Annotated in this window: 53 protein-coding genes and 1 pseudogene (2 of these 54 only partly in view); 20 read left to right on the forward strand and 34 right to left on the reverse strand. The window is 41.8% G+C overall.

Annotated features, from left to right (window positions below; translation table 11 throughout):
* The 3 genes from ABZR88_RS17430 to ABZR88_RS17440 form a co-directional block, all read right to left on the reverse strand.
* Window positions 1-940, reverse strand: the 5' portion of a protein-coding gene (locus ABZR88_RS17430; protein ID WP_107827245.1) for a UDP-glucose/GDP-mannose dehydrogenase family protein. It extends 371 nt beyond the left edge of the window; 940 of the gene's 1311 nt are visible here — the first part of the coding sequence; its start codon is at window positions 938-940; its stop codon lies beyond the left edge, outside the window.
* Window positions 941-1103: 163 nt separating this feature from the next.
* Window positions 1104-1505, reverse strand: a complete 402-nt coding sequence (locus ABZR88_RS17435; RefSeq protein WP_107827246.1) for an RNA-binding S4 domain-containing protein — start codon at window positions 1503-1505, stop codon at window positions 1104-1106.
* A 36-nt stretch (window positions 1506-1541) separates the two neighbouring features.
* Window positions 1542-1679, reverse strand: a complete 138-nt coding sequence (locus ABZR88_RS17440; protein WP_170113545.1) for a hypothetical protein — start codon at window positions 1677-1679, stop codon at window positions 1542-1544.
* A gap of 167 nt (window positions 1680-1846) precedes the next feature.
* Between ABZR88_RS17440 and ABZR88_RS17445 the strand changes: the two genes are divergently transcribed.
* The 6 genes from ABZR88_RS17445 to miaA all read left to right on the forward strand — a co-directional run bounded on the left by ABZR88_RS17445 (window position 1847) and on the right by miaA (window position 7854).
* Window positions 1847-2665, forward strand: a complete 819-nt coding sequence (locus ABZR88_RS17445) for a 2,3,4,5-tetrahydropyridine-2,6-dicarboxylate N-succinyltransferase (RefSeq protein WP_107828014.1) — start codon at window positions 1847-1849, stop codon at window positions 2663-2665.
* A 124-nt stretch (window positions 2666-2789) separates the two neighbouring features.
* A complete protein-coding gene (locus ABZR88_RS17450) occupies window positions 2790-3893 on the forward strand; it encodes a glycosyltransferase family 1 protein (RefSeq protein ID WP_107827247.1) in 1104 nt (367 codons plus the stop codon).
* Window positions 3894-4009: 116 nt separating this feature from the next.
* Window positions 4010-4576, forward strand: a complete 567-nt coding sequence (locus ABZR88_RS17455; RefSeq protein ID WP_107827248.1) for an L-threonylcarbamoyladenylate synthase — start codon at window positions 4010-4012, stop codon at window positions 4574-4576.
* Between the two features lie 66 nt (window positions 4577-4642).
* A complete protein-coding gene (locus ABZR88_RS17460) occupies window positions 4643-6055 on the forward strand; it encodes a CCA tRNA nucleotidyltransferase (RefSeq protein WP_107827249.1) in 1413 nt (470 codons plus the stop codon).
* 41 nt (window positions 6056-6096) lie between these two features.
* Window positions 6097-6756, forward strand: coding sequence for a hypothetical protein (locus ABZR88_RS17465; protein ID WP_107827250.1), 660 nt, complete (start codon window positions 6097-6099; stop codon window positions 6754-6756).
* A gap of 189 nt (window positions 6757-6945) precedes the next feature.
* A complete protein-coding gene (miaA, locus tag ABZR88_RS17470) occupies window positions 6946-7854 on the forward strand; it encodes a tRNA (adenosine(37)-N6)-dimethylallyltransferase MiaA (RefSeq protein ID WP_107827251.1) in 909 nt (302 codons plus the stop codon).
* Here miaA and ABZR88_RS17475 read toward each other — a convergent pair.
* The 9 genes from ABZR88_RS17475 to ABZR88_RS17515 all read right to left on the reverse strand — a co-directional run bounded on the left by ABZR88_RS17475 (window position 7829) and on the right by ABZR88_RS17515 (window position 17189).
* Window positions 7829-9235 (reverse strand): undecaprenyl-phosphate glucose phosphotransferase, encoded by a 1407-nt coding sequence (locus ABZR88_RS17475; protein WP_107827252.1) that lies wholly within the window; start codon window positions 9233-9235, stop codon window positions 7829-7831. The two genes, miaA and ABZR88_RS17475, sit on opposite strands and share 26 nt — an antisense overlap.
* 222 nt (window positions 9236-9457) lie before the next feature.
* A complete protein-coding gene (locus ABZR88_RS17480; protein WP_107827253.1) occupies window positions 9458-10384 on the reverse strand; it encodes a GDP-L-fucose synthase in 927 nt (308 codons plus the stop codon).
* A 17-nt stretch (window positions 10385-10401) separates the two neighbouring features.
* The gene (rfbA, locus tag ABZR88_RS17485; RefSeq protein WP_107827254.1) at window positions 10402-11262 is read right to left on the reverse strand and encodes a glucose-1-phosphate thymidylyltransferase RfbA; all 861 of its coding nucleotides are present in this window, start codon (window positions 11260-11262) and stop codon (window positions 10402-10404) included.
* Window positions 11259-12119 carry a dTDP-4-dehydrorhamnose reductase gene (gene rfbD, locus ABZR88_RS17490; RefSeq protein WP_107827255.1) on the reverse strand — a complete coding sequence of 287 codons (861 nt, stop codon included), beginning with the start codon at window positions 12117-12119 and terminating at the stop codon, window positions 11259-11261. The genes rfbA and rfbD overlap by 4 nt, the downstream gene beginning before the upstream one ends.
* A gap of 127 nt (window positions 12120-12246) precedes the next feature.
* Window positions 12247-12558 carry a DUF3467 domain-containing protein gene (locus tag ABZR88_RS17495; protein ID WP_107827256.1) on the reverse strand — a complete coding sequence of 104 codons (312 nt, stop codon included), beginning with the start codon at window positions 12556-12558 and terminating at the stop codon, window positions 12247-12249.
* Window positions 12559-12590: 32 nt separating this feature from the next.
* Entirely contained in the window at window positions 12591-13910 is a 1320-nt protein-coding gene (locus ABZR88_RS17500; protein WP_107827257.1) for a nucleotide sugar dehydrogenase, read from the reverse strand.
* A gap of 110 nt (window positions 13911-14020) precedes the next feature.
* Window positions 14021-15382 carry a lipopolysaccharide biosynthesis protein gene (locus ABZR88_RS17505; RefSeq protein WP_107827258.1) on the reverse strand — a complete coding sequence of 454 codons (1362 nt, stop codon included), beginning with the start codon at window positions 15380-15382 and terminating at the stop codon, window positions 14021-14023.
* A 114-nt stretch (window positions 15383-15496) separates the two neighbouring features.
* Entirely contained in the window at window positions 15497-16240 is a 744-nt protein-coding gene (locus ABZR88_RS17510) for a WecB/TagA/CpsF family glycosyltransferase (RefSeq protein ID WP_107827259.1), read from the reverse strand.
* Between the two features lie 202 nt (window positions 16241-16442).
* Window positions 16443-17189 carry a ChbG/HpnK family deacetylase gene (locus ABZR88_RS17515; protein WP_107827260.1) on the reverse strand — a complete coding sequence of 249 codons (747 nt, stop codon included), beginning with the start codon at window positions 17187-17189 and terminating at the stop codon, window positions 16443-16445.
* 457 nt (window positions 17190-17646) lie between these two features.
* Between ABZR88_RS17515 and ABZR88_RS17520 the strand changes: the two genes are divergently transcribed.
* The 14 genes from ABZR88_RS17520 (at window position 17647) to ABZR88_RS17585 (ending at window position 34615) form a co-directional block, all read left to right on the forward strand.
* Window positions 17647-18435, forward strand: a complete 789-nt coding sequence (locus tag ABZR88_RS17520; protein ID WP_107827261.1) for a polysaccharide biosynthesis/export family protein — start codon at window positions 17647-17649, stop codon at window positions 18433-18435.
* Window positions 18436-18456: 21 nt separating this feature from the next.
* Window positions 18457-20883 (forward strand): tyrosine-protein kinase, encoded by a 2427-nt coding sequence (locus ABZR88_RS17525; protein WP_107827262.1) that lies wholly within the window; start codon window positions 18457-18459, stop codon window positions 20881-20883.
* A gap of 215 nt (window positions 20884-21098) precedes the next feature.
* Window positions 21099-22151 (forward strand): NAD-dependent epimerase, encoded by a 1053-nt coding sequence (locus ABZR88_RS17530; RefSeq protein WP_107827263.1) that lies wholly within the window; start codon window positions 21099-21101, stop codon window positions 22149-22151.
* A 188-nt stretch (window positions 22152-22339) separates the two neighbouring features.
* Window positions 22340-23773, forward strand: coding sequence for an oligosaccharide flippase family protein (locus ABZR88_RS17535; protein ID WP_107827264.1), 1434 nt, complete (start codon window positions 22340-22342; stop codon window positions 23771-23773).
* Between the two features lie 102 nt (window positions 23774-23875).
* The gene (locus ABZR88_RS17540) at window positions 23876-25246 is read left to right on the forward strand and encodes an O-antigen ligase family protein (protein WP_107827265.1); all 1371 of its coding nucleotides are present in this window, start codon (window positions 23876-23878) and stop codon (window positions 25244-25246) included.
* A 52-nt stretch (window positions 25247-25298) separates the two neighbouring features.
* Window positions 25299-26240 (forward strand): glycosyltransferase family A protein, encoded by a 942-nt coding sequence (locus tag ABZR88_RS17545; RefSeq protein ID WP_107827266.1) that lies wholly within the window; start codon window positions 25299-25301, stop codon window positions 26238-26240.
* 19 nt (window positions 26241-26259) lie between these two features.
* Complete coding sequence (locus tag ABZR88_RS17550) at window positions 26260-27405, forward strand: glycosyltransferase family 4 protein (protein WP_107827267.1); 1146 nt, start codon at window positions 26260-26262, stop codon at window positions 27403-27405.
* A 94-nt stretch (window positions 27406-27499) separates the two neighbouring features.
* Window positions 27500-28027 carry an acyltransferase gene (locus ABZR88_RS17555; RefSeq protein ID WP_107827268.1) on the forward strand — a complete coding sequence of 176 codons (528 nt, stop codon included), beginning with the start codon at window positions 27500-27502 and terminating at the stop codon, window positions 28025-28027.
* 34 nt (window positions 28028-28061) lie between these two features.
* Window positions 28062-28619 carry a serine O-acetyltransferase gene (locus ABZR88_RS17560; RefSeq protein WP_107827269.1) on the forward strand — a complete coding sequence of 186 codons (558 nt, stop codon included), beginning with the start codon at window positions 28062-28064 and terminating at the stop codon, window positions 28617-28619.
* 33 nt (window positions 28620-28652) lie between these two features.
* Complete coding sequence (locus ABZR88_RS17565; protein WP_107827270.1) at window positions 28653-29735, forward strand: glycosyltransferase family 4 protein; 1083 nt, start codon at window positions 28653-28655, stop codon at window positions 29733-29735.
* Between the two features lie 40 nt (window positions 29736-29775).
* The gene (locus ABZR88_RS17570) at window positions 29776-30801 is read left to right on the forward strand and encodes a glycosyltransferase family 4 protein (RefSeq protein ID WP_107827271.1); all 1026 of its coding nucleotides are present in this window, start codon (window positions 29776-29778) and stop codon (window positions 30799-30801) included.
* A 316-nt stretch (window positions 30802-31117) separates the two neighbouring features.
* Entirely contained in the window at window positions 31118-32128 is a 1011-nt protein-coding gene (locus tag ABZR88_RS17575) for a Gfo/Idh/MocA family protein (protein WP_107827272.1), read from the forward strand.
* 5 nt (window positions 32129-32133) lie between these two features.
* A complete protein-coding gene (locus ABZR88_RS17580) occupies window positions 32134-33003 on the forward strand; it encodes a hypothetical protein (RefSeq protein WP_107827273.1) in 870 nt (289 codons plus the stop codon).
* Between the two features lie 88 nt (window positions 33004-33091).
* Window positions 33092-34615, forward strand: a complete 1524-nt coding sequence (locus ABZR88_RS17585) for a hypothetical protein (protein ID WP_107827274.1) — start codon at window positions 33092-33094, stop codon at window positions 34613-34615.
* Window positions 34616-34649: 34 nt separating this feature from the next.
* On the opposite strand, the gene ABZR88_RS17590 is transcribed toward ABZR88_RS17585, so the two are convergent.
* The 22 genes and pseudogenes from ABZR88_RS17590 to ABZR88_RS17695 form a co-directional block, all read right to left on the reverse strand.
* On the reverse strand, window positions 34650-35690 hold the full coding sequence (locus tag ABZR88_RS17590; RefSeq protein WP_146166476.1) for a glycosyltransferase family 4 protein: 1041 nt from the start codon (window positions 35688-35690) through the stop codon (window positions 34650-34652).
* A gap of 153 nt (window positions 35691-35843) precedes the next feature.
* Window positions 35844-36722 carry a glycosyltransferase family 2 protein gene (locus ABZR88_RS17595; protein ID WP_107827276.1) on the reverse strand — a complete coding sequence of 293 codons (879 nt, stop codon included), beginning with the start codon at window positions 36720-36722 and terminating at the stop codon, window positions 35844-35846.
* Window positions 36719-37909, reverse strand: a complete 1191-nt coding sequence (locus ABZR88_RS17600; protein ID WP_146166477.1) for a hypothetical protein — start codon at window positions 37907-37909, stop codon at window positions 36719-36721. Before ABZR88_RS17600 ends, ABZR88_RS17595 begins: the two co-directional genes overlap by 4 nt.
* Before the next feature lie 184 nt (window positions 37910-38093).
* Window positions 38094-38687 carry a CatB-related O-acetyltransferase gene (locus ABZR88_RS17605; RefSeq protein ID WP_281260185.1) on the reverse strand — a complete coding sequence of 198 codons (594 nt, stop codon included), beginning with the start codon at window positions 38685-38687 and terminating at the stop codon, window positions 38094-38096.
* 564 nt (window positions 38688-39251) lie between these two features.
* Window positions 39252-40499, reverse strand: a complete 1248-nt coding sequence (locus tag ABZR88_RS17610; RefSeq protein ID WP_107827279.1) for a WcaI family glycosyltransferase — start codon at window positions 40497-40499, stop codon at window positions 39252-39254.
* A 160-nt stretch (window positions 40500-40659) separates the two neighbouring features.
* A complete protein-coding gene (locus ABZR88_RS17615; RefSeq protein WP_107827280.1) occupies window positions 40660-41475 on the reverse strand; it encodes a glycosyltransferase family 2 protein in 816 nt (271 codons plus the stop codon).
* Window positions 41476-42155: 680 nt separating this feature from the next.
* Complete coding sequence (locus ABZR88_RS17620) at window positions 42156-43352, reverse strand: glycosyltransferase (RefSeq protein WP_107827282.1); 1197 nt, start codon at window positions 43350-43352, stop codon at window positions 42156-42158.
* A 15-nt stretch (window positions 43353-43367) separates the two neighbouring features.
* Complete coding sequence (locus ABZR88_RS17625; RefSeq protein ID WP_107827283.1) at window positions 43368-44030, reverse strand: hypothetical protein; 663 nt, start codon at window positions 44028-44030, stop codon at window positions 43368-43370.
* Window positions 44030-45148, reverse strand: a complete 1119-nt coding sequence (locus ABZR88_RS17630; RefSeq protein ID WP_170113546.1) for a glycosyltransferase family 9 protein — start codon at window positions 45146-45148, stop codon at window positions 44030-44032. Before ABZR88_RS17630 ends, ABZR88_RS17625 begins: the two co-directional genes overlap by 1 nt.
* Before the next feature lie 44 nt (window positions 45149-45192).
* The gene (locus ABZR88_RS17635; protein ID WP_211309751.1) at window positions 45193-46551 is read right to left on the reverse strand and encodes a hypothetical protein; all 1359 of its coding nucleotides are present in this window, start codon (window positions 46549-46551) and stop codon (window positions 45193-45195) included.
* 17 nt (window positions 46552-46568) lie between these two features.
* Window positions 46569-47798: a glycosyltransferase family 4 protein gene (locus tag ABZR88_RS17640; protein WP_107827285.1), complete on the reverse strand. Its 1230-nt coding sequence runs from the start codon at window positions 47796-47798 to the stop codon at window positions 46569-46571.
* Window positions 47795-48949: a hypothetical protein gene (locus ABZR88_RS17645; RefSeq protein ID WP_107827286.1), complete on the reverse strand. Its 1155-nt coding sequence runs from the start codon at window positions 48947-48949 to the stop codon at window positions 47795-47797. The genes ABZR88_RS17640 and ABZR88_RS17645 overlap by 4 nt, the downstream gene beginning before the upstream one ends.
* An 8-nt stretch (window positions 48950-48957) precedes the next feature.
* Complete coding sequence (locus tag ABZR88_RS17650; protein WP_107827287.1) at window positions 48958-50064, reverse strand: glycosyltransferase; 1107 nt, start codon at window positions 50062-50064, stop codon at window positions 48958-48960.
* Window positions 50061-50276, reverse strand: a pseudogene (locus ABZR88_RS17655) (DapH/DapD/GlmU-related protein); the annotation flags it as partial. The gene ABZR88_RS17650 and the pseudogene ABZR88_RS17655, both read right to left, overlap by 4 nt.
* A 314-nt stretch (window positions 50277-50590) precedes the next feature.
* A complete protein-coding gene (locus ABZR88_RS17660) occupies window positions 50591-51718 on the reverse strand; it encodes a glycosyltransferase (RefSeq protein WP_107827289.1) in 1128 nt (375 codons plus the stop codon).
* Window positions 51719-51731: 13 nt separating this feature from the next.
* Window positions 51732-52808 carry an NAD-dependent epimerase/dehydratase family protein gene (locus ABZR88_RS17665; RefSeq protein WP_107827290.1) on the reverse strand — a complete coding sequence of 359 codons (1077 nt, stop codon included), beginning with the start codon at window positions 52806-52808 and terminating at the stop codon, window positions 51732-51734.
* 21 nt (window positions 52809-52829) lie between these two features.
* The gene (locus ABZR88_RS17670) at window positions 52830-54023 is read right to left on the reverse strand and encodes a glycosyltransferase family 4 protein (RefSeq protein ID WP_146166478.1); all 1194 of its coding nucleotides are present in this window, start codon (window positions 54021-54023) and stop codon (window positions 52830-52832) included.
* Between the two features lie 15 nt (window positions 54024-54038).
* Window positions 54039-54860, reverse strand: coding sequence for a DUF5672 family protein (locus tag ABZR88_RS17675; RefSeq protein WP_107827292.1), 822 nt, complete (start codon window positions 54858-54860; stop codon window positions 54039-54041).
* Entirely contained in the window at window positions 54860-55858 is a 999-nt protein-coding gene (locus ABZR88_RS17680; RefSeq protein ID WP_146166479.1) for a glycosyl transferase, read from the reverse strand. Before ABZR88_RS17680 ends, ABZR88_RS17675 begins: the two co-directional genes overlap by 1 nt.
* Window positions 55855-56436 carry an acyltransferase gene (locus ABZR88_RS17685; RefSeq protein WP_107827294.1) on the reverse strand — a complete coding sequence of 194 codons (582 nt, stop codon included), beginning with the start codon at window positions 56434-56436 and terminating at the stop codon, window positions 55855-55857. Before ABZR88_RS17685 ends, ABZR88_RS17680 begins: the two co-directional genes overlap by 4 nt.
* A 46-nt stretch (window positions 56437-56482) precedes the next feature.
* Complete coding sequence (locus tag ABZR88_RS17690) at window positions 56483-57505, reverse strand: glycosyltransferase family A protein (RefSeq protein WP_107827295.1); 1023 nt, start codon at window positions 57503-57505, stop codon at window positions 56483-56485.
* An 18-nt stretch (window positions 57506-57523) separates the two neighbouring features.
* Window positions 57524-57671, reverse strand: partial view of a polysaccharide ABC transporter ATP-binding protein gene (locus tag ABZR88_RS17695; protein ID WP_107827296.1) — the 3' end only. The gene runs 1175 nt beyond the window's last position; the window shows 148 of its 1323 coding nt (coding positions 1176-1323); the start codon falls outside the window, past its right edge; the stop codon is at window positions 57524-57526.

The raw sequence follows: 57671 nt of genomic DNA on the forward strand, positions 1-57671 counted from the left end.
AATGTTTGCCTTTCAGGTCACCGTTATAGTATGCTTTCAGTTTTTGAACCAACAACTTTTTCTGAATGGTATTAACATCCATTACTGCATTCAAAATCTTAAAATCGTATTTGTTGTCTTCGGCAGATTTAGCCAGCGCCTGCACGTCTTTAGGGAAACAGCTACCGCCGTAACCAATACCAGAGAACAGGAAGCGTTTGCCAATACGATCATCAGAACCGATACCTTTACGTACCATATCCACATCAGCGCCAACCAGCTCACACAGGTTAGCAATCTCGTTCATGAAAGATATTTTGGTAGCCAGGAAAGAGTTGGCTGCATATTTGGTCAGCTCTGAAGAGCGCTCATCCATAAAGATGATTGGGTTACCCTGACGCACGTATGGGCCGTAAAGCTCGCCCATCAGTTTGCGGGCACGCTCATCTGTAGTGCCAATAACAACACGATCAGGTTTCATAAAATCGTCAACCGCAACACCTTCGCGTAAAAACTCAGGGTTTGATACCACGGCAAACTCTACATTAGTATTAGCTTTTAATACAGCAGTAATTTTATCAGCAGTGCCTACCGGTACAGTAGATTTTGTTACCAGGATCTTGTATTCTTTTAACAACAGGGCAATGTCCTTCGCTGCGCCTAACACGTAGCTCAAATCGGCAGCACCATCACCACCCGGAGGGGTTGGTAAGGCCAGGAAAATAATTTGCGCATCAGCAATCGCTTCAGCCAGGTCTGTAGTAAAAGACAACCTGTTTTGTGCAATATTTCTGTGAAATAACAATTCGAGACCAGGCTCATAAATAGGAAGTTCACCACGTTTCATGGCTTCTACTTTTTTCACATTGATATCTACGCAGGTTACATGATTACCTGTTTCTGCCAAACAGGTACCAGTTACCAAGCCGACATAACCAGTGCCAACTACAGCAATTTTCATAGCTTAACGATTTAAGTTTTTTTTTAGCGAATATAAATTTTTATTAACACAATTAGAGCCATAGCAAGTATTTAATAACTTTTTTTTATCCAAAGCAGTTAATTACTGCAAATATATTAACTCTATATAGATTTATTATTTATCAGACCGAGGTGTTTTTCAGCTACTCTTTATCCTCAAAAAGGCCACCTTGCAGTTCATCAATCTCGCGTCTGTCGCGCTTGGTGGGCCGGCCGGCGCCACGATCACGTTTCAGCACCGGGGCGTTGAACATCGATTTATAACCATAGGTATCCTCAACAGGGGTTTGATCTTCGTAAAAGTTAACGGCCGTTTTGGCATCTACACGATTTTCCAGCAAACCGGTTACCAATATTATCTTACGTTCAATGCCTTTAGATACCAGGTAAACCTCGCCAACTTTTACCTCATGCGATGGTTTTATGTTATTGCCATCCAACTTTACCCTGCCGGCCTTAACAGCATCTGCCGCCAATGTACGCGTTTTAAACATACGTATAGCCCACAGGTATTTATCTATTCTCAACTTATCTTTCTCGGGCATTGTTTTTACTTTTATTTAAATTTTTGCTTCAGACGATCAGCAAGCTCTTCTATTTCTATTTTTCCAGCCAGCAGAAGCGCGTATTAAGTTTTGACCTTTAAATAGCACCCCAAGAGCATCGCCAACGGCAACACCCAATAATACATCTTTATAATAATTTCTTAAAGTTGTCATTTAACTTTCTCGGTAGATAAATACCTATCAAGTACAATCAGCAGCTATCTTTTAACTGTAAATACAAATGTAAAACTAAATCAACCGACAGTTGACCCGCTCTCTTATTTAAATTATGGCAAACAAATTGCTTCAAATTCACTTAATTTGTCGAAAATTATTAAATGATGCCTGCCGAATTAAAAAAATTGATCGAAGAAGCTTGGGAAGACCGTAACCTTCTTAGCCAGAACGAATACATTACCGCTATTGAAACCGTAATTGACCGTCTTGACAAAGGCGAAATGCGCGTTGCCGAAGTAATTGCCAATCGCTGGCATGTGAATGACTGGATAAAGAAAGCGGTTATCCTTTATTTCCCAACCCGCCCTATGGCAGAGGAAAAAGTTGGTCCGTTTGTGTTTCACGATAAAATGAAACTTAAAACCGATTACAAAAAAACCGGCGTACGTGTAGTACCTCAAGCTGTGGCCCGTTATGGCGCCCACCTGGCAAAAGGTGTTATCCTGATGCCGTCATACGTTAATATCGGTGCGTTTGTTGACGAAGGTACCATGGTTGATACCTGGGCTACCGTAGGTTCATGTGCGCAGATTGGCAAACACGTTCACCTGAGCGGTGGTGTTGGTATCGGCGGTGTTTTGGAACCAGTGCAAGCTGCTCCGGTAATTATTGAAGATAACTGTTTCATCGGCTCACGCGCTATTGTTGTTGAAGGCGTGCACGTAGAGTCTGAAGCGGTATTAGGTGCAAACGTAGTATTAACTGCATCAACCAAAATTATTGACGTAACCGGCGAAACTCCTATCGAATACAAAGGTCGTGTACCGGCCCGCTCGGTAGTAATTCCTGGTTCATACACCAAAAAGTTCCCTGCTGGCGAGTTTCAGGTACCTTGTGCCCTGATTATTGGCAAACGTAAAGAATCAACCGATAAAAAGACATCGTTAAACGATGCGCTGCGTGATAACAACGTAGCGGTATAAATATTAACTCGTTATTGCGAGAGGAGCCTCACCTAAATCCTCTCCAGAGGAGGGGACTTCAACGTTCATTCTGCTTTGGAGACGGCCAGGGTGAGGCTTCATTGTAATTACCCTTTTAAGAGATATGAAAATAGGCTTTGACGCAAAACGGGCATTTCTGAACAATACCGGCCTTGGCAATTACAGTCGCTGGCTCATCACTTCGTTAGCATCGTTCTACCCCAATAATTCATATCATTTATACACCACACGCAGTAGCGAGCGGACTCGGATATTTAATGTTTTTACCAACATCCACACCACCATCGCTCCAAACAAAACGTTCGCTGCTTACTGGCGTAGTCGGGGCATTATTAAAGATTTAAAGCGCGATGGTATCGATGTCTACCACGGCCTCAGTCATGAGTTACCTTCGGGTATCCATAAAACAGGCATTAAATCGGTAGTTACCGTGCACGATGTTATTGCACTGCGCTTCCCCCAATACTTCAGCGCCATCAATCGCTATATATATAATAGTAAGCTGAAGTATGCCTGCAGGGTGGCAGATAAAGTTGTAGCTATCAGTGAGCGTACTAAACAGGACCTGGTAGAGATGCTGCAGGTTGATGCTGGTAAGATCGCCGTCATCTATCAAAGCTGCGATGCTTCTTTTAAAACAGAGTGTACCGCCGCGCAAAAGCAATCGGTAAAAGAGAAATACCAAATACCTGACAAATACATCCTGAGCGTGGGAACCATAGAGGAACGCAAAAACCTGCTGCTCCTCATCAATGCCCTGCCACAGGTTAAAGACATCCCACTGGTTGTCATCGGCAAACAGACTGACTATGCCGATAAAGTAAAAGCAGCCATCGCGCAGCATAACTTATCTAACCGGGTCATCTTTTTAGACCGGGTGGATTTTGCCGATTTACCTGCCATTTACCAACAGGCCCAGATATTTGTTTATCCATCGCGCTACGAGGGTTTCGGCATTCCTATTCTGGAGGCATTATGCTCGGGCACCCCCGTCATAGCCGCTACCGGCTCCTGCCTGGAAGAAGCAGGCGGACCGGACAGCCTGTATGTCGCTCCGGACGACGTAAACGGCCTTGCCGCCAAACTGATGATAATTTTAGGCGATGAAACCTTACGCCAAAAAATGATTACCCGCGGAAAAGAATATTCGCGTAATTTTGATGACGATAAATTAGCCGCACAGATGATGGCGGTGTACCCCTCCTAACCTCCCCGAAGGGGAGGAACTGAAACCAGGGGATTAATAGAATAAATAGCAAATTTTAAAAATGACCATTAAGTCCCTCTCCTTCGGAGAGGGGTTTGGGGAGAGGTTGGGGTAATATGCTCAAAGACGAAGTAAACAAAGCACTCAAAGTAATACAGGACGGCGGTATCATCCTCTATCCTACCGATACCATCTGGGGCATTGGCTGCGATGCGACCAATACCGAAGCCATTAAAAAGATCTACGCCTTGAAACAGCGCGAAGAATCTAAAAGCATGATTATCCTGCTGGATACCGATAACAAGCTGCAAAGCTATGTCCAGGATGTACCGGAGATTGCTTATAACCTGATTGAATATGCCGAGAACCCGCTGACACTGGTTATGCCCGGCGCCAAAAACATATCGCCGGCCCTGATCAGCTCCGATGGTAGCGTGGGTATGCGCGTAGCGAAGCACGATTTTTGTCAGCAGCTTATCCAGCGGTTGCGCAAACCGTTGGTATCAACCTCGGCTAATATTAGCGGCCAGCCATCACCGGCAAATTTCTCTGAGGTATCTGACGAAATCATCCAAGGCGTTGATTATGTGGTTGATCTGGAGCAACACGACACATCTGTAAAGAAGCCATCAACCATAATGCGCCTCAATCCTGATGGCGGATTTGAGTTTCTGCGTCGCTAAAAGGCTTTATTTTTTAACTTTGCACAAAGTTTGCACCGTTTGAGTGTGTGCAAACGGCTGCTGAGAATGAAACAACACCTGCAACATCCGGTATTTAAAGTGATTGCAAAAACTGCTGACGAGATGCAGTTGCAGGCTTACGCCATTGGTGGCTTTGTACGCGATATTTTCCTTAACCGTCCCTCAAAAGATATTGATATCGTGGTACTGGGCAACGGCATTCAGTTTGCCGAGGCCGTGGGGCGTGCACTCAAAGTAAAGGTGGCCGTATTCAAAAACTTCGGTACCGCGCAACTGAAATACCAGGATGTAGAGGTGGAGTTTGTAGGCGCCCGCAAAGAGTCATACCGCAGCGATTCACGCAAACCCATCGTAGAAGACGGCACCCTGGAAGAAGATCAACAACGTCGTGATTTTACCATCAACGCACTGGCTATTGCCTTGCACGGCAGCCAATATGGTGAGCTGATTGATCCATTTAACGGAATGCAGCACTTGCACGAGGGTTTGATCAAAACCCCGCTTAATCCGGTCGAAACCTTTTCTGATGATCCACTGCGCATGATGCGGGCCGTACGTTTTGCATCGCAACTCAACTTCAAAGTGAATCAGGATGCTGTGGATGCTATTAAGAGCAATAAAGAGCGCATCAAAATTGTATCGCAAGAGCGCATTACCGATGAGCTGAATAAGATCATCCTCTCGCCAAAACCATCCATTGGTTTTAAATACCTGTTTGATACCGGCTTGCTGCACCTCATCTTCCCGCAGATGACGGCGCTTTATGGCGTTGATTATATTGACGGCAAGGGCCACAAAGATAATTTTTACCACACCCTGCAGGTGTTGGACAACATTTGCGAAACCACAACTGATTTGTGGCTGCGCTGGGCCGCCATACTGCATGATATTGCCAAACCGGCCACCAAACGCTTTGAGGCCGGTCACGGGTGGACCTTTCACGGGCACGAAGATCGCGGAGCACGCATGGTGCCCAAAATCTTTGCGCAATTGAAGCTGCCACTAAATGATCGGATGAAATTCGTTCAGAAACTGGTACAGCTACACCTGCGCCCCATTGTGCTGGCCCAGGATATTATTACAGACTCGGCCCTGCGCCGTTTATTGTTTGATGCCGGCGAGGATATAGAAGCACTGATGATGCTCTGTAAAGCCGACATCACCACCAAAAATGAATACAAAATAGCGCGCTATCGCAACAACTTTGAGCTGGTACAGCAAAAGTTAAAAGACGTGGAAGACCGCGACCGCATACGCAACTGGCAACCGCCCGTTACAGGCACAGATATTATGGAAATATTTGGCTTGAAAGAGGGTCGCGAAGTAGGAATTATTAAAAGCCAGATCCGCGAAGCGATACTGGAAGGCGAGATTCCGAACACGCGCGAGGCCGCCATAGCTTTCACCATTCGCAAGGGCGAAGAAATTGGCTTGAAAGTTGTAACCGAAAAAAACTGAATTTAAAATATTATTTTTGACTAAAATCTACCGTATAAACAATGGCTATATACAAGTTCAGGGTAACGTTTGAAGACTACGACGATGTAGTGAGAGAGATTGACATTAAGTCAAATCAAACTTTTTTAGATCTGCACAAAATCATTCAGCAGTCTACCGGCTACAACGCGGAGTTACCCTCTTCATTTTATGTTAGCAACGATCAATGGACTAAAGGAGAGGAAATTACTTACCTCCCTAATCAAAAACGTATTGACCGTGGAATTGCACTGATGGAAAAAGTAAAGCTGAGCAGCTTTATTGATGATCCGCATCAGAAATTCTATTACACTTATAACTTTGACCGTCCATATGATTTCCATGTGGAGCTGATCAAGATACTGGACGACGCTCCTGGCGTTACTTACCCCATCATTGCTAAAAGCACCGGCGAAGCGCCGCGTCAGCTAACTGCTGCCAGCTTTAACCCAACTACGGCACCGGCAGACAACGAAGACTTTGACTTCCTGAACGAAATGGAGTACGCGCCTGAGGATGCTGAAGATTTTGATGAACTGCGTGATGACAGTGAAAGCGCAAGCAGCGGAAGCAGTGACGAAGAAGAGGAAGAAGATAACGACGATATGGACGAGTTCTCTGACAATGAGAATTATGACGATGAAGACCATGGTGGTGGTCGTGGTCGTCATGACGATTATTAAGTCCAGAATTAATTAGATAGGCTAGGCCTGCATCTTATACTTGCAGGCAACTAAAAATAATGATTGTCATCCCGAATGAAAGTGAGGGATCTTTTCGAACTCGCATCCCATTTGATCGCTCCGAAAAGATCTCTCCCCTTTTAGTCGAGGTGACATTTTTTTTGTGTGTTTAACGATTAACTCAGCTCTATGAACAACAATACCAAAACCCTCATTGCTGTTGTTGGCCCCACGGCCAGCGGCAAAACGGCCGTTGGCATTGAGTTGGCAAAAGCGCTGAATACAGTTATTATTTCGGCCGATTCAAGGCAGTTTTATCGCGAAATGGCTATTGGAACCGCCAAGCCTACACCCGCAGAACTGGCACAGGCCAAACACTACTTTGTAGACTCGCACTCCATTCACGACAACTTCAATGTGGGTGGATTTGAACAGGAGGGCCTCCAATTATTAAATGAGCTGTTTAAAACACACGATGTAGTAGTTATGGTGGGCGGCTCCGGCCTCTACGTCAAAGCCATCACCGAAGGCTTTGATGATCTTCCCGCAACTGATCCGGCTATTCGCGAACGTCTTAATGCTGAATTAGCAGACCATGGCATAAGCTACCTACAGGAAAAATTAAAAGCAGCTGACCCTGTGTATTACGAGCAGGTTGATCTGAATAACCCCCAACGCATCATCCGCGCACTGGAAGTTTACGAGGCCACAGGGCAACCGTTCTCATCATTCCGTAAATCGGCACAGAAAAAAAGAGATTTTGAAGTATTGAAGCTGGGCGTAAGTATGCCCCGCGAAGTACTCTATAACCGCATTAACCTGCGGGTTGATGAAATGGCAAAACAAGGATTAGTGGATGAAGTGAGAGCTTTACTTCCATATCGCCACCTCAATGCGCTGCAAACCGTAGGTTATACCGAGATTTTTGATTACCTGGATGGCACAACCGATCTGCCCACCGCTATAGAACTTATTAAACAAAACACCCGCCGATTTGCCAAACGACAAATGACCTGGTTTAACCGCGATAAAGAAGTGATCTGGCTTGCGCCTGATGAATTTTTGCCAGAGGTTAAAAAGCGTTATCCTCGCCTTTAACCACGTTCCAGAAGGTTAAGAATATAATCTTCAGATCCAGCAGGAAAGACCAGTTTTCCAGATACCAAACATCGGCCTCTACCCTCTTCAGCATATCATCCGTGGTTTTGGTTTCACCCCGGTGCCCGTTTACTTGTGCCCAACCAGTAATACCAGGCTTCATAAAGTGGCGCACCATAAACTGATCAATCAACTTTGAATATTCTTCGGTATGGCTCAACATGTGCGGACGCGGACCAACGGCAGACATATTACCTATCAGTACGTTAAAGAACTGTGGCATCTCGTCCAAATTGGTTTTACGCATAAAGGCGCCAATTGGGGTGATCCGTTTATCGCCACGGGTGGCCTGTACCTTGTCAGAATCCTTATTCACGTACATGCTACGGAATTTGAAACATTGGAACGGCTTATTATCCCTGCCTGAACGCGTCTGAGTAAAAAACACCGGCCCTTTTGACGTTGCTTTAATAATAATGGCCAAAATTGGGAATAACCAACTAAACACAAAGATGATAGCAAACAGTGACAGGAAGATATCGAACAAACGTTTAATAAACCTGTTCAGCATGCTTTCCAGCGGTTCCGGACGTAATGAGATGACGGGGATGTGCTCAAAGTTTTGCACGGTCATCATGCTTTTTGATGCCGATATATAATACTCCGGAATGATTTTGAAGCGAATAAGATGCTTATCTGCGCTATGCATCAGGTGTTCAATTTTATGGGAGTCAGCAACCGGCAGGGCACAGAAAATCTCGTTTACTGAGTTACTGATCACATAATCTATACAAACATCGGTACCTCCCAGGTACATGGCGTCGCCTTCAATGTTGTCTATATTATCGTCAAAAAAGCCCATCACACGATAGCCTTTATCAGGATTCTGCCGAAAGTATTCAAACAGATCCAATCCTATACGGCCGGCACCCACTATGATCACCTTGCGGGCTTCAACCAATATGTCACGATCGTTTTTACGTATTACCAGGAAGATAAATTTCCAGCCCCCCAGCAATATTCCAAAAAATGCCAGCGAGTAAAATAAGAATTCTCGCGATACGAAGTAGGCCTTGGTACCAATAATAACGATGATAAGAAAACAGATAACACTAACAAACGTAAGATAGGCTTTAAAAACAACCCTAAGGGTTTTTACCGAGTCTTTATGCAGTACGTGTTCATACAAACCCGTAAGGTTTGCAGCAAGCAACCATACCAGGTTAAATACCAATACAACCGAGAAGTAATTTTTATTGCTGATCCAGGGAGTGAATGATTTATCTACTACGAAATAAGATAATATCATACTGATATTTACAACAACATAATCTATAGTTAGATTGATAGCTTTAATAAAAGTAGCATATCTGTAAATCATAGCGCAAATGAGGTAGAAACTAATTGTTTAATATTAGATGCGCTAATTTAATGCAAATTACGTTAAGAAAGAAGCCATTTGTTGAAATATTAACATCAATTAACGAAAAAATTATATTCTAAAATTGCAATATAATTTTGCGCAAACGTGCGTCAGGTTTGGCGCCCAGCCATTAATCTTAATGAGAACGTTATTTAACCAAAAGTAAAAGCGATTTCGGAATTAAAGCTTGGAAAGGAAATCCTGATAGGCTAGTGCAATACCTTCTTCCAGCTCTATTTTATGATGCCAGCCTTGACTGTGCAGCTTAGAAACGTCCATTAGTTTGCGGGGGGTACCATCGGGTTTAGTAGCGTCAAACAGCAATTCACCTTCGTAACCCACAATACGCTTGATTAACAGGGCCAGATCTTTAATGGTAATGTCCTCGCCTGTGCCAATGTTTACTAAACCCTCTTCGTTGTAGTTCTGCATCAGGTAATAGCAGGCTTCAGCCAGATCGTCGGCGAACAGAAACTCACGCATCGGCGAGCCAGTACCCCAAATAGTTACCGACGGTGCGGCCGAATCCTTGGCTTCATGAAAACGGCGGATGAGCGCCGGCAACACATGCGAGTTTTGCGGATGGTAATTATCATTATAACCATAAAGGTTAGTAGGCATCACCGAGATGTAATTACAACCGTATTGCGCCCGGTAAGCATCGCACATCTTAATACCTGCTATTTTTGCAATAGCATAAGGCTCATTCGTCGGCTCCAGCAATCCGGTAAGCAGGTACTCTTCTTTAAGCGGCTGCGGTGCCATTTTAGGGTAAATGCAGCTTGATCCTAAAAACATCAGCTTCTTAACTCCATTTAAATAAGAGTTATGGATGATGTTATTCTGGATCTGCAGGTTATCATACAAAAACTCTGCACGGTAGGTATTGTTGGCCACAATACCACCCACTTTTGCAGCAGCCAGAAACACATAGTCAGGTTTTTCTGCTGCAAAAAAATCTGCAACCTGTTGTTGGTTTCGTAAGTCAAGCTCCGCTGATGTGCGGGTAACTATATTATCAAAACCTTCACCTTGCAGTTTGCGGAGGATGGCAGAACCTACCATCCCCCGATGTCCTGCAATATATACCTTAGCCCCTTTTTCCATGGTTTAAACGAGTACTATTAGTCGATCAACTTTAAAAGGTACTGACCGTAACCGCTTTTAATATATTTCTGGGCCAAAACAGCCAATTGCTCTTTATTGATAAAGCCCTTATGAAAAGCAACCTCTTCAATACAACCAATTTTAGTATCCTGTCTTTTCTCAATCACACGCACAAACTCAGTTGCATCGCTTAATGAGTCAAAAGTACCGGTATCTAACCAGGCAGTGCCCCTATCCATTACACCAACATGTAGGTTACCTTGCTCAAGATAATATCTGTTTACATCGGTAATTTCAAATTCTCCACGTGGAGACGGTTTGATATTCTTTGCTATCTCTACTACAGAGTTATCATAAAAATACAAACCAGGAACAGCGTAGTTAGATTTTGGTGCTACTGGTTTTTCTTCGATAGAAAGTGCCTTGAATTTGTCATCAAACTCTACCACACCATATCTTTCAGGATCTGCAACTTTGTAAGCAAATATGGCAGCACCCTCCACATCGTTAAAACTAGCCACAAGCTTGCTAAAACCAGAACCATAGAAAATGTTATCGCCTAATATCAGCGCAGCTTTATCATGACCAATAAATTCTTCGCCAATTACAAATGCCTGAGCTAGGCCATTAGGTACTTCCTGAACGGCGTACTCGAAACGGCAGCCCAATTCAGAACCATCACCCAGCAGACGTTTAAAGCCCGCGTTATCTTCAGGCGTGGTAATAATCAATATCTCATTAATACCGGCCAACATTAATACCGACAGAGGGTAATAAATCATCGGCTTATCATAAATAGGCATTAATTGCTTACTGATTGCCCTGGTAATAGGATATAAACGGGTGCCGGAACCCCCAGCTAGAATAATTCCTTTCATGATGTTTGTAATATATTAATGCAAGTGGTAAGGCTTTCGCGCCAGTATGGTATAGCGATGTTAAACACCGATTTTATTTTTGATTTATCCATTACCGAAAATGCGGGACGGATTGCCTTAGTTACATATTCGGTACTTTTAATAGGCTTAACCTTTACAGTGGTATTAGAAATATCGAAAACACCTACTGCAAAATCATACCATGAAGTTACGCCTTCGTTGCTGTAATGATAGATACCGTAAGCATCTTTGCCAGAAACAATGATATCAACAATTGCACCGGCCAGGTCTATCGCATAAGTTGGCGATCCTATCTGATCTGCAATAATGCCTAGTTCATCACGCTCGGCGCCCAATTTCAGCATGGCTTTAACAAAGTTGTTGCCATACTCAGAATACAACCAACTGGTGCGTATAATATAATATTTATCAGTAGCGGCGGTAATTACCTGCTCGCCCTCTAATTTAGTAAGACCATAAATATTGATGGGCTCAGCCACATCCTCTTCATTAAGCAAACGAGGCTCATCACCTTTAAACACAAAATCTGTCGATACGTGAACCAGCACTATGCCATATTTTTGACAAAGCCGAGCTATAATTTCCGGACCATCGCGATTTACCTTTCTGGCAACATCTACATCGTCTTCTGCTTTATCTACTGCAGTATAGGCCGCGCAGTTAACAGCATAAGCGGGTTGATGTGCTACAAATAATTTCTCCAATGCTTCGGCATCAAGAATATTGGCCTCCTCTTCCGGAGGGAAAATAAATTCGGTGATACCTCGCTTTTCGCAGATATTTTTTAGACATTGGCCTAATTGACCGGAAGCGCCTAGAACTATCGTTTTACTCATGGCAGACGTGACAGATGCTATAATTAATTAATTACTTTTAAGGAAAGATAATTACAGTACGAATTATAATAACAAAGTTATAATATTATTGCAAATTTCTCAAAAACTCGCAAAAATATAACATTGCTTATGCCTGTCCCATGGCGCCGCCAAAATTCATAGGAAAACCAGGAGGCTCCTGCTGCACTTTGATACGCCCATTTACAGCTTCAAATTTTTCGATGTTATCTTCTAAAGCCGCCAGCAGGCGCTTTGCATGCTCTGGCGTTAGTATGATGCGCGATTTTACTTTGGCTTTTGGAATACCCGGCATCACACGGATAAAATCGAGCACAAACTCTGCATTTGAGTGCGTGATGATAGCCAGGTTAGAGTAAACACCTTCGGCCATATCTTCAGATAGCTCTATATTCAGTTGGTTTTCGTTTTGTTGATCCATATAATTAAAGCTTGTGACTATATAAATTAAAATTACAGGCGCCCATCAGATGCAGAGCGGGGCAAAAATGCTTTAGTGTCAAATATTACACCAGAACTGGTTTTCAGTTTCGTAATGTCGGCTTGCTGATATTCGGCATGAGCGACGGCCAAAATAATAGCATCATAACGATGCGCTATATCTGTTAGTCTTGGCGACAGTTCAATACCATATTCATGCTTAACCTTGGCAGCATCAGCATGAGGGTCATGCACATCTACATCAATACCAAATTGCGTCAGCTCGTTATAGATATCCATTACACGTGAGTTTCTGATATCCGGGCAATTCTCTTTAAACGTGATGCCCAATATCAGTGCTTTTGCGCCATTTATAAAATTATTTCGGGCGATGAGGAGCTTAACTACTTTATTGGCTACAAAAATGCCCATATTATCATTCACCCTCCGTCCTGAAAGAATCACCTCAGGATGATAGCCTAATGATTCAGCTTTGTGCACCAGGTAGTATGGGTCTACCCCAATGCAATGGCCACCAACCAGTCCGGGTTTATATTTCAAAAAGTTCCATTTGGTACCAGCGGCTTCCAGCACATCGGTTGTGTCTAAGCCAATACGGTCAAAAATCAATGCCAGCTCGTTTACAAAGGATATATTGACATCTCGCTGTGCATTCTCAATAGCTTTTGAAGCTTCGGCTACTTTGATACTAGGCGCCAGATGAGTGCCTGCAGTAATGATACTTTTATAAAGCTGGTCTACAAATTGCGCTGTTTGCGGCGTAGAACCCGATGTTACCTTTATAATAGACGTAACAGTATGTAATTTATCGCCTGGATTAATGCGCTCGGGCGAGTAGCCACAAAAGAAATCGACATTAAACTTAAGTCCCGAAAACTTCTCCAGCACTGGCACACAATCATCTTCGGTGCAACCAGGGTAAACGGTTGATTCATAAATCACCACGTCGTCCTTTTTCAGCACCTTACCCAACATTTCAGAAGCTCTGAGTAGGGGCCCCAGGTCTGGCGCCTTAAAACGATCAATTGGTGTAGGTACAGTTACAATATATACATTACACTCACGCAGCAATTCTACATTTGCAGATACCCGCAAGCCATGCCCGTTATAATTGTTCATAGCCCGACGCAGTTCCTCATTGTCTACCTCATTGGTATCATCTTCAGCGCGCTGTAATATCTCTATCCGTTTTTCGTCTATATCAAATCCTAATACACGGTACTTATTGCTAAAAGCTGTTGCCAACGGTAAGCCTACATACCCTAGACCAATGACGGCAATCCGGCAATCGGCCGCGTTAAAAGATGTTGAATCGTTCTTGGTTTTATCCATTTTAAGAACAGAGCGTTGTCGTTTTTCAGGTTGATGCTGCCTCCAGGCAAAAGATAAAGCCGTTGCACGCGCAGAAGGCCGGGTAAAAGTAATAAAACTCGCGGTTAAATTTATTTATTCCAGATGCCCTTTGCTTTTTCATTAATAATTAGCCGGCACTGGTAAGTAAAAAATATATTGGCTAAAAACAGCACTATAAAATTGGCCAATGCAGTACCGCTAATACCTATTTTACCCACCAGCCAAATAGATAGTGGAATATTTGCCACCGCAGCCAAAACACATAAAATAAGCTGTAAACGCAGCTTGCCGGTGCCATTTAATAAAAAGGTATGAATATCATTCCAAAGCAACATCAGCATATAGAGGGCTATATTAATGGAAAGCATTAGTGGAACGCGAATTTCGGCACCTACCCACAAACGAAAAAACAGGCTTGAACAAGCGAGCATGACGGCGGCAATGGCGACGAAGGCCAACCACAATAGACGCATACGTTTCATGGTATTTCTTATCCAGGCAAAATCGCGCTTGGCAAAGGCATCGGTAAACGCACTCCAGAAAGGGGTAATGATGACAGAAAACGAAAAAAACAATATAGAGAAGTACTTATAGGCAATATTAAATACTGTTACACTGGCCGGACCTTTAACGTTTGAGATAATAAGCGCATCGGTTTCATAAAGTACCAGCGTACCCACCTGAATCAGAAAGAAGGAACCTCCCACGCTGAAAAGGCTTTTGGCCATTTTTTTATCTACAAACCGCCATGAGGGAGCCAACGATTTTAAACTGGTGCTAAACAAGTAAATATGCGCCACCAAATAAACCAATACGGGCGAACCCATCGCCACGAATACCAAGGTGTACAGGTTACCAGTTGTAAACTGCTTAAGTACAGTGATAATAACAAACGTAAGCGCCTGCCCTAGCATCATTAGTAATGAGAACTTAAAAGTTTGATGCGTAGCTATTAGTATATTATTGAGCGGTTGCAATATAAACTGCAAACAAAAGCCCCCCATGGTAATTAACAATACCGGCCAGATGTTATAACTAATAGCACCTTTAAGATTAAGCAAGCTATTCCAGTTAATAAAAGACCCTATTATAAAAAACACGCCAAAGGCCACCGTAGCTACCAACAACATCAATGCGTAGGTGGTGCTGACGCTGCTTACCATACTCTGCCGCTCATCAAGCGCCAATGATTGGGCTAGTTTATTTTTAAGACCATTACCTAACCCTATATCAAAATTATTCATCCAGGTAACTATAGAAATAATAGTTGCCCAGATGCCGTATTGCGTAGCATTAACATACTGAAGCGTAATGCGTACCAGCCAGAAACTGATGATGAAAGCAATCCCCTTTATCAATCCAGAATAGACGATATTGCGTTTGAGTTTGCGGCTACGCTCATCACCCTCGTTAAAAAATAGGTGTATCTTTTGCTTTATAGAAGCTATCATGCCTGCAATAAAATTAATAACATATAGCGGCTATAACTATTATTGATATCCAGCAGGCAAAATATAGAGGAATGGAGGGCGCCATGCTGTAATTTATTTAAAAGAAGTATACTATTACTTCTTTGTAAGAGAGTTTGTAAATTTCTCTCTGAAAACCATGTAAACAAATATAGGACCGTATATTACGTAGCGCTTCCAAACATGGGCGGGCTCTGTAAGTAAACGCACAAACCACTCTAGCCCCAATTTAATCCATATTTTACCAGGGCGCTTAATAGTTCCGGAATAGAAATCAAATACAGCACCAATAGAGCATACTAATTTGGCGTCAATAGCCTCTTTATTGGCATCCACCCATTTCTCTTGCTTAGGGGCGGTCATCCCAACGAATAATACATCTGGTTTAAACTCGTTTACCGCCTCAATCATCTTTTGATTATCCTCGGCATTAAAGTTCGCTTTAAATGGTGGCGAATAGGTTTCTACCCTTACATGCGGAAACTCTACCGCGATGGTTCTTTTTATAAGACGAAGTGTTTCATCTGAAGAGCCAAGGTAAAAGCAGCTACCTTTTTGCTCTTCTAGCCGGTGCAACAGATACATGTGCAGGTCAGAACCTGCAATCTTTTTTATCCTGGCTTTTTTTAGTATCCGGGCGGCACCAACAATACCAACCCCGTCAGGCAGCAATATATCGGAATTGATCAGCGCTTTTTTAAAGGCAGGATCTTTTTCTGCCATATTAAATGAGAACTGATTTAGCGTATTGATAATATACTTGGATTGTATCTCTATTTTATCAATAGAAGAGTTGAACACCGTATAATCAAACAGCTCTATGTTTTCATGCTTATTCATTTCTCAACGCGCAAGTTCTTCAGTTATCATTCGGCCATAATTTAAAGGCGTTTTGTAAAAACACTAGCCTCGTCTATTCAAATAATGCTATGAGGCTAATAGACTGATTTACTAAAAATTGCTTCTCCCGTAAGCAAATTATCCAGCGGGCAAAAATATGAATCTTCAGATTAACTAGATGATTATTTTATTTTAAATCATATTATAGCCCTGACAACTTTAAGTTTTCCAGATAGTTAACCCAATCAGGCAAAGAATTTTGATCAAAGTGATCTATCAATTTACCGTTTTCGTCAAAATCCGGATGGAGCATCACCTCTGTCAGGCTATTAACCACTCCCGCTTCATGCGACTTTAAAAAATGGTTTACAGATTCAAAATAGTTTGAGTATTGACTACCCTCGCTTTTAAACACATCATTAATACGCTTCCGGTACAAATACTTAATATAATTACCCTCATAATAAGTTTGCGCCAACCTTATCTTAAGCTTATAACGTTGCGCGGCCTGCAAAAACAACCTCCAAAAACAAGGCAACGTATGTAAATGATAATGAGAATCTATATGCAACACCCCAATATTAGCGGCAACCGCTTTATCTATTTGCGCATAAATCTCTTTCATAAAGGTCGCTTTGGCATCGGCACTAAGAAAATATACTTTACGATTCGTCTTCTTCAAATCCCAGTTGCCCTCATTATCCAAAAAATCACGCTGTGTAAATTGCGTAATGGGCCTTCCCGATGCAAAATTAACATGCACACCAATATTGCTGATGGTCTTATTACTGTGTATCAATTCAACAGTTTCATCAAAGTATTCTGTACTGGTCAAGAAAGATGTGCTATTAATATAACCGTGTTCAAAGCAATACAATATAGCCTTGTTAACAGACGGATTTAAACCTAAATCATCGCCGGTAGCTATTATGTTATGCGGTATTTTCATGCGGGCTGAACAATAGTGATGATTTTTTTATAGGACAAAAAAATACACGCAGAAATCTCACTGATAAACTCACTAAATACTAATGTGGGCATAATATATCTAAGTAAACAAAGCTATCACTTATGGCTTTTCACTATATTCATAAAATTATCTCAAATATAATGATTTTTCGATTTTTTTAGTATTTTCGCATTAATTAATGTACTTTTTTAGAAAAACACATACGATCGTTTAGTTTTCAAAGAATTGCAAAGGATACACATCTCACTTATTATGATTCTTTTTATAATTACAGCTACATATTCTTTAGCACCAAGTTGGTTTTTCTTTACAAGGTCTATATCTAAAAAACCCCTATCCTCTCCGCTCTGTACATCATCTGTTATAACTACCCTAGATAATTAATAACACAAGTTTTTACTATAAAAGAATAGAAGCAATTAAAAATAATTACAACATGAAACTTAGTCTTAAAATTATTATTCTACTCTTTATTACTCTTTGGGGTACTTCTTGTACTTCCTATAAAGACGTAGCCTATTTTCAGGATATGAAGGTTGACAGCGTCTACAACGAAAAAATTAATAATTACACCCAAATCACAATACAACCGGGTGATTTGCTTGCCATTCAAGCAAACAGTTTAAATAAAGATCAGGATAATTTGATCAATTACAACCTTGAGCGCACAAATGGCACTTCTTCTGTATCTATAAACAGGCCGGGAGAAAATGTAATCTATGGTTACCTGGTAGATCAGAACGGCAATATTAAATTGCCATTTATCGGGGTTGTAAAAGTGGCAGGTTTAACGACTCAAGCGCTGGGTGACCAACTTGAAATAAGCCTGTCAAATTATCTTTCAAAGCCAATTATAACTGCTCGTATCCAAAACTTAAAGGTTTCTGTTTTAGGCGATGTAAAAACACCAGGGGTTTACAATTTTAACGATGAGCGTATGACAGTTGCCGAAGCATTAGGTATGGCTGGCGACTTGAATACTACTGGTATTCGTCAAAATCTATTATTGATCAGAGAAATTAACGGAGAAAGAAAATATATAAAGTTAGATCTTCGCTCAAAAAGTGTTATCAACTCACCATACTTCTATTTAAAAAACAATGATGTGCTTTATGTACAACCCAACAAAGACAAAGTATTCGGTTCAGATTCTACTCTGCAAAAAGTTGCATTGTTAATTTCCGCGCTTTCTATCGCAGCAATATTTATTACAAGGGTTAATTAATTAAAGTATTTTATTAATACCATGAGCAAACAAAAATCTCAAGTTACAACCTTCGCTTTACCTGTAGCGGGAACAGAGTCGTCTTCGGAAGGAGGCAACTTAATAAAGAAATACTTATATCACTGGCCATTGTTTGTATTATGCGCTGTAATAGTTTTGGTTGCAGCTTATTTTTACGTCAAAATCACCAGCCCGATTTACCCTATTGTCTCGACTTTGGAGTTTAAGGCTCCAACGGCATCATCTGCATCTCTAACAGTAAATCAGAGTTCAACAGAACAAGAGCTCGACCCGATCAACAAACCCATCATTGTTGAAAACGAACTGGAAGTAATGCAATCAAAAAAGCTTATTTATCAAGTAGTTAACGAGCTGCAATTATGGGCATCTTACACTCAAAAGAAAGGATTAAAAACAATAGATCTTTATAAAAGAAGTCCGGTTGTTTTTTCATTCATCAAACAAACTGAAAACGTTGACCCTTCAGGTGTACAGCTAAAAGTCAATCTTATAGATGAAAACTCTTTTTCAGTTAAAGACACTAATAAAGTTGAGCAAAAATATACTTTCAATACACCTATAAAAAGTACTTTCGGTACTTGGCAATTAAGAAAAACCACCGAGATTGGTAATTATACCGGCACCTCCATAGATATTACTGTTAAAGACCCTGATATTGTTTCGGATATTTATCAAAAAGGCATAAAAGTAGAACTTGAGAACAAAGATGCTCCTTTTGTAAACCTATCTACCTCGGATACTAACCCCCAACGCGGAAAGGATATTCTTAACTCTTTAATGAACCTTTATCTGCAATATGCCATTGAAGACAAGAACAAGCTTTCTCAAAAAACATTAAAGTTCATCGATTTCAGACTCGATTCTTTGAAAAATGATCTGGACTCTGTGGAGAGAAAGATACAGGAATATAAAAGCTCACACGGGGTGACGGACATCATTGCGCAAGCTCAAAGTTCCAGAGATATCAATCAGGCCAATGTTAAGGCACTAAATGACATCAACCTGCAACTGGGTGTTGTAAAAGTTCTTGAAGATTACCTCGCATCGGCACAAAACGTTAATAAATTGCCGCCTGCGGTTACTGCGTTCAATGACAATAGCCTGAACGATATTTATGATAAGCTAACAGATTTAGTGCTGAAGCGTAAAGAACTTTTAGGTACAACACCTGAAACAAACCCGATATTTGAATCGCTCGATGATCAAATAACAACGCTTAGAGATGCTTTTTCTGACAAAGTAAAAGTTATTAAAACATCTTTACTGGCCCAAAAAACTGAGCTAACTAGTTTCAAGGGAAATGTAGATCAATTTCTTAAACAGGTACCAGATATTGACCGTCAATATGGAGAGCTTTCCAGGTATCAGGAAAGTAAGGTAGCCATATACAAGTTCTTACTCGAAAAACATGAGCAGGTGGCTTTAAAATATGCTTCTTCTGTTTCTGATGCCGAGATTGTGGACGACGCGCACGCTGGTCAGGTTAAGTGGCCAATTCCGGTACTTGTATTTGCATTTGCTTTAATCTTAGGATTGGGTATTGCGGCTGCGCTTCTATTCATCAGAGAAATTATGAATGATCTGATCACTAGTAGAAAACAGATTGAAGAATCAACCGAAACACCTATCCTTGGCGAGCTTTCTTATCAGGAAACTGAGTCTCAAATTGTGGTATCAGAAGGCCGGAGCAAATTTATGATTGGTGAGCAATTTAGGGTACTGCGTACAAACCTATATCATTTACATGGCAATAGCGAGGGCTCAAGGGTAACACTATTCACTTCAAGCGTCAGCGGTGAGGGTAAAAGTTTTGTGAGCTCCAATCTGGCTGTAACGTTATCTTACGCATCCAAGAAAACCATCATTCTGGAGATGGACCTTCGCAAACCAAAGGTTTCTGTCAACTTTGGATTATCATCAGAGCACCCTGGTATAAGTAATTATTTAAATGACGAGACTTCAGATTTGAAAAAACTGATCCAGAAAACCAGGTTTGAAAATCTTGATGTACTTGGTTCGGGCAGCATATTACCTAACCCATCAGAACTTCTGGAAAAGGATCGTTTGGATAATCTGATCAATGCGCTGCGTGAATTATATGATGAAATCATCATTGACTCTCCGCCTATACACCTTGTTACAGACGCTCTGGTCATCGCACGCGTGGCAGATGCCTCACTTTATGTAATACGTCAAAGCTATACCCATAAATACGAATTACAGTTTATTAATGAGATTAACGAAAGTAACCGTTTTCCGAAGTTTACAATTGTGCTTAACGGCATCAGACGTGACGCTTCCGGTTATGGAGGTTATGGCTATGGTTATGGCTATGGTTATGGCGGGAATAACTACTATAATTCTTACTCTGATAAACAAAAAACAACCTTTGCCGATCTGATGAAGAGCATTCTTGACAGATTCTAAAATGTCCATAAACCACAGTCGATTACTGCCATGGCCAGATTAGGATAAATCTAAATTCCACGATTTGGAAAAAAGGTCCAATCAGCCGATTAAACTTCTATTTGACCATGGCGATATTACCGGCAAAAAACTGGTTGACATAGGCTTCAACGTAAATTTAGTTGGGAAATAAGTGATATAAATACCCCCGCTCTTGGTGGCAAACATAATAACTGATGAAAATACTTATTACAGGGACAGCTGGCTTTGTGGGCTATCATTTGGTACAGCAATTAGTTGGGAACGGACATGAAATAGTAGGCATCGATAATATAAATGATTATTACGATCCTGAATTAAAATTTGCCCGGCTTGGTAATTGTGGCATCGAAAAATCTAATGTTAACTGGCACAGGGAGGTTAAAAGTACCAGATTTTCTGACTACCGGTTTATCCGGATGAATGTGGAAAATAAGGGCGAACTGATGTCCTTATGCGATCGCGAACGCTTTGATTATATTATACATTTAGCAGCTCAGGCCGGTGTACGATACTCCATACTCAATCCTGACGCATATGCGCAATCAAACCTGGTAAGTTTCTTAAATATACTGGAGGTCAGTCGCCACACGCAGATTAAGCACTTGGTTTATGCAAGTTCATCAAGCGTATATGGCTTGAATGCGAAAATGCCTTTCTCAGTTCATGATAATGTTGATCATCCTGTTTCATTATATGCAGCCAGCAAAAAGGCAAATGAACTGATGGCGCACACGTATAGTCACTTATATAAAATTCCAACGTCTGGCTTACGCTTTTTTACGGTATATGGGCCCTGGGGCAGGCCAGATATGGCTTATTTCTCGTTCAGCGAGGCTATTTTAAATCAGAAACCAATCCAGGTATTTAATAACGGCAAAATGAAGCGGGATTTCACCTATATTGATGATATCGTTAAAGGTATTGTGAATGTGATGCATGCCCCTGCTCAGCCCAACACAGATTGGAACTCTGCAATACCTGATCCCGCAAGTTCAACAGCCCCCTACCGTGTATACAATATTGGTAACAACCAGCCGGTAGATTTGATGTCTTTCATCAACGAACTGGAAAAAAACCTAGGTAGCAAAGCTATCATTGATTATAAAGACATGCAACCTGGAGATGTGGTAGCCACTTGGGCCGACGTATCAGAGCTAATGGATCAATTTGATTATAAACCAGACACGTCTATAGAGCTGGGAGTAGAGAAATTTGTAAAGTGGTATAAAGATTACTACGCCTATTAGCGCGGCACAATATAACGCGCTAATAGATTATTTGATACAAGTGAATATTAAGACATCAATATGCAACTGGTATTAACGGATGGAATTGAAATCAGAATTGCAAAGTTCTGATATGCATGACTAATCCAGATAACTGATCCAAAACAATATCGCAAATAAAATATCGCACCTTTATTCACACACACCAGATGAGCGTAAAAAAAAACTTCTTGTTCAATAGTGTCTTGCTTGTTTCCCAATATATTTTCCCGATGCTAGTATTTCCTTATATCACCAGAATATTTGGGGCTTCAACATTAGGACTTGTGAGTTTTGTAGATGGCATTTGTGATTATTTTGTACTGTTTAGCGCCCTTGGTCTTACAATAACTGGCATAAGGGCGATTGCAAGAGCTAATGGTAACAAAGAGGAATTAAGCAAAACTTTCTCTGAGCTTTTTAGCATTCATTTAATAACTACTACTTTATTCCTCATCTTTTATACCATTTTGATTTTCACAGTGCCCAAAATGCGTATAAGCAACGAACTCTTTCTTATTTCTATCGCAAAACTATTCTTTAATGTCTTTTTAGTGGAGTGGTTTTACCGGGGGATTGAGAACTTTAAATTCATTACCGTACGTACTATACTTATAAAAGCGATTTACGTTGTGCTTGTTTTTGTGTTTGTCAAAACCAAAAATGATTTCACTATTTATTACATTTTGACATGCTCTGTTATTGTCCTAAACTCAATCGTTAATTTTTTAAATACAAAAGGAAAAGTAAGCATCCATTTTAGAAATCTGAATCTAAAGCAGCATTTGCCATCTTTTTTCAACATTGGTATATATATACTTGTTACAAGTATGTATACAACATTGAATATTGGTTTTTTGGGTTTTGCATCGAATAATACATCTGTTGGATACTATTCTACATCGTCTAAGATTTTCATGATAGTTCTTGGCTTTTTCAGCGCGCTAAATACAGTTCTGATACCCAGGCTTTCTTCATTAATAGTTGGAGACGACCAACGTACATTCTTAGATCTTATCCATAAGTCACTTAACGTTGTAATAACTTTTTCCTTTCCAATTGTATTTTGCGGGTTTATGCTTGCCAAGTCTATTATTTATATCATATCTGGGCCTGGCTATGATGGTGCAGTATTGTGTTTTAAACTTATCATTCCTTTGATATTTATATTAGGCTTAGCTCAAATATTCGCCAATCAAATTTTAATGACGATCAAAAAGGATAAAGAACTTTTAAAAGCATCAATCGTAGGAGCAATTTGTGGAATTACATTGAACTTTATATTAGTACCTCATTATAAAGAAGTTGGTACATCAATAGTATTGCTAATTTCAGAAATAACTGTTACAGCAATATTATATAGCTATGTTATTAAATTTACCGAGTTCCGCTTACCGGTAAAAAAGATCTTGGTAAACATCGTTTTATCGATTCCATACATTATAATTTCATTTATCACTATGGCTATATTTTCCAAACCTATCGTGGTATTAGCCATTGCAGGAAGTGTTTCAGGATTGTACTTTATTCTTTCACAACTTTTCATCTTAAAAAACCAGTTACTCCTGCCATATTATAACAAGTTATTGGCAATCAAAAGTTAAACAAATACCATTTGTCGGGGCGCCGATGTTGCAATTACAATATGGCGTTTAGTAGAGAGCAAAACTAAAGCAAATACAGTTTCAAAATTATTTACATACATAATGGGTAAAATATTTTTCATAGCTATCGCTTTAATTTTCACACTCCAGGTCATATTGAAACCGGGTATAAAAAAGCTACTCTGGTTCTTTGCTGGCGTATTGCTATTCCCCCCTGCGGTCACCATAATAAGTAGCCCCAGCGTGCCATTTCCCAGGCTGATGATATACGTTTTGCTTACTGTTACCTTTATTCAGCAAAAGAAAGTATTTAGTGAGCTTAAGCTTTTTGTATTGAAAGTACCTTTACTTATACTGTTCTTCTTATTGTTATGCATTGGCCTAAGTGATTCTCGCTTGAATCTTTTTTTACAGTTCTACAGGCCAATAACCTACTTTTTGGAAAACTTTTTCATAGTATTTCTAACCTACTATTATATAAAGTCGTCAAATGATGCATTACGTATTTATGATTTCCTCATAAAAATTTTCATCCTGTTCGGACTATATGGCCTTTCAAATTACGTTACAAAAAACAACGAGTATAATGCTTTTATAACCAATTTATATAATAGCCATGATTTCGCTAATGATAATATGATAACGGGGCTTTACAGATTCAGAGTTTCATCTTTATCATGGCACGCCATATATTATGGCTTTTTATTAATGATAATGCTCCTGATGGAAACATTTATGTTTACCTCAGTAAAGATTAGGCAAAAAAACTATGTTATTTACATATTCGTCGCCATTCTTTTATTAGTAAATCTGTTTTTGGCAAACTCTAGAACTCCGATACTTGGACTAATAGCCGGCGCTCTTATTTACGTGCTGTTTGCCATAAAACTAACCAAGAAAATAGCAATTTTTTATGCAGTTATTTTTGCTGGCATTGTTTCTTTTGCTGTGTTACCAAAATCAGCAGAGATCGTCTTAAAAACTGCGAATATATTTACAGGCAGGGATGCCGAAAAAAAGGGAGAAGGTAGCTCTATGAAAATGCGGCAAATGCAACTTGACGCATCTGTGCGGATTTTTAACCAAAGCCCGGTAACTGGCAACGGATTTGAATATATCAATGAAAACCTTGGCTACTCCAGCGATACTAAAAAAAGTAAAAGTAGCAAAGATCTAGAGGGCTTTGAGAGTTATTATTTTAAACTATTGATAGAACAAGGCATGTTAGGCATAGCAGGTAACTTGATACTATTTATCGTGCTGATCATCTGGTTAATTAAAAAATATTTCAAAGTCAGTCAGTTCGGGAAGAAGATAATTGTTTTTACCATCTCTATCACTATCGCATTTATCATCTTTATTATAGGAACAGGTGACCTCGGTTCCTTCCTGTTCTTTATGTCCATATTAGGGATTAACATAAAGCTGATTGAGCTTAATGATCAACGAAGAGTAATTTACATGTATCATTAATGTAATGGTACAGCGCCCGGTTTCTGTATTGTAACACTACAAGTTTAAAGATATGTTTTCGATAGCTTTGCCAGCGTATAAGAGCAAATTTCTTAAAGAATGTATATCAAGTATATTGGCCCAAACCTATACCGATTTTGAGCTGATCATTGTGAACGATTGTTCACCGGAGCCTATTGATGAAATCGTATCTCAATTCTCTGATCCCAGAATTAAGTATTTTATAAACGAAACGAACATTGGCGGCAAAAACTTGGTGGATAATTGGAACAATTGCCTTGATAAGGCCAGTCGTGAGTTTTTTGTAATGATGGGCGATGACGACAGGATGGATACCATTTTTCTTGAAGAATTTGCCAGGCTAATTGATCAACACCCGGATCTTGACGTTTATCACTGTCGCTGCAAAATATTAAATGAGCACAGTGAGTTTACCGGATTTTCACCCTCCTGCCCTGATTTTGAAAGTGTATATGATAACATATGGCATCGCCTAAACGGGCATCGTCTGCAATTTGTTTCTGACTTTCTGTACAGAACTGAGCCTTTAAAGCAACGCGGGGGCTACTATAAATTACCTCTGGCCTGGGGATCTGATGATATTACAGCTTATACTGCCATGGGGCAGAAAGGGGTTGCGCATATCAATAAAGCAATATTTCAATACCGAAGCCATAGTACAAGTATATCCAGTTCCGGCAGCCAGCTTTTAAAAATGGATGCCGTGATGGGGCAGGCAGCGTGGTACATTAATTTTTTGGAAACAATTCCCGCCAACCCGGACGACATCATACAACGTCAAGTACTAATCAAATCGATAAAAAAACTTATCCAAAAGAAAAAACTGGTTGTACTGATTAACTCAATGCAGGCAAACCTCACAGGGGCATTTTTCAAGTGGCTAAAAGTTCGCAATCAATACCAATTCTCGGTTGTAGAATTGGTATATGCCGCTTTAGAATCTATTAAAAAGTCGAAATCAAAATCCAAGTAACTCGCGCTATCTATTCAGTATGAAAAAGAAACTTGTATATATATCTCCAGATTATTTTGCTGACGTAGATATTCCGGTATTAGAATCTTTGACTAATGAATACCATATCTATTGGATAATTGTGTTTGATTCTGCTAAGAAAGGGCTTTCAAAATTTTCTATCGAATCACTGTATGAAATCGCGAAAAAGAACGGTATAAAATGTGGTATTTTTGTTAAAAAATATCGCAGGCGCCATCCTTTCAACATCTTTTTTAATATAAAAATTGTCTCAGAGGCATTAAAATACAAAGCCGATATCACTTATATTGAAACGCTTACTGATATTTATTTTTCGCTTCTTTGCTTCTTCTTTAAAAAACAAAAAACAATTCTGGCCATTCATAATGTTGTTGAACATCAGACAAAAGAAATTAGTATTTCTGATAGGATCATCAACCTTTCAAATAAAATTGAACGAGGCTATTTTAAAAACGTACATCTTTTTAGCAACTCGCAAACCTCCGTTTATCAAAAGCTCTATCAGCGCCGACGCATATTTACCATTCCACTGTTTTTAAAAAAGTTTTATCATATCAGCGGGCTACCCACCGCAACAACAAATACTTTTACTTTTCTTACATGGGGAACGCTGCGCTATAGTAAGGGGATTGATTTTCTGATAAAAGCGGCAGAGCAACTATATGATGATGGGTTTAGAGATTTTAAGGTCATTATCGCCGGAAAAACAAGTAGTGAATGGGAAGAATGGAAGCTTTTAATTAAACATCCGGAAATCTTTGATTTATACATTACCTCTAAATTACTACCTATAGAGGATATACCGCCAATGTTTGCGCAAAGCAAGTTCATGGTTTTGCCCTACCGGGATGTTACACAAAGCGGACCGCTACAGTATGCACTAACTTATAACCTTCCGGTTATCGCATCGCAACTTCCTGGATTTACCGAATACATTGAAGATGGCAAAACGGGCTTTTTGTTTGAAAGTGAAGATGTCGACTCACTATTTAACGCCATGAAAAATGCATTAATGATGAGCAACGATAAATTCGACGACATTAAGGCAAACCAGAAGACATTTGTTGCGAACAATGTATCAGACGAGCACATCGCTAAAAAATATAAAGAAATGTTCAATACAGTGCTGAATAAGCCTGTCTGATCATTTCCTAACAACTTCTGGTAAGCTATCCTCGGTCAGAAAGTACAGAGTAAAACAATGCTGCATCAAACACACAGTTTAAGTATAGGTTAAAATGATTAAAAAATTATTCGTCCTCCTGCTTACCCGAATATCCGGAGAATCAAAAAGAGCTGGCATATACGGCAAATATTTAGGTATAAAATTTGGCAAAAATGTGCGCATAACTGGCATTCCCATATTTGGTAGCGAACCGTATCTGATCAGCATAGGCGACAATGTAACTATTACACAAGGCGTAATGTTTCATAATCATGACGGAGGCGTAAATGTAATCAGACATAAACATCCTAATATAGATATCATAAAACCCATTGTAGTTGGCAACAACGTATTTATTGGCGCCAATGCGCATATTATGCCAGGGGTGACAATTGGCAATAACGTGATCATAGCAGCGGCCAGCGTGGTGAGCAAAGATGTACCTGATGGGGTAATAGTTGGTGGCATACCCGCCCGTATTATTAAAACCATTGATGACTATGAAAAAAAAGTAGTGCCCCAGGCGGTAGTGTTAAAAAACAGACACGATCAGCAAAAGCGTAAAGAAGAAATATTAGCCCTGTTTCAAAAATCAAACTAAACGTAGCCCCTCAGCTAAATGATATAATATTGGTATGATAACCACAAAAGACGATTATAAAATATACCTGGCAGCCGATGCAAAAGCAATGGAGGTTGATAATAACACCTTTAAAGGCCGCTTAAAAGGACATATTACTAATCCCCGCTGGCGTTTTATAAAAAAACTGCGCAAAGTTGAGTATTATAAAAACTCACCGGCATTGATCTCAAAACTGCTTTACGCATGGTATTTTATATGGTATAAACGTAGTGGCGTAAAACTGGGTTATTCAATTCCACCAAACGTTTGCGGTAAAGGGCTTGGTTTACCTCATTATGGTACTATTGTAATTTCTAAATATGCCAAAATAGGCGATTATGTAAAAATTCATGTTTGTGTCAACATCGGAGCACATAATGGCAACAACGCCCCAACTGTTGGCAATCACTGCTATTTTGGCCCCGGAGCAAAAATATTTGGTGGTATTAAGCTGGGAAATAATGTACAAATAGGAGCCAACGCCGTAGTAAACAAAAGTTTTGAAGAAGACAATATAGTGCTGGCTGGTATACCCGCTAAAATTGTAAAACACATCGAAGAACGTAAATAAATAGCTGGATTTCTAATCCATTCAATAATTATTATGAAGGTCATTATCCTCTGTGCAAATTACGAACCCGGCGGCGCCCAGCGCGCAGTTGTAAGGCTCCACAAACAATTGAGCAAAGACATTACCTGCGAGTGCTGGTTCATGCACAGAAAAAGTGCTGATTTTACCGACTCGCCCAAGCTAATACTCAATAAAAAAATATCGTCAGCAGGTGATGTACTTAAGATCTGTAGCAGATTATATAAAGAGTTTAAAAAAGAAAAGCCTGACGCTGTTATATCTTTTCTTCCTTATGCCAACATTTTAGGTCTGTTCATTGCTTACTTGTGTGGCATAAAAAAACGCATCAGTTCACACCGTAATCTGAGTGATAAAGAACTATCGGGGTCACTTAAAAAAATGGATAGCCTGTGGGCCAGCAGGGGGATTTACACTGGTATTACTGCGGTTTCCAGATCAACAAAGAAATCTTTCAGTTACTATCCTAAAGCCGTTTATGATAAAGTGAAAGTAATTAATAACGGCATATCGTTTACACCGTCTGCACTTAGTCAGACAGAATGCCGCATAAAACTTAACCTGCCGGAACTACCGTTTATCATTGGCAATGTTGGCCGGCTTGTAGAGCAAAAAAACCACCAGTTACTCATCAGTATTTTGCCGGAACTGCCAGAAATCCTTCTGGTGATTATAGGGAAGGGGGAGCTAAAAGCGTCGCTAGATAAACAGGCCGAAGATCTTGGTGTGCAAGATCGACTGCTAATTATAGATGAGCTTAACGCAGCCGATATCCCGCATTTTTTAAAGGCGATAAACATTTTTGTGATGCCATCTAATTTTGAAGGTATGAGTAACGCCCTGGCAGAAGCGCTGTATGCTGGCGTACCCATTGTATCCAGCGATGTGGAATCGCAAAGTGATGTATTGCTGCGCGAGAGCGACGGGCTGCAGGCGGGCCTGATGGCCTCCAACAACAATGAAAAACAGTGGATCGACGCTATTATGAAGATCAAAAACAACGAGACTCTTAGAGAAGATATTTGCAAAAAAGCGTTGATCAGATCAAGTGATTTCACCATCGAACATATGGCGCAAGGCTTCAGAGAGATGCTTTAATTATTAACATACCCAATCAGAATCATTTTACTATTCCATCATGAAGGTTTTACACGTAGGCGCTAAAAATTATCCACCAGCTCATGGCGGCACCGAAAGAGTTGTATACAATATCGTTAACTCGATTGACGATGTTGATTTTTACATCCTGGTAGAATGGCAGCAGCAAGAAACCGATCGCATTTTTGTAATGCCCGAGGGCCTCGGCTATCTGGCAAAAATGAAATATATACACCAATTTGCCAAACAGCATGGTATAGATATTATTCATTTCCATAACGAAAAGTATATACCAATGGCTATGCTGCTGGCCATACGTTTTAAAAATATAGTGCTTACAGTACACGGCGTCCACTTCAGAAGCCCGAAATGGAATATGATCAACCGCAGCATATTCTGGTGTGTAGATGTTTTAGGAACCGTATTTTTACCACGCTTGGTATTCTGCTCTGAATATGATGAAAAGGCTTTCGCCAAATACATCTTCTTCAGAAAAACATATTTTATTAACAACGGCACTAATATTAGTCCGCTCAAGCAAACCGAGCAAAGCATCGAGTTTTCTGATACCTATATCTACCTGGGCCGTATTACGCCAGCTAAAAATGTACTCCGGTTGGTAGACGCTGCAACATCAAGGAAAATTAAGCTTCATATTTATGGCGTGCTTGACAAAGAGTGCCAGGAATATTGTGACGAGGTAATGGGTAAAATAAACGCCAGCGACTATGTAGAGTATAAAGGCGTAGTGCCTTATGATCAGGTATTTCAAACCATGATCAAGTATAAAGCATTCCTCTACATCACTATCATGGAAGGCCTGCCCCTTGCCGTGCTCGAAGCGGCCTCATGTGGCATGTTCCTTATTCTTTCAGATATTCCCCATCATACTTTCCTTAAAGTACCAAATGTTAAGTATGTTGATGTCAAAGATCCACAAATTCCTTATCCGGAAGAAATTCCCTCAGGCGCTGATAACAGGGCACATATACTGGCTCATTTCTCAAATAAGCAAATGGGCGATGAGTACAAAAAAATCTATAACTCATTAAAAACAATGCGTTAAAATTAGGGGCCTTAATAAAGCACGTGCTATTACAGCATAGAAATAGCATTAAAAAAGCATGTGTGTTCATTTTCCCCAAGCACATGTTTTATTAACAAAAAATTAAAAAACTCTATTTGTAGATTTATACTTACAATCTGACATAAAATTCTATTTTTGCATTAAATCAGATCTTTATTTAACGTTTTCTTATAAAAGCCACCAATGCATTAAAAAAGCTCACACTTAACAATGCATTGTAGTTTAAAAGAACATATTTAAATACGATTTAACTTTTTTAACTTACTATAAAGTAAAATACCTCTCAATACATATTATGGTTAAAGTAGCACTAATCGGCGCCGGCAAAATGGGGATATCGCATTTGTCGATACTTGGCGCTCACAATGACGTGGAAGTTGTGGGAGTTTGCGATACGTCAAAAATGATCAACGATTTTCTTTCCCGTTATGGGAAATTTAATTGCTTTACAGATCTGAAAAAAATGTTGAAAGAAACTAAACCCGATGCTGTCGTTGTTGCTGTTCCAACAAAATTTCACTATAGCATTATTAAAGATCTGCTTGAAAGCAATGTACATGTTTTTGCCGAAAAGCCATTCTGTCTTACAACCAAGCAGGGCGAAGAGCTGGTACAAATGGCGGAAAGACAGAAGCTTATTACCCAAGTTGGTTATCACAATAAGTTTATAGGCACATTTGGTGAAGTTAAGCGCCTAGTACAAAAAGGTGCTTTAGGTAAAATATATCATTTCGTGGCTGAATCATACGGCCCTGTAGTGATCCGACCGAAACAAGATACATGGCGCTCAGATCCATCTGAAGGCGGCGGCTGCTTACTTGATTATGCATCACACGTTATTGATCTGGTAAGTGATATTTTGGCACCTGTTGCCAAAGCCAAAGCCAGTTTACTTAAATCTGTATTCTCAAACACGGTTGAAGACGCAGTTTATTCTACCTTGGAGTTAGAGAACCAGATAAGCGGCACGCTTTCTGTTAACTGGAGCGATGAAACTCATAGAAAAATGTCTACTTCTATCACGCTGGTAGGTACAAACGGAAAGATCGTATCAGACGCAAACGAACTGAAGGTTTATCTGAAAGAGAACGACGGCAATGAGGGTTATGATAAAGGATGGACCGTAAAATACATTACTGACCTTACCGACCAGGTTGACTTTTACCTGCGTGGCGAAGAATACTCTGCACAGTTAGATTATTTTGTAAAAGCCGTATCCGGGAAAGTACCAAATACCATCAATACCTTCCGTTCGGCATGGTATACTGATAAAGCAATTGAAATGATTAGACAAAGCGCCAACTAAATACCATGGAAAGAATATTATTTGGAGACAACCAGTTTTTTGCTGTAAACCATATTTCTGACGAAAAGTCACGTGCACAATCTATAAAATTCAGAGAAGATAGCGCAATCATTAAAACCCTTGATGACGCAAGGGCAGAAGGTATAGATACCTTTATGTGTACCACGCACGACAGAATTGCCAACATTTGTAATATTGTACGCAGCGAACCAGAGAAGTATAAAAACTTCAAGATCTTCCCTTGTATGCCTTACGCGCACAAGTATGCCAATGCAGTAACCGAACTTGGCATTGCCGGCACGCTTAAACAATATGTACCAGGCAATTTTATGGGCTCACTGTTTAAAGGCGGAATGGCTTTCCTCTCTAAGGATTACCTATCTATTATGGAGTTGCTGGTAGATGCCGAAATGAAAATGTTTAAAGGCATTGAAACCCCGGTAATTTTCCTGCAAAACGTTATTACAGACCTTTTTCTTGGTTTGCGCGCTTACGAGATCCTCGCAGCCTTTCATCACTATGTGAAGAAAAAATATAATGCAGAAGCTGGTTTTATAACCATGAACCTGCCGCTGTTATTAGACGCGCTTGAATCACAAGGCATTGAAAACCCAATCATCTGTGCTTCTATCAATAAAGTTGGTTTCCGCATGTCTGGTGGTAAAGAGATTTATGAAGAAACCCTGAAAAACCGCAAAGTACGCGCAATTGCAATGCAGGTACTGGGAGGAGGCGCCATATCACCAAAAGAAGCAATTGAGTATGTATGCAACTTACCTAATATTGAATCAATATTATTTGGTGCATCATCAAAAGCTAATATACAGAACACGGTAGAGAACATTCATCATTTTGATCAACAGGATAATCGATAATTACTCTGTCTGGAAACCATCAACCTGTTAATTTGTAATATCTACATCAATCGTATTACATTTAGTGTAAACTCTAAATGCTTCTGTTATGAAAAAGGTTATCGTTTTCCTGGCTATAATTTCGGCTTGCGGTTTGGCAGTAAAAGCTTTTTTTTACGCTAATTATGATGATGAAACGGCAGAAAACTTTCAGAAAGTCCGTAAGTTTTCGCCTGCGGAGGTTGCGCATTTGTCTGTACTGAATAATAAAGTAATTATAGACAATTTCTTGGGGGTAAATGCCGTCTATCACGGTTTTGCTTTTTTTAATGAGTCTGGCACCCCCCCGATGTCACTAAATGACCGGGGGGTTGAATTTCGCAGAGTAGCTGCAATGCAGCTCAAGATAGCAAGAACCTGGTATCGCCCAAACTGGTCTTGCCCCAATGGCATCTACCAGAACTACGATTGGGAAAACAATAAGATGCAGGCCCTGTATGCCTGGCTAGACAAAATGAAACAGCTTAAAGTGGATGTTGCATTACAGGCTGGCTGGTTTTTTCCGGCAGATGTATCATATGGTCACTCTTCTGCAGATACAACGAGAGATGTTATTCGTTATGCCGATTGGGTAAATGAATCACTTCATCAATTTATTAAAGTTAAAGGGTTTACCAACATTAAATACCTGATGCTCTTTACAGAGCCTTTTAATGTAAAAAAATATAGCGCAAACCCATACACAAATACTCCTGCATATTATGCCAAAGTATGCAACGCCATAAACGATAAGCTGATTGCTACCGGCATGAGATCTGAGATTAAAATTGTTGGCCCTAATTCAGGAAGCACAGATACTGCTGCATTTATTGGCTGGAGCACCCAAACCCTGAATAAGGTAATTGATATATACAGCTGGCATACATATAACGGCAAACAATACAATACCAACCCGCCATTAGAATATGATGGATGGAAGGCAATTGCTGATGTGGGCAAAAATAAAATTGCAGGCACCGGTAAACCTTTCTGGATAGATGAGTATGGGGCGAGCAGACCGAATGAAAAATTTAGATTCAGTGCAGATTATGGAAACTATCTGGCACAATGCGTAGCTGCATTTATCAATTCAGGAGCTCAGTCTTCTTTACTATGGATTTTATTCAATCAGAAATACGAAGGCAATTATTCTGATAATAAGGATAGCTTTTATAAGGGCGTGCAGCGGTGGGGATTGGTTAGATTTCCTAAAGACAATGGAGATACCGACCATACACCATATCCAAGCTGGTATGCCTTTAGCATGATGAGCAAGTATATGGGAGGCTATGGCTATTCTAAAACATTCAAAGTTATTAACCAAGACAGCATGTATGTGGCTTATGTTCAGAACAAAAAGAATGTGTCATTAATGGTTATCAATGCATCTCATGTGCCCAGAAAGTTTGATGTTAAATTTGCCGTCCCAATTAATGCTACTCTTAATAGAATCGTTTATGATCCTGGCACAATAAAAGTTTCAGAGAATGTAGACATGCTAAATGTTGATAAGCATTTACCCAATGTTACAAATACGTTTTCAGATCAAATCCCTTCCAGAGGAGTAAGTATTTATACAACAGCAACCAATTAAGCTATCTTGGTAAAATCAATTTGTTCTGTAAAAATCAGCCTTGCAAAACGTTCCAACCGGCAGTATTGTTTCTTCCGTTCCACCTTTTAATTATAGCGGCAGCAAGCCACCCCGCTTTTTTAAATTTATTTGAGTTAATGCCATTCAGGGCCGTCAGCAATTGATCGCCCATAGCCTGATAACTCATGGCGTTTACAAGCTTTAAAGATGCTGCAGACATGGCTAACCGCTCAACTCTGTCAAGACGATCAAAATTCAAAACAGCATTGTAAATGCTATTTATATCTGTTGGTTCAAAACCAAATCCGTTTACTCCTTCTTGTAGCAGACTTTGCGCAGCGTTAACATTGAGGCTCAATAGCACCGGTAATCCGGCAGCCATTGCCTCATTAACCACCAGGCCCCAGGTTTCTGATAAACTTGGCAAAATAAAGGCGGCTGCATTAGAAAAATAAGCTGGCAAATCTACATTACTTACCGCCCCTGTAAATGTTACCCGCTTTAGATCTAACCTTATAGCCAGTTGCTTAAGTAACACCATTTCTGAACCATCACCAATTATTGTGATAGAAAGCTTACTATTACCTTGCTCAACTAACTGCCAAGCCTTCAATAAACCATCGATATTTTTTATTGGCACCAATCTGGCAACACAAATAATGCTATCAGCACTTGCCTGATAGCTGCTTTTTGATGTAAAATAAGCGTTGTCAATACTGGAAAAACCGTAAAAAAGCTGAACGCCTTTATTTAGGAAACGTGTATAATCAGCATCATAAAAAGCAGACGGCAACCACAATGCATCAGCCTGTGCTATAATAGTATCTTTTATCCACTGCACAACAACGTTGCGCTTAACCTGTGCGGACTTTGCATCATCAAACATGATAAATTTGCAGCCATTATTCTTAGCCCATTGCATACCTAATGCACCTGCAAAAAAGACGATTGACGGCGCAATAATAACATCGGGCTTAATATGGTCTAAAGCCCTCAATACAGCAGTCTTTATATCGCCCTCAATTAACTCATTAGCGCTTTGGCCAGGAAATAAGCAGGTCCACCACTGCTGCATATTATCATATTTGTCAAAAGTATAAGGCGAGCCTTTGCCAAATAATTCGAGCGCAAAAAAGGCAACATCGTTGGATGCAAGGTAATCATGCAGGAAGATGAGCCGACCTTTCCAGTAAGCCCTGAAATCGTTATTTAAAACAACTACTTTCAATTATTTTGTGGGGTGTTTTTTGAATTTATCCCAGATGATAGGAAAAAAGGTCTTGAGCCAGAGCTTTGCAAAAGCTTTGAAATAATCTAAAGGGAAGAACTTCTTAATATAAATGAGATATTCCTTATAGGCTAATCCTTTCGGACTGTAAAGATAATTGATCCGTTGTTTGATGGTGTATTTACCCGATAGCCAGTTTACCCCGTGATCATCTTCACAATAGCCATAAAACTGGGGGGCAACCAAGACATCAATTCCAGCTTTATAAGCAGTTAGCGTATAATCATAGTCGGCCACAGCGTGTATATACACGTCATTAAAGATACCTATTTTAGCTACAGTAACTGCGTCGACCAGCATTATATTGGCATTACCTAAATGACATGGCAACGGTTTTTCATCATCAGGTTGCACAGTGTAATAGCTTGAATGGCGCATGTTATAAAGGGTATGGCCGCCGTAGGAAAGCCTGTTTGTTTTTAGGCCCAATGTTGATCCTACCAGAATAACTCCCTCTTTATTTACGTGCTGATAGCACTTGAGTAATTTTTCCACAGCGTAATCAAACAGCACCACGTCATCATTAAAAAGCCAGAACAGATCATATGCTTTTTTCTGCATTGCATATTTCCACACGGTTCGCATCCCTCCTGCCCAAAATAAATTTCCGGTGCCTGCAATTATTTTTACATCAGGAAACATAACGGCTATTTCTTCTGAAAGCCCATCGGTAGAGCCATCATCAAGCAAATAAATATCGGCGCTGAGATTCTTAAACAATTCCTGATTGATAAGGCTGTTTAAAAAAGCTAACGTCTTTTGTTTGCGATTATAGCATGTAACTAAGATCGCTATATTATATAACTCTATTTCTTTCATTGAGCATGAGCGGGAACGCTTTGCAAATACTTTCTGTACTCTTCTCTTGATCGCTTATTATCGGTGGCGGTCTTTACAATACTTGTTTGTGTTACTGATAAAAATAAAAAATTAAGTATAATAGGAAGTATCATTACCGGTTCGCCAAAGCCTATTAAAAACAACATGGCAATACAGTAAAATACATATTCCCAATTCTTGACATATGCTTTACAAAACTTGGCATATTTATAAAATAAATATAATAATCCAACAAAACCAAATTTGGCCAAAAAGTCAAATATCCCATTAGATACGTTAACATTAAATTTTCGATAAAATATCAGGCTATACTTATTACTAACCCCTAAAATAAGTTGCCAGCCAAACACACTATAGATATAAACCATACTAGCAAAACGATTTAATGGTATTTGCATTCTATAATGATGATAAAAGTGTTCTAATACTTTCAAGTGATTAAGGTCGGCCATATCCTCGTTATACATATCTACCATCTTTCTACCCAATATAGGCACGGTGCAGACAAGTAGCACAATTAACCCGATGGCAAGGAATGCCCAAAGATTAATTTTAGGAACCCGATACCTATAGGCCAAGAAAAGCAATACAATAAGGCCGGTATAGGCAGTGGTCGAAAAAGTAGTAAGATTGCCAATTATAAGTATGACGGACGTTCTGTCAAAGGTAAACCTGTTTAAGAAAAAGTTAAGCATTAGCGCCAAACATAAAAAGCACCCAAACGATCCCGGTTCCCATACGAAACCGGAGTTGGTATAATCATGAAAGTCCTTAGTAAAGGTGAATAATAATACATTGGAATAACTGCCGGCGAGGTTATTGGTGAGTACATTATCGTTAGGTAACTCTAACTTTCTGAATACGTCATAGACCAGATCGGGCACAATAAGCTGAAGAGCATAGAAGAAAAAAGAAATTATAGTTAAATGAGTGATAACTTTAACAAGGTACGCCGCTGCCTTATCTTTCAGTATTATGCAAAACAAAAAGCTCAGGTAGCAATATTTAAAAAGAAAGATCACATCGCCTAATAAAAAGGTGTTATCGAGTGAATTAATGAATGGATCACGAATAGCTACAAAAGCAATATAAATAACAGAAAAGATACCTATATACTTATAGTCTTTCGGGGCCAGCAATTTTTTCTGAAGGGCTACTCCTACCATAATCAGCATGATTAGAAACCAGCAGACCTCACTTGATGACAAAAAGTTCGCGTTACTTGATAGAAACAAGAAAAGCAACGTAACTATATAATATGCGTTTATTTGCTTTAAAAATTGCATTTTTTTTAATTGACTGTCGGATCTAATAATAGATCAAATTTCCTTGTGTTAAATAAGTAACGGCCTAGGTATCCATTTCCTGATTATAAACTTGCTGAAAGGTATTAATGTCATTAAATAAATGACTATAGGACTGTATTTTTTTTAAGCTCCAGTCCCACCAGCAAATATCCTGTAAAAAGGCCACCTCCGTTTCTATAAAACGGGACCTGATAAAGGCCGCTGGTGATCCTCCAACGATGGCGTAGGCAGGCACATTTTTAGTTACCACAGATCCTGCAGCCACTATCGCACCGTTGCCTATAGTTACTCCATCCATAATCAATACATTATTGCCAATCCATACGTCATTACCAATGGATACAACATATTTACGGGCCGCATCAATATAAATATGTTCTTCAAAAATGCCTTTCTTGGTGAAAAACAAATTGGCTGGATTTTGCAACGAAAAGAACGCCGGACTTGTTGAAACAAATTGCTTTGATGGATGCAAACCTAAGCAAGTCTGCACTCCTGTTCCTACTGAACTAAAGCGGCCAATTAATGTCTGTTTTACAATGGCATTCCTTGAAATATAGGAACCAAGTCCAACATAACAACCGGCAACCAGACTATTTATAGCTAAATCGTTATAACCCTCAAGTTGGTTCTTCATATCCAAAGTTACCTGGGGCCCGATAGTTACATGTTTTCTACAATATTTTAAACGATAATAATTCCTTTTAAGCCAGGATCTGATCATTTCAAAATCATTATACTTACACCATCCGTTTAAATGACTATGTAATCAAGTATTGTAAATATAAACAACTTTAATAAACTATTCATCAAAATTTGATTATCGTTGCAAAAAATCAAAAAAAAGACCCACATCAATAAAACTATTAAATACATTTGGTTCCTTCTCTGAAATTGGTTAAAGAGCATAAACTTAAATATGTGCTTCCATAATTAAAACGTAATGCAAGATCAACTATAAAAGCATCTATTCTTTTAGAAAGAGTGAGTAAGGCCTTTATGAACCGAAGCTTTCAGGCAAATTGTGTTAAAAGAAGTATCGACTGTTCATACCCATTGGCAATAGGAAAGAAATTGCTTCCTATACAAGGCGGAGATTAGATCCAAGCTGTTTCAACAAATTCCCAGTTGCTTTTAGGCCCCATCAACTCATAAACCGGATATTGCTGATATAGTAATATCAAAATAGTCCAGGGACTACCTAGCTCAAAAACTGTTTTTCAAACCTTTCCATCACGGTGTCAATGTTTAGGTACTGCATTGCATAATTGCGTGCATTGGCGCGTTTTTGGGCAGCAGTAGGGTCTATTTTTATATCCAGAACTTTTTGGGCAAGTATTTTACCGTCACCTGGCTCAATCACATAGCCAAAATCATTTTGAGTAGTGATGTTATAAAGCGTGGTATCTCTTACAGCTGTAATAACACTTAGGCCACCCACTGCAAGTATGGTTGAAAGTTTAGAAGGCATCACCAAATCTGCGGCACTGGCTTTTTGTACCACCAAATGCACATCGGCCAGGTTCAAAAACTCATTAAACTTTTCTTTAGGCTGCAACTGCATAAAAACAACGTTTCGCAGACCGCGTGCTTCTGCATCCCTCTGCAACTCATCTTTATATGGGCCCGAGGTACATATGATAAACTTAATGCCTGGATAAGCTTGCAGCTCCCCGGCTGCATCAATTACATGATCGAGGCCCTGTTTGATACCGGCAGCGCCAGAATAAAGGCAAATCAAATCATCTTTATCATACCCCCAACGTTGCTTAATGTCTCCTCTGTCGGGCAGCGGATAAAACGCTTCGGTATCTACCCAGTTCGGAAAAAAAACAATATCGCGGTTTACCTTAGTTTTAACCCGGCTAATCATTCCATCTGATATAGTGCTGGCATAATTGGCACTGCTTAAGATATTACGCTCTATTTTAAAAAGAACCTTCAGTACGGTAGCATTCTTAAATAAATTCAGATCGCGCGCTGCTTCAATCTGCAGATCCTGAATATGATATAGCAACCTGCCGCCCCTTATATTTCTCAACATCAGCCCAAGATAGGCCAGGTGAAATGGCGGAGCAATAGTAATAATCAGATCAAACTTTTCTTTGCTGAACAGAAAACGTGTTACCACAAAGAATTTTGACATCAGGTATGAAAAATCCTGCATGGTTCTGCGCCCGCCGGTAGGATTCTGCGGAATATAAGACGGACAACGATATATCTTTAACTCTGCTCCGCTTTCGGGATAATTGATTACCTCCCTTTTATACCAGCGATTGGTATAAGGAGCCTGCACCTTCCAGTACGGATAATAGGGAAATGTAGTAATAACCGTACAATCATACCCTGCTTTTGCAAGCCAGTTAATCATCTCTCCATTATACTTCCCTACACCAATAGGTTCAGGCGAGAAGTTATGAGATATGAGGAGTATACGTTTATTTTTCATTAGTTAGGCAGAATCAAAAAGTCAGATACACATGGCGATTAATTATAGTTTTTTATCAATCATCTAATTTGAGTTTTACTATTGGTATCTGGTAACGCTTAATAACAACTATAAGGGGTATTTGTTGATGTGTATTAGATTGATTTCACTCTTTTTTTAGTTACTTTTTACTATCCAGCAACTCACGTGTTCGCAATACTATAAAATATTCATAAACAGATTGTAACGTAGCATAGGTAACACCGGCCCGGCCATCTAAAAACGCTCTCCTCATTACCACCATGTATAACCACTTAATAAGCGGCCGCAAAGGCATTTTATAAAAAATACCTTTTTGATGATACCTGCGTACCGAAAAATCTCTTGCAAACAACGCTTTTCCTATTGAGAATTTTTTGCTGCCCTGCATATCCTCCAATCGCATCCGGGCTTCCATATCGGCATAACCAATATGCCGGCTCAACCAAAAGCGGATACCTTTGCTAAAAGGATAATGGTCTAGATAACCATCTATTTTTTCAACGGCGCCATCCGGTATTGATACCGGGTTTACCAATCGCTCATACCGCATTTTTCCGGGTCTGAATAGCCGCAGATAATAAGGGGATATCTGCGCATGTTTCAACCAGCGCCCGTTCCAGGCAAAATCCCGTCGCTGTACTTCGTAAGCTGCAATATCTTTAAACTCAAGCGATGTCAGCGTTTGATACAACCCGGGCGATACACGCTCATCTGCATCTATGTAAATCACCCATTCATGCTTAAATGAAATGTTCCTTAAACCCCAGTTTTGATGGGCAGACCAGTTATCAAACCTGCGCTGGGTTATGCTGGCGCCCGCTGCAGTGGCTATCTCAACAGTGCGATCATCGCTAAACGAATCAAAAACATGGATATCATCGCACCAGTTTACCGATGATAGACATCCAGGCAAATCCTGTTCTTCGTTTTTTGTTAATATCAGTACCGAAACCATTTACGCATTAAATTTCCGTCTCGGCTTTAAAGGCCCGCACGGATTACCAGCACAAACCTGCCACTCAGGCATATCTTTTATCACTACAGAGCGCGCACCAATTACGCAACCATCCGCAATGCTTATCCCAGGATGCACAAAGGCTTCTGCAGCCACCCATACATGATTACCAATATTAATAGGACTAGCTACCAGTGGAAAACCTGGATTATTATAATCATGCGTGCCGGTACAAAGGTTTACTCCTTGAGATATAACGGCCCTGTAACCAATTGTTATTTTAGCCTGCGAATAGAGAACCGCTCCACTAGCTACACCACACTCATCTCCCAGCTCAAGATTCCACGGAGCCCAGATAGTTACACCCGGGTATACATGAACCCCTCTGCCCACTTTGGCACCGAAACTACGTAACACAAATGATCGCCAGCCGTGGAAAGGCCGGGGAGAGAATCTGAAAAAGAGTAGCGCTGCGATATTCCACCATGACCGCCTCAGTCGGTTTTTTAACGAGAAAGACGGCCCTGTAAAAGTATCATGATTTATCATTTAGCAACAGCAGCTAGTTACCCTTATATTCATTTAAGCCAACCAACAAATATATGTTTATTTGGCTGATATTCTATTAACAATCTATGCTCAAATGCCACCTGTAACGGTTTTAACATTCAAAAGGCATATTATTTTATAGCATTGGTAAATGCTATAGAAGAGCTGGTAATATGAAAGTTATCGTTAAAAATACGCAAGGCCTTGTTACCTGCCTCCCTACGCTGATCGGCAGATAATTCCAGCCAGCGCTTTAGCATTTGTATAGTACCACCAATGGTATCATCAGCAATAATACCGCCTCCGCCAGCTTCAATTTCCATATAGATATTGATCTGGTTTGATATAAGCACTGGCTTTGCGCAGGCCAGCGCCTCTACTACTGCTATCCCAAAATTTTCTTGATGACTGGGTAATATAAAGGCATCGCTGCAATATAATGCCCCCCATTTTGCATTACCATACAGCATGCCCGGAAAATACACCTTATCCTGCAACTGCGGATTGCTGTAGGCCATCTGGTGCACTTTTTTTCCAAAGCTGCTCACCAAACCCGGGCCGGCTATTACCAGTTTTGGCAACTGATAGCCAGTGGCAATCAACCTGGCATAAGCGTCTATCAGCAAATCCACACCTTTCTTTTCGTGGATACGGCTTAAGAAAAGCAGATATGGTTCATTCTCCACCTCCGGGCATTTCTCTAAAAAATCTGTCCGCATGGCATCGTTATATTCGGGCGGCGGTTTTATGCCATAACCAACATTAATTTCTTTTTTGGGGCGATATCCTTTAAAGGTTTCGCGGGCCAAAACCATTTCCATCTCGCAGGTAAACAACAAGCCATCTGCATCATTAACTACATATTTCTCAATCAACTCCCAATAAATCAGGTTACGGACGGCTTTTAATCGCCTGTCTGCAGCGCGTTGAAAGTAGGGATCGAGCATGCCATGCGGCATTACATATATTTTGGGCAACTTACGGCCATCATTCTTTTTGGCTATCTGCCTTTTTACAATGCGCATCGCCTTCCAGGCCGCGTAGCTTGAATAAAGCCACAAGCCATTAATAATCACCACATCAAAGTTGCAAAGATGCTCTATAAGCCACGGTAATAATTTGGGCGAGTACTGCCAGGCTGTTTTAACCGGTCCAAGGGCATATATCGGGAAGTCATCCATCCCCAGAAAAGCATTATCCGGACTATCCAGGCTTACTATCTCACGCTGCACGCCATACAGGTGCATCTCTGCATCGCTGCTGCGAATACCCTGGCAAGGGCCGCCACTTGTGGGATTCATGCTGGCAATAACGTGTAGTAACTTCATATCCAGACTAACCTCTTAGTAAACAAAACCATCTGTGCGGGTAAAATATTTGGCATCGGCAGGTATAGGCTGCAACGGCTTGGCCGGCACACCTCCATACAGCATCCACTCATCAGTATAGGCTTTATTGAGCATAGACTTAGCACCCAACACGCTACGGGCCGGTAATTGTGCACCACCCAACATCACCACATTGGTACCCACAAAAGTATATTCGCCAATAATAATAGGAGCACTATCCTGCCGGTTATCTACCACGTTAATAGAGTGTGTAAGAAACTGCGACCGGTAACCGGCAACAGTACTAAACCGGCCAATGGTTATTGTACTGGTACAATCAATATGATGATATTTGGTGACAGCCGCACACTCGCCAATAATCAATGCCGACCTGCGATCTGTCTGATGCGCAAAATGTTTAGAAGATGTATGAGTAGGGAAACCGGTAATCCAGTTACCGCGCGCCATTGATGCCTTAGCACCCATATCAACCAGATCAAGGTTTACCGCCACATTAAGATGACCTATACGGGCTCCCTCGGCCATCACCAACTTAGCGGGAAATATCCAGGCCAAACCGATGCGTGCCGTGGGATGTATTTCATATCCAAACCAGCGCTGCAGCGCTCTACGCCGCAACGGCCAGGGTAATAATACGGTGAAGAGCTTAAGTATCATCAAATTTCAGTTTTAGCCGAAAAACCCAAGTTATCTATTTTCTGCTCAACTATTACCTCGGCTATGGCCTTGCGCACTTCATCAACGGTAATAGAAAGTATACATTTTTTTTGCTGCGCAATACATTCTTCCAGCAGGCAACCGGCGCATTCCACCCGGTGATAAATGAGCTTATTAAAATCTCCGCGCGGAAACCACTGCCCAGGCAAATTACGGGCCGAGTAAATGGCCACACACGGCGTGCCGCCAGCAGCCGAAAGATGCATAGGGCCGCTATCATGACCGATAAATAGCTTCGCATGCTTCAATGCAGCACCCGACACCCGCGGCGATGTTTTACCGCACAGGTTTACGCCATCGCCATTCCAGCAATCTAATAACTTTTGCGCCCGCTCCCGCTCGTCTTCCGCACCCAACATAATAAGTTGCCAACCGGGCAAATCATCTTTCAAAGCTTTAAACAGCGCCAACCAATTATATTCCTCCCAATCATTAGGCTGCCTTTTGGTACCAGCACATGCAGCAAAAACAGGGCGATTTGGATCCAGCGTTTTAAGGACGTCAGCCGCTATGACTCGCTCTTGTTGGGTATAATGCAGATCCCAATATTTGTCGAGCGTCAGATCAATAGGGCCTAGTGATTCCAGCCTGCGTGCTATTCTGAGTGCTTCCCACTCCTGCTTACCGGTCTCATTGTCATAAGTCAATACCAGATCTTCAGTTGTCTCTGGAAACCCGTAAAACTGTTTGATACCTGCCGCTCTGAAAAATAGCTTATCACGCAGCACACCCAATTTGGTTGATCTTATCGTTTTGCGGATGCGGGTGGTGGTCAGGTTAACCATGGCATCAATTTTAAGTACCCTCAGTTGCCTGATGAGCCTGAGTAATACCAACGGGTTACGTGTAAACGATGGGTAATTAATAACCTGGTGAAAAAAGTAGCCCTCACCCAATACCGTTTGTGCCGCCGCAGCTTTACTGCTCGGCGGGCGATTAGCCAGTAAAATTAACTCGGCATCTGGAAATGCCTCTACAGCCTTATGAAAACCCGGCAAAGCGATAATCGTATCGCCCATACTGCCAATACGGTACACTAATACTCTTTTGCGTTTCACAGAATCCATTTTAAGCACCTGATTAAGTATAATTTACCTGTACGTCAGGTGATATCCAGCACCGATATCTTATTGCGCCTCAAAGAGGAAAGCATTAATCCGCCGATAATCGTAGAAAAACCAAGTGAAGTGGGCTGCCCCCACTGGCCTTGCAACAAGGTCAGAAACCCAAGACTAAGCAACATCCAAGGCAACAGATCACCAAATTGAATGCGCCTGTAGGCGGCAGCGAGCAACCTGATGCACATATGCGTGCGCACAAAAATAACGGTAAGCCCCAGTATGGTACCCAACTCACCTATCAACCTGCCCCATTCTTGCTCTGCAAACAAAAAGGTAACCTCGCCTGTAATTAGCCGGGCACCAACGTTGGTACCGGCACCAATGCCATAGCCAAAAAATGGCTGGTCAGACGATGTAACCGCTTGCAACATGCCCCCTAAAAAGCGATCGCCAATGGTACCCTCTAAACCGCCTTCTGTGGCGCCCGCGTCGTCTACCCTCGTAGTAAGCGCCTCTGTTGCCTGTTTAAAAAAGCTTACATTATTTAATAGCGATAGTATAATAATCAGACCGAATAAGGCAGCAAGCATTCTAATTAAATACGCTGGTCTTCTGGCTATTGGTATGGAAATAAATGCAATAGTTAATGCAGCCTGAAACACCAGCGTGCGGCTAATAGACAGCGGGATTGCAGCAATGGTACATGCGGTAGCGGCAATAAGCAACCATCTGGGTATACCTTTGGGACTAAACCAGAAATAAACCACAAAAACCTGCACAAAGCTCCAGAATTGAGTATTACCCGTTGTGAAAGAAAACACACCCGGCGGCCTGAAATAACCCAATGCGCCAGCAAAACCGGCACCAGCCATATCTCCCCCCACACCTCTATTTATAAATGACGATTGCGGGCTATAGAATTGAATAGTAATGAGCACCAGCATTGGCAATGACAGCCAAAGGAAAACCTTACCCATGTACAACACGTCTTCCCTGTTAAAAAAACGCCCCATCAAAAACATAAGCGGAAAGTGCAGAAACAATATCCTGGCGCCATACAAAGCAACCTCAATATTGCCATGCCCTACAGATAGGGCTGTAAACATACCTACAAAGCCCACAAACCATATCGTTTTGATATACCAGTTCATAGGCATTTCCTCGTTTTTCCAAGCCATTACCACCAGCCAAACAGCCAGCGGATCCCGCACTACCAACAATGGCGTTGCCAGGCCCGGAACAACCCATTTGCGCAAAGCACCTTCTGTAAGCAGCAGTATAAAATATAACCAAATGCCCTTGCGTATTAATGCAATATTGGTTTTACGCTTAGCCAGCGCGTTTTGTGATACGCCGCTTAAAGTGAAAGAATTTAACGGCTGTTCTGTAGCTGTACTCATATTTGCTATTCAAGCCTTTATTTAATATTCATAATTATTTCTGCCAGCTCTTTACTGTAAACCTGCCAGGTGCGCTTGCGGGCAGTTTCTATAGCCGCTTTACCTGCTTTAGCTATTAGCTCTGGCTTAACTAACAGGTTTTCAATAGATGTCTGTAACTCGTTAACAGATTCTGCAGGGGTAAACCAACCGTCGTGCCCATGGGTCATCACATCCGGCCCGGCGGTACGATCTGTAGTAATTACCGGCGTGCCTTGTGCCATAGCTTCAGTAATTACCAGACCAAAACCCTCAAACAACGACGGAAACACCAGCACATCATGCTCTCGCATGGTTTTTAATACCTGCGCGTGCGGCATGGTCTCAATCCAACGATGCCGGGCTAACGCTGCATCCAGCGCCGGGCAAACATCACATGTTTTACGACCTACCACGGTCAGTTCAACGCGATTGCCTATGCGGTCTACCGCCTCAAACAAATCGGCAATGCCCTTACGCTGCGATAGTCCGCCTACAAACAACAATTTGAGCGGACCGCGCCCCGAGGTATTGTAATCTCTTGCCGCGCCTACATCCGGAAAAGCGTAGGGCACCACATGCACAGGTGCAAGCTGGCCGCCCTGATATTCCTTTAACGTATTGGCTGTGAAAGAACTTGCCACGAAAATACGATCTGCCAGCCTTAATTCTTCATCTTTGTTTGACAATTTTGCCACCGAGTCTTTAAAAGCCGTTAGTGTTGGTGCCCATTCCGGCCTGGTATCCAGTGCGTTTTGCATTAATCGCCGCGCCGCGCGCCAGTAACCAATAGGCAAATCATACAGACATTTTATATCCAATTGCTTTGCCCGCGCGAATGATAACAGCGCCCCATCTTCGTAAGCATAAACTGCGTCAATACCTCGTTTTAGCGAAGCCGCTGTTTTTTTATCATTATACCGATAAACTGCGTCAACACTAAACATTCCTGTCTCATGCGTAATTATGTTACGCATCCCCAGCTTGTCTGCCACCAGGCGGCCTGTTTCTTTAAGCGGCCACATGTGGGTTAATGGTTGCAGGCTTTTATCAAAACTTCGCCTGCGTAATTCAGACAACGGACCGATGCCCGCCAGTTTATCCAGCGCCGATCCCTCAAAACAGGCAATAGCCGTGTGAAAAGCTTGGAGCGCATGCGCATCGTTCAGCCCCTTTAGTGCGGCCCGCACAAATTCATTTCCCGTTGGATGTGAAAATACAACCTTCATTCTCCTTGGGGATTTAAAAATTGCGACATCACCTGCAGGTTCTTCTCTCCAAAATAAACCACCCTGGCCCGTTGCCATTTGTCCGTATCAAAACTAATCCGGCTAACAGCTTCCAAAGCGGCAAAACCAGCGCGCTGATCGCCCGAATTCCACATGGCGCCTATACCTGTATCTTTTAAGAATGAAGATAGCGTACTATCTGCCGGACCATGACCTAATACCGGTCGCCCCGCTTGCAGGTAGCTGGTTAGCTTGGTAGGCAAACTGGTTGCTCCAAATATTTTTAACGCCGGTGCAAACGGATACATGGCATAAACAAAAGCGCACTGCGAAAGTTCTGGCAGCGCTTTATCCTCAGGCAAGGTTGGATAAAAAGTGATATTGCCCTGCAATGCACCCGGGATATCACCCATACTTAAATGGCAACCCCACATTTTTAACATAGCCGTTTGCCCTTTTGATTGAGCAAACTGCACCAACATAGACAAAAACGATACAAAATCTTTTTTATCATAGATAGACCCTATGTGCCCGACAACCAATTGCGTAGCATCAGCAGATGCTTTATAAGGATGCCGCGCAATGGCATCAGCAGGCAAGTAACGATGACAAACTATTGTCTCAACACCGCACATCTTTTGGTAGTACGCCTGCATCCCGGTGCTAATCACATCTACCGACGCAGCGTGTTGCAATACCCAGACAGTCAACTTATCGGCTGCCCGTTTCATGTATTTATAACGTACAGAACGTGCGCAAAGGGCACCGGCCCAGTCATCATGCACGGTAACATGTACCGGGCGACTGGTTTGACGTTTAATCAGTTCTGCCGCCACACGCAAACCTTCGTTATGGGTAACAATCCAATAAGCATCGCAATTGGCTTGAAGCAGAGCGTTAACAATCGCATCAACCTCGGGTACTTGCTGTTGTTTCAGCATTTTGCGGGTAGCGATTATATCTTTTAAGATAGCCCCCCCCATAATACCCCTACCCAGATATCCTTTTTCATAACCAGCAGCCACGCTGCCTGCAACGTAATACCAGTCAAAGCTCAACTCGCTCAAGTGAGCAGTGAGGCTTCGCAGTATTACGCCGCCACCGCCGGTTTGCGGCGAGTGTGCGGTAAAAAGGCATATTTTTCTTTTCATTCAGTAACTCATTTTTGGGCCGGCAAACCAGCTATTAGTTGCGCAGCCACCTGCTGTACCTGGTTAGCATTTGGCATGTAACGAATGCTCTGCTCCAGGCAGGCGTTAAAATTACTGCCGTTGTATTTTACTATTCCCTGCGGCATGGGCTGTTCCGACACGCCAAAAGGCGTCCATGGTTTTGAGAGCGATATCACCGGCAAGCCATGATTACGCATGGCTGCGAACGCTCCGCTCTTCTCTACAACCGCTAAGCCAGTGGTTGATATACCCGCCGTGGCAGATGACAACAAAGCCGATATCTTTTCGGTACTTTGCTCGCCCAATACTTCGGCTTGTAAGCCGGCGGCTTGCCATTTTTGGGCCCATTGATATTGCTCTTCTCCACAACGGCCAACAAACAGCAGTTGCAGGGTCATACCTGTTTCTGAAGCATATCGCGCTGCTTCGGCCGCAAAAGCGTCTATTAATCCGCCTGAGTGTATGGCGCCGAAGAGTACAAAAGTAATATCGGTCCTCAGTTCCAGCTTTTCTCCCGTCACCGGGATATTGCCAAACAGCGGCAGGTAACCAGCCTTAACCCCCAACTTCTTTAACTGGGCCTGGTATAACATGGTCTGAGTATGAACCGCTTTCGGATCTAGTTTCTTCAGCAAACCTCTAATAAGATATTGCTGCGCTTTGCCCCACCAGATCAACTTAGCCGATTCTTCTTCGGCCATGCCTACCCATAACTCATGAAACATCACATGCCAGCGGATGTTACCTGATATTGATTTCAGCTCATTCCCCAAGCCTCGCTTTAATCCTTTAGGATGAAAACCAAAAGGCACATATTGCAAGCTCAGCCAATCAGGGGCGGCTTCGCCTATATATTTTTTTGCAAACCATAATCGCTCATTTGTTGATAGCGATGCCGGGATGCGTAATGTTTTTATATCGATGCCATCTGCACTTTGGTTGGCATTGGTCACTTCATCCACAGCGTGATCGTTTATTGCCAATATCCCCGCCTCATGCCCCAAACAAATTAGCGCTGCTGCTAACCGGCGACTGTAATCGCCTACTCCATCCCGGCCTGGTTCGGCAGAAGCACATATAAAAATGATCTTCATTGCAGTAACCGGCGATAAGAGAGTTGATAAGTAAGGTGATGATTACGCTGTTTAATTACTTTGGCCGGCACTCCTGCAACCACATCAAACGGGGCTACATCGCGCGTTACAACGGCTCCGGCAGCCACTACGGCGCCTTTGCCAATAGTTATACCGGGCATAATCATGGCGCGGGTACCTATCCAAACATAATCCTCAATAGTAACCGGTCGCTCTCGGCCGGCAAAATCAGGGGAGTTTATATCATGATCGGCAGAAAGAATAATGGACTCATGCGATATAGACACATTGCTGCCAATGCTGATGCCTCCTTTATTATCCAGCCGGCATTTACCGTTAATAACGCTATTGGCACCAATGGCAATGCTGCGGGTACAATCAAACGTACAATCCATCAATATGGCCGTTCCTTTACCAATGCGGTATTGCATCACCTTGCGGTAATAAAACAAACGAACGGTATGACTGGGGATGCGGCTCACCACCCGGTTGCAAATAAATATTCTCAGCTCTGCTAAAAAATGCCTCATCTGTCAACACCTGTTAAGTCTCCGGCCCAAAACCGTTGTTGGATAGTTTTTAAGTCAAACCGGTTACGCGCCAGTTCTTTTGCCCGGATTGAAACCTGCTCGCCACTACTTAGCAATGCACGTAAGCTGGCAACCAGATCATCCGTATCCAATGCTCCGCAGCAAATGGCAGCCTGGTTATTCTTCAGCAAATGACAAGCGGCGCTATCTGCCGGACCATGATATAGTATAGCGCCCGGCGCCCCCAGATAGCCTACCATTTTGGTGGACAAGCTATACAGGTAAAAATCGGGCGTGGTAAATTTTATAGGAAGATACAAAATATCGGCGGCATCCAACTCGGCCTTCAAATCGGCATTATTGAGCGTAACCGGACGATAATCGACCTCAAATTGTCTGTCGTTCAACTCGTTTAACTGTTGGGTACCACGCAGAACCAGTTTAAACTGCAGGCCGTCATTACTCAACCTATCGAGCGCGTCGGCCAGGGTTTTAAACAGTGGGATATAGTGCAGGTGCAGCAATCCCGCAAAGTAAATATTTATAGGAACACCAATTTGTGCCGAAGGTTGCCTGATTTCCTGCGCCTCTACCCCATCGGTTATGATCTCATATTGGGCTTCACCAAAAAGCCGGCTGTACGCTGCAGCAATCTCCTCCGAGATCACTAAACGGCGGGTAGCATGCTGCCATAACCTGCGCGTGTTTTCGGCGTTACTTTTGGTGGTGTTAAAATGATCATGAAACGATACCCAAAGCTGCTTGCCCTCCAAAAACTCATCAACACATAGCGCTGCACAATACGGACCGTGATCTACCACGTGAATTACCTCATAATCCATCTGCCTTGCCGCCTTGCGGATACGCCTGGTGGTTAGCCCATGGAAGAACACATCGCGCAGCCACATGCCCAGGTTACGCAATCGCCAGCGCATCCACGGGCGGTGTACCGGCATGGCAGGCACCAGGGTTTCTTTGATATTGCCATTGGGCAATACGCTCGAAAATCCGTCTATCACCAGCGATACAACCTTTGCCTCCTTGCCCTGATACAGGCGGCGCAATATGCGGTTACCGCCGCCATTGGCAAAAAGTGAGAAAGGCTGATATGAGAGGATCTTCATTCAATAATATTATTTACACAATAGGCGGCGTGCGCGTGGCCTGTGCTTCTACAATTTGCCTGATGGTTTCTTCAAGCGATACGGTAATATCCCACTGCGGGTAATGCGCACGCATTTTATCAAGGTTTGAGATGTAGCAAATATGATCACCAATGCGGTTCTCATCTACATAAGTATAAACCTGCGCCTTGCCCGAGAACTTTTCGGCCAGTTTAAAAGCCTCCCAAATAGAGCATGAATTATCACGACCGCCGCCAATGTTATACACCTCGGCCACACGCGGTGCAGCAATAAAGGCTTCAATAAAGCGGGCCACATCAAGCGAGTGAATGTTATCGCGCACCTGTTTGCCTTTATAGCCAAACACCTTGTACTCGCGGCCTTCCAGGTTACATTTTACCAGGTAGCTCAAAAAGCCATGCAACTCTACACCCGAATGGTTTGGACCAGTTAAACAACCGCCACGCAGACAGCAGGTTGGAATATTAAAATAACGACCATACTCCTGCACCATTACATCGGCAGCAACCTTAGAGGCACCAAAAAGCGAGTGTTTGCTTTGATCTATAGAAAAATCTTCGGTAATACCGTTGGCATAAGCCGGATCTGCGTAATCCCAGCGGGTTTCCAGTTCGGTTAATGCGATGGTATTAGGGCGGTCTCCATACACTTTATTGGTAGACATGTGCACAAAAGGCGACTCAGGGCAAGCCTGGCGCACGGCCTCCAGCATATTGAGGGTACCTACGGCATTAGTATCAAAATCATCAAACGGGATGGCTGCCGCACGATCATGTGATGGCTGGGCCGCCGCATGTACAATAGCATCAGGGTGCAGCTCCTTCAACAGTTGCAGCACGCCGCTACGATCTCGGATATCCAATTCATGGTGATGAAACGAACGGCCCAGACGGTCGGCAAGGCGGTTTTGGTTCCAGCGGGTATCGCCCTGCGGACCAAAAAAAACGGCCCGCTGGTTATTGTCTACGCCGTGCACTTCCCACCCCAGGGATGCAAAATAGACGCAAACCTCAGATCCTATCAAACCCGACGATCCGGTTACCAGTAGTTTTTTATTAGATATTGACATTATTCAAGTATCAGGGTGTTTTTATAGTGATTGTATAAGATGCTGATAAGCTGCACGCCATTTGCCATGCATGGCGGCAGTACCGGTTTCACTAGCTACCAGTTTTGCCGCGTTGTTTAATATTTTATTGATCTGCTGCCCATCGGCAAAAACCTCAAATGCGGCGCGGATGCTTTTGGCATCAGCCCGCTCTACTACCAACGCAGCGTCATGCGTTTTCAGATAGTCCGTCATAGCCGCATACGGCGGACCGATAGCCAGCACCGGCACACCGCAAGCCAGGCTCTCGCTCATCTTAGTGGCTATGTTAAACTGCGACATATTACGCAAGCCATCAGCAAAGCCAATGGGCAACAATATGGCGTGGTACTGCTGCATTGTCGGCAGAACTTTATCTGCCGCTATACGACCTTTAAAGTTTACGCCTGGCAGCAAAATATCACCAGGCACCGCCTCTGCGGCGGAATAGATATCCAACGAGCAGTTGGCTCCCTGAACGCTCTGCGCTACTGCTGCCAATACATCCTTTTGCCATCTGGCTACTGCACCAAAGTAACCTATCTTCAAGCCTTCAGCAGCAACGGATGTTTTAAACTCAACAGCCGAAGCCGCGTCATCTGCCGGACCAAAAACCACGGTCGACTCTACGCCGAACCGCTCTTTGTAAAAAGCCTGCATAGCAGGGCTAATTACCAATACCTGGTCTGCCTGCTGCAAATGTCTGGCAAATATCGGTTCAATCCAACCGTCATATTTCCAACTGCCATCAACATACTTCACCAGGTGATCATCCATCACCCAGGTAATGTATTTTATGTTGCGGCGCTGCCGCAACTCGGCCAGTGTGCAGATAGCATCAGCTCCCTGTGGACAAATTAATGCCTTTAACTCTTTTTTAGCGCCCAGTTGTTTATCGGCCAACTTTGCCAATTCAGCTGCCTGTTTTTTGATAACAGATGGCTTTCTGCGCATTTTAGCAGCAAACGTGCGCCCGGTAATACGGCGCACCCCATCATTTTCCCAAACCGAGTGCTTACTGATGCATTTGCCGGCCAGATCTGCCGCCGGTGCCATATCATCAGCAAAACGGTTGGCATGTATAAAATACCGGATCTTCTTCAAATCATCTCCCAATACCCGGTGCAGGGTAAGCCCGCCGCCATGTTTCTCTGACGCCGACATTTCTGAGAGATAAAAATCAAGACCTGTATCCATTTATTTTATTGCCCATTATGTGTTAACGGGGATATATTTTTTCCAAAAATCCGGGTGTTTCTCCCATGCGTGGCATCCCAACGGCAATTGCTCCCCGTTGAGTTGCAGCAAGCGCTCAGGATTATACTCAAAGCTGAATTTTATAGCCGTAAGCGGGTCTGCCACCTTGAACCAGGGAAACATCTGCGGTACCACACGCGACCATATCAGATCTTCATTCACATGTTTTTCAGAAAATGCAAATCCAAAATAGCCGTTCACGTAATTCTCGTACCGGTAATCGGTCAAACCATTTACCCAATGCTTTAAGCGCTGCGATGCCAGCAATACCTGGTACATTTTCCACTTCCGCTTAAACAAGTGCATGCTACCAAGCACCTTGAGGCACGATGCGATGTTGCGTACCGAGAAACCCGAGTTACCACCGTTAATCAATGGTGCATCTGGCGCGGCATCCCAGTAGCCTTTAAAAAACGGCGCGCCTATATAATCAAAATCAAAAGCGCCGGTTGCCTCAATATCATCACTAAAAATGTAGGCATCCAGCTCATACGTCAACATAAACTCATAGCCCGCAAAAAGCTGATAAAAGGTGGGGCTCAACTTCATGCGGTTATAACGTTCTACCGAGGTAAGCCAGGCAGCATCCACCGGCTGCAAACGCAACTGCGGAAAAATAGCTGTATAAGCCCTGGTATCCATCCCTTGCGGAAAAACCAAATAACAATGATGGGCTGATAAATGTGCCGCGCATGCCTGTAACGACAAAGCCTGACCTTCGGTAAGATCTGGCTGATGCACAGGTATAACCACACACATTTTTTCTACCACCTTCATTAAGTCGTTTTTATAGACCGATCAATTATTTTAATCAGCTTTCTTTTTATTCTGGTAATCAATGTCCGCTCCGTAGCCTTTACCCTCCACTGATGATCTTTGTGCAGTTGATGATAATACGCTTCTGATGCCATAGCAGTTACTGCACCTGCGGCTGTAAGGTTGCCCTGATAGTCATCAAAAATTGGCGACAGGTCTGGCCTGTTTTGGCGCGAGTAACGGGTATTGTATTTACACAATGTTTCGGGGTGGCTATAGCGGTAACTGCTGAAATGAAAAAACGTGAGCGGATAGGTATCATTAACCCACCATTGTCCGTCTTTCTCCGTCAACTGACGTTCATGCCAGTTCCAGTTGGCCACATTATAGCCGTAATGTTTCAGGATATGCCAGTTATTAAACATCACGGGGATATACATGGCCCAGATCTGGTCATAAAACATGCCTTTATCCCAATCATTATAACCGTAAACCAGCAAACGTTCACCCCACCATTTTAAAAATGGATCAAGCTCGGGCCCTTTGGACAACCCCAGGAAGCCCAAATTGAAGATGCCGGTGCGCAACGTAAAAAAGTCGCTGGGTATTTTACCGTCATCAACAGGGTTCATCAGATGCGGGGTGAGCACAAAAGTATATTGATTTAATGCCTCCCAGCAATCGGTCATAGGTGCATACACCTTAATATCCGGGTCGATGTACACTACCTGATCGTACGTTTGGAACAAGTGCTGAAAAACAAAAGGTTTTACCGTGGTACACAATTCAGAAATACCGAAACGTTGCGCCAAAGCCGCTATATCGAGCTGTACCAGATCATCAATCCAAAGCAGGCTTGGCTGTTCAAATTGCGTATAATCTAATCCAGCGTCGGGCCTGTCTACTAAAACAATAAAAAAATCAATATCAGGATGCTGGCCGCAAAAGGAGTTCTTAAGCACCTTTGCCGCTGCCAGATAATTATTTGCACATATAGTAAAAGCTGCCCGTTTCATCATACCAAAGTTTTAATAATGCAGGCAGGCACACCGGCCACAACTGTGTTGGCTGGTACATCTTTTGTTACAACTGCATTGGCGCCGATAATGGCATTTGTGCCAACGTGTACATTGGGCATAATGCAAACACCATCTCCAATCCAAACATTATCTTCTATAATAACCGGACCTTTAGAAACCAACCGGCGCTGTACAGGCGGCAACTTCAAGGCTTCGGTAGTTGTATCGCCATGGCTATGATCTGTAATATAAATGCGGCTCCCCATCAGTACCCCACTACCAATAGTGATTTGATTAATACACCCTATATGCACATCTGTACCCAAGCTTACGTTATTACCTATTTTCAGTTGCGGGGTAAACACTTGTCCTGCATAATTATCCCAGGCCTCTAAACGCAACCGATCATCAGCCTTAAAATTATCTCCTATAAAAGTATATTGCGGACCAATAAGCGTGAGTTGGGCCGGCAAAATGCTATTTCCCCCCAGGTGACTAAACTGTGCTTTATGCTGACGGTCAAGCGCATCCGCAACCGCCAAACGGTAGTAACCAGATTGGGTGATGTTATGCAACATCTTTGCGATATATCTCTTGAGCACAGACATCTCTTAATTGGTATTTTTATAATGACGGCGAAGCCTTTAATCTGCCAAGCTTAATTCTAAGCACAATGAAGAACAGCTTCTTAACTGTTCTTCTGAAGTTTTTGTATTTGATATACTTAAACAAATACCTGATAAAATTAATATGATACCATGGAGGCAAATCCCTACCGGTAAACCATTTCAGAAAGGGATGTAGGCTATCGGCGAAGACACGCTCCCGGTAAGTAGTCAGAAAAGTACTCCCCGCTCCAAAATGCTCAAATCTGTCAGTCAGTTCAACTACCCGGCTTGCCATAAGTAGTGTCCAATTTGATAACCATCCTTGGGTGCCTACAAAAAATGCAAGATATGGGTAGGCTACATAATAAACAGGTTTTTGCATGAGATTCTGACTCAGGACGACCGTATGCGGAAACGTATTGGCTACACTGGTAAAAGGAGCATATGGTTGATAACCGATAAAATGTTCCTTCCAAACCTCAGTCTTAAATATAAAGCTTGATAAGGCAGTAAACAACGCATTATGGGTAGTAACCTCTAACACCGGCTGACCGCTGGGAAACAGCTGGTCCTCATTCCGGCTGCACATCATCTTCTGCGAATTTATAGCTGCTTTGTCGATTACTAGTTGTCTGTCGGTATCAAGCTCATTGGTATGATTAAGGTAAAATAGCTCTACGTCGCTATTACCTTCCAATACTTTGAGATAGTATGCAATACCACCATCCCTAATCAAATCATCATCACCAATTATCCAGCAATAGGGAGTTTGAGCTAGTTCATAACCTATTTTTAGGATATTATTATTGGCTCCAATATTTTCTGTATTACGACTATAAATAAGATTAAGCCCTTTTTTAACATATAGATCTACTACCTCCTCAGTATCGTCTGTTGAGTTGTTGTTTGATACTACCACTTGCACCTTATGGGCAAAAACGGTTCCGTCCAATTGCTTAAAAATACAATCGAGCAAATTATCTAATAATTTGCTGCGATTATATGTGGGTATCCCTATGGTTAAAACTGGCAATTGCATTAATTTCTGTTAAAAACATTAAACCATTATATTCGGAAGCATCTCTGTATCCCAATAAAGTTTAGGCCTCACCAAGCCCCACCATTCGCCGGTATATTCTCTCCTCATCTCGCCGGTTTCAGTAATAGTAAACGATAATACCCCCTCGGCTACGGCCATGTTATCC

The sequence above is a fragment of the Mucilaginibacter yixingensis genome, assembly GCF_041080815.1.
Classification (GTDB): Bacteria; Bacteroidota; Bacteroidia; order Sphingobacteriales; family Sphingobacteriaceae; genus Mucilaginibacter; species Mucilaginibacter yixingensis.

Excerpts from the sequence above, each read along its gene's own strand:
- ABZR88_RS17435 (WP_107827246.1), bottom strand. The coding sequence starts at position 1,505 with ATGCCCGAGAAAGATAAGTTGAGAATAGATAAATACCTGTGGGCTATA.
- ABZR88_RS17440 (WP_170113545.1), bottom strand. The coding sequence starts at position 1,679 with ATGACAACTTTAAGAAATTATTATAAAGATGTATTATTGGGTGTTGCC.
- ABZR88_RS17445 (WP_107828014.1), top strand. The coding sequence starts at position 1,847 with ATGCCTGCCGAATTAAAAAAATTGATCGAAGAAGCTTGGGAAGACCGT.
- ABZR88_RS17450 (WP_107827247.1), top strand. The coding sequence starts at position 2,790 with ATGAAAATAGGCTTTGACGCAAAACGGGCATTTCTGAACAATACCGGC.
- ABZR88_RS17455 (WP_107827248.1), top strand. The coding sequence starts at position 4,010 with ATGCTCAAAGACGAAGTAAACAAAGCACTCAAAGTAATACAGGACGGC.
- ABZR88_RS17460 (WP_107827249.1), top strand. The coding sequence starts at position 4,643 with ATGAAACAACACCTGCAACATCCGGTATTTAAAGTGATTGCAAAAACT.
- ABZR88_RS17465 (WP_107827250.1), top strand. The coding sequence starts at position 6,097 with ATGGCTATATACAAGTTCAGGGTAACGTTTGAAGACTACGACGATGTA.
- miaA (WP_107827251.1), top strand. The coding sequence starts at position 6,946 with ATGAACAACAATACCAAAACCCTCATTGCTGTTGTTGGCCCCACGGCC.
- ABZR88_RS17475 (WP_107827252.1), bottom strand. The coding sequence starts at position 9,235 with ATGATTTACAGATATGCTACTTTTATTAAAGCTATCAATCTAACTATA.
- ABZR88_RS17480 (WP_107827253.1), bottom strand. The coding sequence starts at position 10,384 with ATGGAAAAAGGGGCTAAGGTATATATTGCAGGACATCGGGGGATGGTA.
- rfbA (WP_107827254.1), bottom strand. The coding sequence starts at position 11,262 with ATGAAAGGAATTATTCTAGCTGGGGGTTCCGGCACCCGTTTATATCCT.
- rfbD (WP_107827255.1), bottom strand. The coding sequence starts at position 12,119 with ATGAGTAAAACGATAGTTCTAGGCGCTTCCGGTCAATTAGGCCAATGT.
- ABZR88_RS17495 (WP_107827256.1), bottom strand. The coding sequence starts at position 12,558 with ATGGATCAACAAAACGAAAACCAACTGAATATAGAGCTATCTGAAGAT.
- ABZR88_RS17500 (WP_107827257.1), bottom strand. The coding sequence starts at position 13,910 with ATGGATAAAACCAAGAACGATTCAACATCTTTTAACGCGGCCGATTGC.
- ABZR88_RS17505 (WP_107827258.1), bottom strand. The coding sequence starts at position 15,382 with ATGATAGCTTCTATAAAGCAAAAGATACACCTATTTTTTAACGAGGGT.
- ABZR88_RS17510 (WP_107827259.1), bottom strand. The coding sequence starts at position 16,240 with ATGAATAAGCATGAAAACATAGAGCTGTTTGATTATACGGTGTTCAAC.
- ABZR88_RS17515 (WP_107827260.1), bottom strand. The coding sequence starts at position 17,189 with ATGAAAATACCGCATAACATAATAGCTACCGGCGATGATTTAGGTTTA.
- ABZR88_RS17520 (WP_107827261.1), top strand. The coding sequence starts at position 17,647 with ATGAAACTTAGTCTTAAAATTATTATTCTACTCTTTATTACTCTTTGG.
- ABZR88_RS17525 (WP_107827262.1), top strand. The coding sequence starts at position 18,457 with ATGAGCAAACAAAAATCTCAAGTTACAACCTTCGCTTTACCTGTAGCG.
- ABZR88_RS17530 (WP_107827263.1), top strand. The coding sequence starts at position 21,099 with ATGAAAATACTTATTACAGGGACAGCTGGCTTTGTGGGCTATCATTTG.
- ABZR88_RS17535 (WP_107827264.1), top strand. The coding sequence starts at position 22,340 with ATGAGCGTAAAAAAAAACTTCTTGTTCAATAGTGTCTTGCTTGTTTCC.
- ABZR88_RS17540 (WP_107827265.1), top strand. The coding sequence starts at position 23,876 with ATGGGTAAAATATTTTTCATAGCTATCGCTTTAATTTTCACACTCCAG.
- ABZR88_RS17545 (WP_107827266.1), top strand. The coding sequence starts at position 25,299 with ATGTTTTCGATAGCTTTGCCAGCGTATAAGAGCAAATTTCTTAAAGAA.
- ABZR88_RS17550 (WP_107827267.1), top strand. The coding sequence starts at position 26,260 with ATGAAAAAGAAACTTGTATATATATCTCCAGATTATTTTGCTGACGTA.
- ABZR88_RS17555 (WP_107827268.1), top strand. The coding sequence starts at position 27,500 with ATGATTAAAAAATTATTCGTCCTCCTGCTTACCCGAATATCCGGAGAA.
- ABZR88_RS17560 (WP_107827269.1), top strand. The coding sequence starts at position 28,062 with ATGATAACCACAAAAGACGATTATAAAATATACCTGGCAGCCGATGCA.
- ABZR88_RS17565 (WP_107827270.1), top strand. The coding sequence starts at position 28,653 with ATGAAGGTCATTATCCTCTGTGCAAATTACGAACCCGGCGGCGCCCAG.
- ABZR88_RS17570 (WP_107827271.1), top strand. The coding sequence starts at position 29,776 with ATGAAGGTTTTACACGTAGGCGCTAAAAATTATCCACCAGCTCATGGC.
- ABZR88_RS17575 (WP_107827272.1), top strand. The coding sequence starts at position 31,118 with ATGGTTAAAGTAGCACTAATCGGCGCCGGCAAAATGGGGATATCGCAT.
- ABZR88_RS17580 (WP_107827273.1), top strand. The coding sequence starts at position 32,134 with ATGGAAAGAATATTATTTGGAGACAACCAGTTTTTTGCTGTAAACCAT.
- ABZR88_RS17585 (WP_107827274.1), top strand. The coding sequence starts at position 33,092 with ATGAAAAAGGTTATCGTTTTCCTGGCTATAATTTCGGCTTGCGGTTTG.
- ABZR88_RS17590 (WP_146166476.1), bottom strand. The coding sequence starts at position 35,690 with ATGCAGCAGTGGTGGACCTGCTTATTTCCTGGCCAAAGCGCTAATGAG.
- ABZR88_RS17595 (WP_107827276.1), bottom strand. The coding sequence starts at position 36,722 with ATGAAAGAAATAGAGTTATATAATATAGCGATCTTAGTTACATGCTAT.
- ABZR88_RS17600 (WP_146166477.1), bottom strand. The coding sequence starts at position 37,909 with ATGGTAGGAGTAGCCCTTCAGAAAAAATTGCTGGCCCCGAAAGACTAT.
- ABZR88_RS17605 (WP_281260185.1), bottom strand. The coding sequence starts at position 38,687 with ATGAAGAACCAACTTGAGGGTTATAACGATTTAGCTATAAATAGTCTG.
- ABZR88_RS17610 (WP_107827279.1), bottom strand. The coding sequence starts at position 40,499 with ATGAAAAATAAACGTATACTCCTCATATCTCATAACTTCTCGCCTGAA.
- ABZR88_RS17615 (WP_107827280.1), bottom strand. The coding sequence starts at position 41,475 with ATGGTTTCGGTACTGATATTAACAAAAAACGAAGAACAGGATTTGCCT.
- ABZR88_RS17620 (WP_107827282.1), bottom strand. The coding sequence starts at position 43,352 with ATGAAGTTACTACACGTTATTGCCAGCATGAATCCCACAAGTGGCGGC.
- ABZR88_RS17625 (WP_107827283.1), bottom strand. The coding sequence starts at position 44,030 with ATGATACTTAAGCTCTTCACCGTATTATTACCCTGGCCGTTGCGGCGT.
- ABZR88_RS17635 (WP_211309751.1), bottom strand. The coding sequence starts at position 46,551 with ATGAGTACAGCTACAGAACAGCCGTTAAATTCTTTCACTTTAAGCGGC.
- ABZR88_RS17640 (WP_107827285.1), bottom strand. The coding sequence starts at position 47,798 with ATGAAGGTTGTATTTTCACATCCAACGGGAAATGAATTTGTGCGGGCC.
- ABZR88_RS17645 (WP_107827286.1), bottom strand. The coding sequence starts at position 48,949 with ATGAAAAGAAAAATATGCCTTTTTACCGCACACTCGCCGCAAACCGGC.
- ABZR88_RS17650 (WP_107827287.1), bottom strand. The coding sequence starts at position 50,064 with ATGAAGATCATTTTTATATGTGCTTCTGCCGAACCAGGCCGGGATGGA.
- ABZR88_RS17660 (WP_107827289.1), bottom strand. The coding sequence starts at position 51,718 with ATGAAGATCCTCTCATATCAGCCTTTCTCACTTTTTGCCAATGGCGGC.
- ABZR88_RS17665 (WP_107827290.1), bottom strand. The coding sequence starts at position 52,808 with ATGTCAATATCTAATAAAAAACTACTGGTAACCGGATCGTCGGGTTTG.
- ABZR88_RS17670 (WP_146166478.1), bottom strand. The coding sequence starts at position 54,023 with ATGGATACAGGTCTTGATTTTTATCTCTCAGAAATGTCGGCGTCAGAG.
- ABZR88_RS17675 (WP_107827292.1), bottom strand. The coding sequence starts at position 54,860 with ATGAAGGTGGTAGAAAAAATGTGTGTGGTTATACCTGTGCATCAGCCA.
- ABZR88_RS17680 (WP_146166479.1), bottom strand. The coding sequence starts at position 55,858 with ATGATGAAACGGGCAGCTTTTACTATATGTGCAAATAATTATCTGGCA.
- ABZR88_RS17685 (WP_107827294.1), bottom strand. The coding sequence starts at position 56,436 with ATGTTGCATAACATCACCCAATCTGGTTACTACCGTTTGGCGGTTGCG.
- ABZR88_RS17690 (WP_107827295.1), bottom strand. The coding sequence starts at position 57,505 with ATGCAATTGCCAGTTTTAACCATAGGGATACCCACATATAATCGCAGC.